This window comes from Streptomyces sp. NPDC043876, assembly GCF_056435825.1.
This window is the reverse complement of record NZ_JBWKDV010000005.1, coordinates 114312-171328: the sequence shown is the minus strand read 5'-3', so window position 1 is coordinate 171328 and position 57017 is coordinate 114312. Positions and strand designations below refer to the sequence as shown.

Sequence of the window (57017 nt, the reverse complement as noted above, 5' to 3'; positions counted from 1 at the left end):
CGCGAAGACCCCGCCCTCCGATTCGAAGGTCACCGACAGCCGCGAGCTGGCTCCGGCCGCCTCGCCCGCCGCGGCCTCCAGCTTCGCGGTCGCCCGCAGCAGAGCGTCCCGGTCACTCTCGCGCAGCCCCGGCAGCGTGGCGACCGCGCGCGCGGCCACCAGCAGCGCCGTCGCCTCGTCCGCGGCCAGCCGCAGCGGCTCCGCCGTGGACTCCCCCGACGCGTCGGGGTTGCGCCACCAGATGCGCTCCCCGTCGGTGTCGATGTCCAGCAGGTCCCCGCCGCGGAAGCTCGTCCCGCACATGGGCAGCACGTCGAGGTCCGAGATCAGCTCGTCCTCCGTGATCCCGAAGGCCCGCGCGACATCGGCGACGTGCGCCCCCGGACGCTCGCGCAGATAGGTCACCAGCGACAGCATCCGTCGCGTCTGGTCAATGGCATTGGCAGCCATGCTGGTACGTGTCCCCCCTAGCCCTTGGCCACGGCGCGCAGCCGGTCCACCACATCGGCCCGCAGATCCGCGGGCTCCACCACCACCACGTCCGGCCCGAACTCCACGAGCCACGCGTCCAGCCCGTGACCGTACGGGATCTCCAGCTCGTCCCAGCCGTCGGCGCCCTCGCGCACGGCCGTCGCCCGCGCCCGCAGCGGATAACCCGCACCCGCCCGCAGCCGGATCAGCGCCGACCGGTCCGCGGTGTCCCCGGCCCAGCCCGCCACCGTCTCCCGCACCGTCACCACGTCCGGCACCGGAGCCGTGTACCGCCCCGCCCGCGACCGCACCTTGCCGGTGATCCGCGACAGCCGGAACACCCGCTCCGCACCGCGGTCCCGGTCGAAACCGGCGAGGTACCAGTGCCCGCGCCAGCACTCCAGCGCCCACGGCTCCACCTGACGCGTCGCCGGACGCGCCGCGTTGGAGTTGCGGTAGTCGAAGACCACCGGCCGCCGGTCCCGGCACGCCAGCATCAGCGGCTCGAACGCCGCCTCGTGGACCGGGATGCGCGGCTCGATGGCACTGTGCTGGCCGTCGTACGGATCCCCCGCCTCCGGCATGCCCCCGGCGCGCAGCTTCTGCAGCGCGCCACTGGCCGCCCCCGCCAGCCGGGCCTGCTGCCACACCTTCGCCGCCAGCCCCAGCGCCGCGGCCTCCTCGGCGTCCAGCGACACCGCCGGCAGCCGGTTGCTGTCCCGCCGCGCCAGGTAGCCGATGTCCCCGTCGAGGCTCTCGACGGTCTCGATGACCAGCCCCAGCTCGCGCAGATCGTCCTTGTCCCGCTCGAACATCCGGTTGAAGGACTCGTCGTTGCCGGCCTCCAGATAGGCCTCGATGGACCCGCGCAACTCGCGCTTGCTGAGCGGCCGGCGCGTCCCCAGCAGACACAGCGCCAGGTTCATCAGCCGCTCGGCCTTGGCAATCGCCATCGACGCCCTTCCCCCGATCTCCCACGACACACTCGTGACCGTTGACCGTACCGCCCTGCGGCCCCTCGGCAAAAGTGAGGGCGGCGCCGCGGACAGGGCCCGCCCGGCCCCGCCGACACGCCCGGAGGGCCCCCGCCGTACGGCGGGGGCCCTCCGGGTGAACAGACCGTGGATCAGGCGGCCATCAGGTCGCACACGAAGATCAGCGTCTCGCCCGGCTTGATCGCCCGGCCCGCGCCGCGGTCACCGTAGGCCAGGTGGGCCGGGATCGTCAGCTTGCGACGGCCGCCGACCTTCATGCCCTGCACGCCCTGGTCCCAGCCCTTGATGACCTGACCGACACCGAGGGTGAACGGGAGCGGCTCACCGCGGTTCCACGAGGCGTCGAACTCCTCGCCCGTGGAGAACGCGACACCCACGTAGTGGACCTTGATGTTGGAGCCCGCCTTGGCCTCCGCCCCGTCGCCCAGCCAGATGTCCTCGATCACGAGGTCGGTGGGGACTTCGCCGCCGGGGAAATCGATCTCGGGCTTCTCGAGCTTGTCGCTCACGGAACTGCTCCTCATACGTACGAACAAGGGGGGTACCTCCCGGCGGGAGCCGGGGGGACAACCGGACAAGTCTTACATCACGGCGACGATGTCGAGACTGAAGACCAGCGTCGAGTTCGCCGGGATGGTGCCCTGCTCCTTCTCACCGAAACCCTCGGCAGGCGGGATCACCAGCAGGAGACGGCTGCCGACCTTCTTGCCGACGATGCCGTCCTTGAGGCCCTTCACCGACATCTGGGCCATCGGCCACGTCACCGACGTCCCGGTGGTGTACGTGCTTTCGAAGGTCTTGTCGTCCTTCCACGTCTTGCCGTTGAACCGGACCGCCACGCTGTCGCTGTCCTTCACGACCGCGCCGTCACCCTCCAGCACGTACTGCGAGACCAGCTTGGCCGGCGGGGTCACGTCCTTGGGAATCGTGACCGACACCTCCTTGCCGTCGGTGTTCGTACCGATCTTCGGCAGGTCCTTGCCGTCCTGCGGGATCTCCTTGCCCGTGGCCGACGCCGGGATGGTGGTCCCCTTGACGATGTCCACGACGAAGACCAGCGTGGCGTTGGGCTTGATCTTGTCGCCCGACCCCTGCGCGCCGTAGCCCAGCTCCGGCGGGATCACCAGCTCGACACGGCTGCCGACCTTCTTGCCCTCCAGGCCCTGGTCCCAGCCCTTGATGACCATGCCCGCACCGATGTTCAGATCGAAGGGCGCCGGGCGGCCGAAGCTCTTGTCGAACGGCTCGGAAGCGTCCCAGACCTGACCCAGGTAGTTCACCTGGGCCGCGTCACCCTTCTTCAGCGCCGGGCCCTTGCCCTCGCTGAGCACCTCCACCTTCAGGTCCTTGGGCGGATCGCCCTTGCCCTTCGCGATGGTGGGTTCCTCGCCGAACTTGGCGCCCTTCGTGATCGCGGGCACCCCGTTCTTCGACTGGGCGGAGTCGGAGCCCTTGTCGTCACCGCCACCACAGGCCGCTGTCGACAGCAGCAGGAGGGGGACGACAAGCAGGCCGGCAATTCGGCGCACGTGTTCCTCAGATCTCAGACGGCACATCGGTCGCCGCCAACTCTAAGGCGTGCACCGGGCCCCGTACGAGAGACGTACGGGGCCCGTGAGATGTGACACGACAAGATCCCGCCCCGGGACCACCCGCAAGCGGCCCCGGAACGCGCCACCGGCACCTACATGCCGGCGATCAGCTTCTCCACCCGGTCGTCCACCGACCGGAACGGGTCCTTGCACAGCACCGTGCGCTGCGCCTGGTCGTTCAGCTTCAGGTGCACCCAGTCCACCGTGAAGTCCCGCCGCTGCTCCTGCGCCCGACGGATGAAGTCACCGCGCAGCCGCGCCCGCGTGGTCTGCGGGGGCACCGACTTGCCCTCGAAGATCTTCAGGTCGTTGCAGATCCGCGCCGCCTGCCCCTTGCGCTCCAGCAGGTAGTACAGACCCCGCCGCCGGTGGATGTCGTGATAGGCGAGGTCTATCTGCGCGACCCGCGGATTCGACATCGTCATGTTGTGCTTGGCCCGGTACCGCTCGATCAGCTGGTACTTCATGACCCAGTCGATCTCCGTGCCGATCCGGTCCAGATCCTCCGCGTCGATCGCGTCCAGCGTCCGGCCCCACAGCTCCAGCACCTGGTCGACGACCCCCGTACGGATCCCCCGGCGCTCGGCGAAGTCCACGGCCTTGTCGTAGTACTCCCGCTGGATCTCCAGCGCCGAGGCCTCCCGGCCGCTCGCCAGACGCACCTTGCGCTGCCCCGTGATGTCGTGGCTGACCTCACGGATCGCCCGGATCGGGTTCTCCAGGGTCAGGTCCCGCATCACCGTGCCCGCCTCGATCATGCGCAGCACCAGATCGGTCGCGCCGACCTTCAGCAGCATGGTCGTCTCGGACATGTTCGAGTCGCCCACGATGACGTGCAGACGCCGGTAGCGCTCCGCGTCCGCGTGCGGCTCGTCCCTGGTGTTGATGATCGGCCGCGAACGGGTCGTCGCGGAACTGACGCCCTCCCAGATGTGCTCGGCCCGCTGGCTCACGCAGTAGACCGCGCCCCGCGGCGTCTGCAGCACCTTGCCCGCACCGCAGATCAGCTGGCGCGTGACGAGGAACGGAATGAGGATGTCCGCCAGGCGGGAGAATTCACCGTGCCGCGCCACCAGGTAGTTCTCGTGGCAGCCGTACGAATTGCCCGCCGAGTCGGTGTTGTTCTTGAACAGGTAGACGTCGCCCGCGATTCCCTCCTCGTGCAAGCGGCGTTCTGCGTCGACGAGCAGACCTTCCAGAATGCGCTCGCCGGCCTTGTCGTGGGTGACCAGTTCGGTCACGTTGTCGCATTCGGGAGTTGCATATTCCGGATGCGAACCCACATCGAGGTACAGGCGGGCGCCGTTCCGCAGGAAGACATTGCTGCTGCGGCCCCATGAGACGACACGGCGGAAGAGGTAGCGCGCCACTTCGTCAGGTGACAGTCGGCGCTGTCCCCTGAACGTGCACGTGACGCCGTACTCGTTCTCCAGCCCGAAAATGCGGCGGTCCATGACTGAACATTACGCCTTCTGCTGTGTTCTGAAACCGGGTTCGAGAGCGCCGTTCCGATCATTTTCATCCGGGTCCCCGTCCGGACCCCCGTCCGACGCCCCGTCCGAGACCCCGTCCGACGCCGATCCCACCGCACCCGCCGCGCGCGCCGCCAGCACCCGCTGAGTACCCGTCAGCACCAACAGCGCCGCCGCACCCGCCACGCTCGCCACCGCGAAACCCGACGCCGTACCCCCCAGCTCCACCACCGGACCCGCCACCGCCGTACCGATCGCCGCACCCACCCCGAAGAACGTCACCAGCCACGAGAACGCCTCCGTCACCGTCCCCGCCGGAGCATGCCGGTCCACCACGATGAACGCACACGCGATCGCCGGCGCCAGGAACACCCCCGCCAACGCCGCCAACGCCGTCATCGCCACCGGACCCGGCACCAGCATCAACGGCAGATAACACACCGCCAGCAACGCCACCAGCACCCGCAGCCGCCGCTCCGGCGCACCCGGCCAGTGCCGCGCCCCGTACGCCACCCCGCCCACCAGCGCCCCCAGCCCCAGCGCGGCCATCAACCAGCCGTACACCGCCTGCCCACCGTGCCCGTCGGCATACGCCACCCCCGCCACCGTGATCGAACCGAGCGCCGTCCCCACGAAGAAGAACGCCCCCAGCAGCGCCAGCAGCCCCCGCGAACGCAGCGCCCCCAGCCAGTGCGCCTCCCGCGGCGCCGAACGCCACGCCCTCGACGGCTCGCTCACCACCACCGACAGCGCACCCAGCACCCCGATCCCATTGATCACCAGCAGCGCCACCGCCGGATCCCACAGCGCCACGAACAGGGTCACCAGCAGCGGACCCACCGTGAACATGACCTCCTGCGCCACCGCGTCCATGGCGTACGCGGCGTGCACCCGCTCCTCCTTGCCGCCCAGCACCCCCGGCCACAGCGCCCGCAGCCCGCCCTCCAGCGGCGGCGTGAACAGCCCCGCCACCACCACGGCGGCGTACGCCGAGAACACCGACCCCGTCCCCGCCAGAGCCAGCCACACCATGCCCAGCGCCGACACCAGCGCCGCCGGCAGCTGGATCCGCGGCTGCCCGAAGAGGTCCACCGCCCGCCCCAGCAACGGCTGCCCCACCGCGTTCGCCACTCCGTACACCGCCGCCAGCGCCCCCGCGAGGCTGTAGCTGCCGCCCTCCGCCCGCGTGAACAGGACGATGGCGATCGGGGCGGTGCCGTTGGGCAGCCGGCCTATCAGGGTGCCCACGAGCAGCCTCGTCGCGTGCCGGGTCCTGAGCAGCTCCGCGTATCCCGCGGCCATGACCGCCCCTTTCCGCCCGGAACCAGCCGGGGTAATACGTATAACCTGACGCGTCATACGTACCATGGCCCCACCACCCCGGTCCACCCCACCACCCCACCCGCGGCCGCCCCACCACCCCCCGCCCCCGGCCACAGCCCCACTCAGGAGCCCCCTGTGACGAGACCCACCAGCCGCGACGTCGCCCACGCAGCCGGAGTCTCCCAGGCCACCGTCTCCCTCGTCCTCGCCGACAAATGGCGCGGCCGCGTCTCCGAACGCACCGCCGCCCACGTCCGCGAAAGCGCCGCACACCTCGGCTACCGCCCCAACCTCGCCGCCCGCAACCTCCGCCTCGGCAGCACCCGCACCGCCCTCCTCGTCGTCCCCGCCCTCACCAACGAATTCTTCGCCCGCGTCTACACCGGCGCCGCCCGCGTCGCCGCCGAACACGGCTTCGGCGTCGTCCTCTACCCCTCCCCCGACGGCACCGGACCCGCCCGCGACCCCTTCCCCTCAGCCCGAGCCGCCCTCGACGGCATCATCGCCTCCTCCATGGCCACCCACGCCCTCGAAGCCATCGGCGGCGACCGCCTCCCCCTCGTCATGCTCGACAGCGACCCCACCGCCGACCGCGCCGCCGCCCACGTCAACCTCGCCATCGCCGACGGCATGCGCCAGGTCACCGAACACCTCCAGCACCTCGGCCACCAGCGCTACCTCCACCTCGCCTCCGCCGTCGACTCCTGGACCTTCCACGTCCGCGCCACCGCCCTGAACCGCCTCCTGGGCCCCCGCACCGACCTGCGCACCACCCGGTCCGCCCTCAGCGTCCACGCCGCCAGACAGGCCGTGGAAGCCGCCCTCAGCACCCCCGGCGACCGGCCCACCGCCATCATCTGCGACGACGACATCCTCGCCGCCGGCGCCTGCAAAGCCGCCCGCCGCCTCGGCCTGCGCGTCCCCGACGACCTCTCCGTCACCGGCTTCGACGACCTCGCCCTCGCCACCGCCGTCGAACCCGAACTCACCACCGTCGCCCTCCCCGCCGAACGCGTCGGCGAACACGGCATGACCGCCCTCCTCGCCGTCCTCGACGGCACCCCCTGGACCGCCCCCGACCTCCCCGTCCAACTCGTCGTACGCGACTCCACCGCACCTCCGCCGCGCACCACCCCCTGAACGCACCGGTGCCCCGGCCCGCCTCCACAGAGACCGACCGGGGCACCCGGCAAAGCGACCGCGACGCCTACTCGGCGTCCTCGGGCTCCTCATCGTTCGACACGGCATCCGCCTGCGCCGCCGCCGGCACGTCCGCCTCCAGCAGACGCGACAGCTGACGACCCCGGATCCGCTTGAACTTGCGCTGCTGATCCCGCGTCCGGTCCAGCACCGCGACCTCCAGCCGCTCCGCCGGAATCGCCTTGTCCGCACCGTTCGCCTGACTCGACAGCGCCTGCACCGCCAGCTTCAACGCCTCGGACAGGGTCATCCCGTCCTGGTGCCGCTGATCCAGGAACGTACTGATCTGCTCGGCATTGCCACCGACCGCGACCGAACCGTGCTCGTCCACGATCGACCCGTCGTGCGGAAGCCGGTAGATCTGGTCCCCGGCCGCGGTCGCACCGACCTCGGCCACCACCAGCTCCACCTCGTACGGCTTCTCACCCGCACTGGAGAAGATCGTGCCCAGCGTCTGCGCGTACACGTTCGCCAGCCCACGGGCCGTCACATCATCGCGGTCGTAGGTGTACCCGCGCAGATCCGCGTACCGCACACCACCGATCCGCAGGTTCTCGTACTCGTTGTACTTACCGGCGGCCGCGAAACCGATCCGGTCGTAGATCTCGCTGAACTTGTGCAGCGCACGGGACGGGTTCTCGCCGACGAACACAATGCCGTCGGCGTACTGCAGCACGACGAGGCTGCGGCCGCGTGCGATGCCCTTGCGGGCGTATTCCGCCCGGTCGGCCATGGCCTGCTGGGGTGACACATAGAACGGAGTCGACACCGGCTGTCCGTCCCTTTCTTCTGGGCTCCTGAGGGGCGGCGAATGGTCAGAGCAGGGCGGCGCGCGGACCGTCGGGCTGCTCCAGCCGACGGTTGGTGACCTTGCGGGCGAGCTCCTGCGACTGCTCGTCCGTCAGCCTGCGGAATCCCTCGTCCGTGATGACCGTGACGATCGGATAGATGTGGCGGTACAGGTCCGGCCCACCGGTCGCCGAATCGTCGTCGGCGGCGTCGTACAGGGCCTGCACGACCAGCGTGGTGGCCTGCTCCTCCGTCAGGTCGGGCCGGTAGAGCTTCTTCATCGACCCCCGGGCGAAGATCGAACCCGACCCGGTGGCGGCGTAGCCGTGCTCCTCGGAGCGGCCGCCCGTCACGTCGTAGGAGAAGATCCGGCCCTTCTCCTTGGCCTCGTCGTACCCGGCGAAGAGCGGCACCACGGCCAGCCCCTGCATCGCCATGCCCAGGTTGCCCCGGATCATGGTCGAGAGCCGGTTCGCCTTGCCCTCCAGCGAAAGGGTCGTCCCCTCCACCTTCTCGAAGTGCTCCAGCTCCAGCTGGAACAGCTTGACCATCTCCACGGCCAGACCCGCCGTACCCGCGATGCCCACCGCGGAGTACTCGTCGGCCGGGAACACCTTCTCGATGTCCCGCTGGGCGATCATGTTGCCCATGGTCGCCCGCCGGTCACCGGCGAGCACGACCCCGCCGGGGAAGGTGGTGGCCACGATGGTCGTCCCGTGCGGCGCCTCGACGACACCCTCGGGCAGCTTGCGGTTGCCCGGCAGCATCTCGGGCGAGTGCGCGCCCAGGAAGTCCATGAAGGACGACGACCCCGGCGTCAGGAAGGCTGCCGGTAGACGCCCTGTGCTACGAGTGTTGGGTTCCACAGGTTTCCTTCCACGTAAGCGGCTGCACGCCGTATGACGTCCGGCCGATCCTTGAGCTGCCCAATTCCTGCGTTGCAGCCGAAGCAGAGTACGCCTCGGACCCTACCCGTCTGATGATCGTGATCCACATGCTCCGCCGGACTCTCTTGGCAGATCGCGCAGAGCCCGCCCTGCGCGGCGATCATCTCCTCGCGTTCGGCCTCGGTGATGCCGTAGGAGCGCTTGAGGTGGCCTGCCCGGCCCTGGATGGCCCGGCAGGCCTTGCAGCGAGTCGACAGTCCGTCGGAAGCGCTGGAGTTCCTGTGCCACTCGCTGTGCGGCTTCACCACTCCGCACTGCCGGCAGAGCTTGCTGCCCGCCGGTACTTCCACGTGCTCCCTGACGGCCTTGCCTTGGGCCGCCTGACGGCGTCGGTAGTGCTCGGCGCCGTAGGCTGCTACGCACTCACGACATCTGGGCTGAAGCCCATCGCGCCGGTTTCGATCTGAGGCGAATCCGCTCAGTGATATGTCACGGGCACACCCGCGGCACCACTTCGTTCCGTTGGACATGGAGCACACACTGGCGGATCCGCCTTAGATTCGAAGGCTACTCGCCGCCTTTTTGTACGAAACTCCGAACGAAATCCTCGGCATTTTCCTCAAGTACATCGTCAATCTCGTCAAGTACCGAGTCGACGTCGTCCGAGAGCTTCTCGTGCCGTTCCTGGACGTCCGAACTCGCCTCGGCGGTCGTCTCCTCGACCTCCTCGGTCGAGCGCGTCGCCTTCTGCTGTCCGCCGCCGGTGTCCTTGGTCGCCATGTCTACCTCACCCCGCTCGGTTCGCACGCTCACGTCGAGAGACCCCGGGAATTCGGGATCCCTCAAGATCAGACCCTACGTCGGACCCTACAAGGAGGGTCCGACATTCGTCCCCGCAGTTGTCGGAAAAGCTCCGGCATAACGTCCGGTCTTCTCATGATTCCCGGACCGGGGGCCTTTCAGGCCCCTTCAGCGCCCCGAAAGGACCCGGACCAGGTCCTCCGCCGTGCGGCAGCGGTCCAGGAGTTCCTTCACGTGGGCCCGGGTGCCCCGCAGCGGCTCCAGCGTGGGGACGCGCTGGAGCGAGTCGTGGCCCGGGAGGTCGAAGATCACGGAGTCCCACGACGCTGCGGCCACGTCGTCGGCGTACTGCTCCAGGCAGCGGCCGCGGAAGTAGGCCCGGGTGTCCTCGGGGGGCTTGGTCTCGGCCCGTTCGACGGCCGGCTCGTCCAGCAGCCGCTTGATCTTGCCGCGGGCCACCAGGCGGTTGTAGAGGCCCTTGTCGGGGCGGACGTCCGAGTACTGGAGGTCCACCAGCCCGAGCCGCGCCGCGTCCCAGTCGAGTCCGTCGCGCCTGCGGTAGCCCTCCAGGATTTCCCGTTTGGCGATCCAGTCCAGCTCCCCCGCGAGGCTCATCGGATCGGTCTCCAGCCGCCCCAGCACGTCCTCCCAGCGGGCCAGCACGTCCTTGGTCTGGTCGTCCGCGTCGGAGCCGAACCGCTCGTCGACGTACTTCCGGGCCAGCTCGAAGTACTCCATCTGGAGCTGTACGGCGGTCAGCGTGCGCCCGCTGCGCAGGGTGATCAGCTGGTGCAGGTCGGGGTCGTGGGAGACCTGGTGCAGGGTGCGCACCGGCTGGTCCACGGCCAGGTCGACGCTGATGAAGCCGTCCTCGATCATGGAGAGCACGAGGGCGGTGGTGCCGAGTTTGAGGTAGGTGGAGATCTCGGAGAGGTTGGCGTCGCCGATGATCACGTGGAGGCGGCGGTACTTCTCCGCGTCCGAGTGCGGCTCGTCGCGGGTGTTGATGATGGGGCGCTTGAGGGTGGTCTCCAGGCCGACCTCGACCTCGAAGTAGTCCGCGCGCTGGCTGATCTGGAAGCCGTGTTCGCGGCCGTCCTGGCCGATGCCGACGCGGCCGGCGCCGGTGACGACCTGGCGGGAGACGAAGAAGGGCGTCAGGTGGCGCACGATGTCCGAGAAGGGGGTCTCCCGCTTCATCAGGTAGTTCTCGTGCGTGCCGTAGGAGGCGCCCTTGTTGTCGGTGTTGTTCTTGTAGAGGTGGATCGGCTGGGCGCCGGGCAGCTGGGCGGCCCGTTCGGCGGCCTCGGCCATGATCCGTTCGCCGGCCTTGTCCCAGAGGACGGCGTCCCGCGGGTTGGTGATCTCCGGCGAGCTGTATTCGGGGTGTGCGTGGTCGACGTAGAGGCGCGCGCCGTTGGTGAGGATGACGTTGGCGAGGCCGATGTCCTCGTCGGTGAGCTGGCTGTTGTCGGCGGCCTCGCGGGCGAGGTCGAAGCCGCGGGCGTCCCGCAGCGGGTTCTCCTCCTCGAAGTCCCAGCGGGCGCGTCGCGCCCGGTGCATCGCCGCCGCGTAGGCGTTGACGATCTGGGACGAGGTGAGCATGGCATTGGCGTTCGGGTGACCGGGGACGGAGATCCCGTACTCCGTCTCGATCCCCATTACTCGCCGTACGGTCATGCGGCCCTCCTTGCCCGGCGGCGCTTCCGATCGGAAGCGGCGCTCAAGTACCGCTGGTGCTCCGGTGCGTGTGCGGTGCCCGTCCCCGCACTGCGGATGCGGCGGTACGGAAGAGCCTAGAGCGGCTCCGCGCTGGTGGGGAGATCATTTCAATCATCGGCTTGGCCGGCCGCGGCCGAAAAGCAGTCGGCTGCGGGTGCCCCGGTGGGGGGACCCGCAGCCGCCCCGCTGTGTCAGAGGTACTGGCCGGTGTTGGCGACCGTGTCGATGGAGCGTCCGGTGTCCGCGCCCTGCTTTCCGGTGACGAGCGTGCGGATGAAGACGATCCGCTCGCCCTTCTTGCCGGAGATGCGGGCCCAGTCGTCGGGGTTGGTGGTGTTGGGCAGGTCCTCGTTCTCCTTGAACTCGTCCACGCACGCCTGGAGGAGGTGGGAGACGCGAAGGCCCTTCTGGTTGTGCTCGAGGAAGGCCTTGATGGCCATCTTCTTCGCACGGTCCACGATGTTCTGGATCATCGCGCCCGAGTTGAAGTCCTTGAAGTAGAGGACTTCCTTGTCGCCGTTGGCGTACGTGACCTCGAGGAAGCGGTTCTCCTCGGTCTCGGCGTACATCTGCTCGACGACGGTCTGGATCATGCTGTGGACGGTGACGGCCGGGGAGCCCTGGTGTTCGGACAGGTCGTCCGTGTGCAGGGGCAGGCTGGCCTTGAGGTACTTGGCGAAGATGTCCTTCGCGGCTTCCGCGTCCGGGCGCTCGATCTTGATCTTCACGTCGAGACGGCCGGGCCGCAGGATGGCCGGGTCGATCATGTCCTCGCGGTTGGAGGCGCCGATGACGATGACGTTCTCCAGGCCTTCCACGCCGTCGATCTCGGCGAGCAGCTGGGGGACGATGGTGTTCTCCACGTCCGAGCTGACTCCGGATCCGCGGGTGCGGAAGAGGGATTCCATCTCGTCGAAGAAGACGATGACGGGGGTGCCCTCGCTCGCCTTCTCCCGGGCACGCTGGAAGACGAGGCGGATGTGCCGCTCGGTCTCGCCGACGTACTTGTTGAGGAGTTCGGGGCCCTTGATGTTGAGGAAGTAGGACTTCCCCGCGGGCTGGCCGGTGACCTCGGCGACCTTCTTGGCCAGGGAATTGGCGACCGCCTTGGCGATCAGCGTCTTTCCGCAGCCGGGGGGGCCGTAGAGGAGGATGCCCTTGGGCGGGCGAAGTTCGTGTTCCTTGAAGAGGTCGGGGTGGAGGTACGGGAGCTCGACGGCGTCGCGGATCAGCTCGATCTGGTCGCCCAGGCCGCCGATCTTCTCGTAGTCGATGTCCGGGACCTCTTCGAGGACGAGTTCCTCGACCTCGCTCTTGGGCACCACTTCGTAGACGTAGCCGGACCTGGGTTCGAGCAGGAGGGCGTCGCCGGGTCGGATGATGATGTCCAGGAGCGGCTCGGCGAGCCTCACCACCCTTTCCTCGTCGGTGTGCCCGACCACCAGGGCGCGCTCGCCGTCCTCGAGGATCTCCTTGAGGGTGACGATGTCCCCGGCCCGTTCGAATGCCATGGCCTCGACCACGTTGAGGGCTTCGTTGAGCATGACCTCCTGGCCACGCCTGAGGTCCTCGGGTTCGACGCTGGGGCTGACGTTCACGCGGAGCTTGCGGCCCCCCGTGAAGATGTCGACCGTGCCGTCGTCGTTCGACTGGAGGAAGACTCCGAAGCCGGCGGGGGGCTGTGCGAGCCGGTCGACTTCTTCCTTGAGGGCCACGATCTGGTCGCGGGCCTCACGGAGCGTATTGGCGAGCCGCTCGTTCTGTGCGGACACACCGGCCAGATTTGTCTGGAGCTCGACGATCCGCTCTTCGAGAATCCTCGTGTGTCGCGGAGAGTCGGCGAGCTTACGTCGCAGGACGGCGATTTCCTGCTCGAGATAGGCAACCTGACCGGCGGGGTCATCGGACCCTCGCCCCGGCCGGATGCCGCGGGTGATGTCATCGTCGTGGGCTGCCACGGTCCTCACCTCCTCCAAGGGGAGCTGGACGCTTCCTGACCCTACCTGGGCTGGTGGTGATTGAAACCCCTAGATCACAAAGACGGTAGGGGTGTGTCCGATCTTCACCCTTGCGTACTCCCTCACGCCAAGGAAATACCCACCCTTCAACATCGGAAAGCAGCCGGTTGTAAGGTCGAACTGTTCAACACCCGTCAGGGCTCGCGCGACTTGCTGCGACTTGTGACCGGAGTGGATCACCGAAGACAGGGAACGGCAGGAGATATGACCGTGCAGCACGAGGCTCAGACGGGCGGTGCCGGCGAGGGCGGGGAGCTGCTGGAGGTCTGGATCGACCAGGACCTCTGCACCGGGGACGGGATCTGTGTGCAGTACGCACCGGAGGTCTTCGAGCTGGACATCGATGGTCTGGCGTATGTGAAGAGCGGGGACGACGAGCTGTTGCAGGAGGCGGGGGCGACTACTCCGGTTCCGCTGCCGCTGTTGCGGGACGTGGTCGATTCGGCCAAGGAATGTCCGGGGGACTGCATCCACGTGCGCCGGGTTTCGGACAGGGTCGAGGTCTACGGTCCCGACGCGCAATAGCGGGGGTTCCCGAATCAAACCCGTTTCGGGTCCGGGTCCGTAAGCTCCTGGCTGAATTTTCCGCCGGTCCAGCGCCACTTGGACTGCTGCTTCACGTCGGGTGCGTAGCGCGGTACCCGGGGTGAGGAGTACCCGAGTAGGGTCGCCGTGACGGTGTGGTCACGCAGGGCGAGGTCGGTGACGGTCTTGCGGTCGCCGGGGGCGAGCAGGGTGGCGACGACTCTGGCGGGCGTCTCCGCGGTCGGGGCCGCGGTGAGGACGTAGAGGGCGTGGGGCGGGGTGCCGGACCCGGCTTCGCAGCGGACGGCGGCGACGGTTTCGGGGCGGTCGTCGCCGTCGAGGTCGCCCTGGGCGGTGGCGATGACGCGCTGGGGTACGCCGTGGCAGTCGAGCGGGAAGACGACGGCGGCCGGGTCGGGTGCGGTGGCGGGGGTGGCCGCTGGTCCGGCGGCGGCGTTCTGCGGGGCGGAGGCGGCGGCGGGGCCCGGCTGGAGGAGGGCGGCGGCGCCGATGACGGCGGCCAGCGCCACCGCGGTGGCCATCCAGTGCACCGGTCGGGCGTCGGTGTGGGCCTGGTCCGGGGCGGCGGGGGTGTGCGGCACGCGGGGCGTCTCCTGAGGGCGGCGCTGACGGGGAGCCAGCATCGTGCCACACCTCACACGGGGGTGGAACGGGCGGGTCCGTCGTGGCGCTGCGCGGGGGTCCTGCGTGGTGGTTGTGCGTGGTGGTGCCCGTGGTGGTGCAACGAAGAGGCGCCGGTGCGCGGTTCCCGCGGTGAGCGGGGAACCGCGCACCGGCGCCGGTGCGTTGTGCGGGCCGTGCGGCGGGTGGGTCAGCCGCGGTCGCTGGACGCGGTGCGCTCGGTCTCGGCGGTGCGTTCGGCGGAGCGGCTGCCGGGGCCGTCGTAGTCCTCGCCGTAGGCGCCCTTGGAGGGGCGGCGGCGGCGCAGGGGGGCTTCGACGCCGTCGGCGAGGCGCCGGGCGGTGACGAGGAAGCCGGTGTGGCCGATCATGCGGTGGTCGGGGCGGACGGCGAGGCCTTCGACGTGCCAGTTGCGGATCATCGATTCCCAGGGCTGCGGTTCGGCGTAGCAGCCGAACTCGCGGATGGATTCGACGGTGCGCGAGAGCTGGGTGGTGGTGGCCACGTAGCAGCAGAGGATGCCGCCGGGGACGAGTGCCTTGGAGACGGCCTCCAGGCATTCCCAGGGGGCGAGCATGTCGAGGATCACGCGGTCGACGTCGGTGTCGGACAGGTTGTCCTGGAGGTCGCCGACGGTGAGCTGCCATGCGGGGTGGGGGCCGCCGAAGTAGCGTTCCACGTTCGCGGTGGCGATCTCGGCGAAGTCCGGGCGTCGTTCGTAGCTGTGGAGCATGCCCTGGTCGCCGATCGCGCGGAGCAGGAAGCTGCTCAGCGATCCGGAGCCGACACCGGCTTCGACGACGCGGGCGCCGGGGAAGATGTCGGCGAAGGCCAGGATCTGGCCAGCGTCCTTGGGGTAGACCACGGCGGCGCCGCGGGGCATGGACAGGACGTAGTCGGGGAGCAGGGGGCGCAGCGCGAGGTAGGCGACGTTGCCCGTGGTGCGGACAACGCTGCCCTCGGGAGCACCGATCAGCTCGTCGTGCGGGAAGGAACCCTTGTGGGTGTGGAAATTCTTCCCGGCTTCGAGCGTGAACGTGTAGTGGCGGCCCTTGGGGTCGGTGAGCTGTACCTGGTCCCCGACCTTGAAGGGCCCGCGTCGGCGGGCGGCACCGGTCGGTTCGGACATGTGACCAGTGTATTGGCTCTATGGGTGGGGGCGTGCCATGGCCTTCACGAAGGCCTTTTCGACGTCGAGGGTGGACAGGACGCCGTAGATCCGGCCGCCGGGTTCGAGGACGAGGTATTCGCTGGCGGGGTGGGCGCGGAGGCGGTCGAGGAGGTCTTCGCCGGCGAGTTCGGCGGAGACCTTCATGCCGTCGGTGAGGTCTTGGGCGAGGGTGCTGACGGCGACCCAGGGGCGGCGGTGTTCGGGTACGGAGGCGATGGCGGCTTCGCGGACGAGGGCGGTGGGGTCGCCGTGGCCGTCGACGACGACGAGGGCGCGGGCTCCGGCGTCGTTGGCGCGGCGCAGTGCTTCGGAGAGGGGGGTGGCGGATTCGACGGGGATGGCGCGTCGGGTGAGGGTGCGGGCGCGCAGTTCGGGGAGGTGCTGGCGCAGGCGGGCCATGCGGAGGCTGTTTCCGGCGCCGGTCCACATGATGCCGGCGAGGATCGCGGCGAGGAGGGCGTTCATGACGGTGTCCATGCCGCCGAGGTCCTGGGTGCCGGCGCCGCTGATGATTCCGGTGCCGGTGAGGAGGGGGAGGCCGAAGAGGACGGCGACGGCGATGGCGCGGCCGACCCAGGCGGCGGTGATGGTGCCGGTCATGGGGTTTTTGGTGAGGCCCCAGATGACGGCGCGGAGCATACGGCCGCCGTCGAGGGGGAGGCCGGGGAGCAGGTTGAACGCGGCGACGAGGAGGTTGGAGATCATGAGGCCGGCGAGGAGGACGCCGGGGACGGTGGGGGGGTCGACGGCTTTCATGCCGAGGTAGAAGGCTCCGGCGAGGAGGAGGGAGAGGAGGGGGCCGACGAAGGCGAGGACGAATTCGCGGGCGGGGCTCTCGGATTCCTTTTCGATTTCGGAGACGCCGCCGAAGAACTGGAGCTGGATGCGGCGGACGGGGAGTTTGAAGCGGAGGGCGGCGATGGTGTGGGCGAGTTCGTGGACGAGGACGGAGGCGTAGAAGGCGACGGCGAAGAAGAGGGCGACGAGGTAGCGGGCGGGTCCGAGGTCGGGCAGGACGCGTTCGAGCTGGTTGCCGAAGATCCAGGTGATGAGGGCGGCGACGAGGAACCAGCTGGGCGAGACGTAGACGGGTACGCCGAAGGGGCGTCCCATGAGGATTCCGCCGCCCGGTCCGGAACGGCGGCCTGTGTGCTCGCCGTTTTCGTCGGTGTCTGCCACGGGTGTCCTTCGGTCGGTCGGTGCTGTCCGTGTGGTGCTGTCCGTGCGGTCCGGCCTGGTGGGTGGGGGGCGCGGTGGCGCGGTGTGGTGCTCCGATCATGCAGTGCGAGGGGGGTCGGCGTCGATGGTATGCCGGTGCTGTCGGCGGCGGGTCGTAGGGTCTTGGTATGACGACGAGCCCCGGTAGTGGTCCGGCCGAAGCAGCGCGGCCTTCTTCGCTCTCCCCTTCGCGGGCGAGCGATTTCATGCGGTGTCCGTTGCTGTACCGGTTCCGGGTGATCGACAAGTTGCCGGAAAAGCCGAGTGCGGCGGCGACGCGGGGGACGCTGGTGCACGCGGTGCTGGAGCGGCTTTTCGATCATCCGGCGGTGGAGCGGACGGCGCCGCGGGCGAAGGCGTTGATTCCGGGGCAGTGGGAGCGGTTGGTGGAGGCGCGGCCGGAGCTGACGGAGCTGTTTCCGGGCGATGACGGGGGTGCGGCTCTGTCGGGCTGGCTGACGGAGGCGGAGTCTTTGGTGGACCGGTGGTTCACGTTGGAGGATCCGACGCGGCTGGAGCCGGTGGAGCGCGAGTTCTTCGTGGAGACGGAGCTGGATTCGGGGCTGCGGCTGCGCGGGATCATCGACCGGGTGGACGTGGCGCCGTCGGGTGAGGTGCGGATCGTCGACTACAAGACGGGGAAGGCGCCGCGGCCGGAGTACGCGGAGGGCGCCCTGTTCCAGATGAAGTTCTACGCGCTGGTGGTGTGGCGGCTGAAGCGGGTGGTGCCGCGGCGGCTCCAGCTGGTGTACCTGGGCAGTGGTGATGTGATCACGTACGACCCGGTGGTGGAGGACCTGGAGCGGATGGAGCGCAAGCTGCTGGCGCTGTGGGAGGCGATCCGGGAGGCGACGGAGACGGGTGACTGGCGGCCGCGGCCGACGAAGCTGTGCGGGTGGTGTGATCACCAGGCGGTGTGTCCGGAGTTCGGCGGTACTCCCCCGGTGTATCCGCTGGTCATCACCCCGCGGGCGGAGGTGGAGCGGGCGCCGCAGGCGTGAGCGGTGGGTCAGGGCAGAATGGGCCGGGTCCTGGCGGGCCGTCGCGGTTGTCCGGGGCCGTCCTGCCGACCGACCTATTTCGAGGGAGACCCTGTGGCGATCCGCGTCCTGCTGGTCGACGACCAGCCCCTGCTGCGCACCGGCTTCCGGATGATCCTGGAGGCCGAGGGGGATCTGGTGGTCGTGGGTGAGGCCGGGGACGGTCTGCAGGCGATCGACCAGGTCCGGGCGCTGCAGCCGGATGTGGTGCTGATGGACATCCGGATGCCGCGGATGGACGGGGTGGAGGCGACGCGGCAGATCACGGGTCCGGGGCGGGATGGTCCGGCGAAGGTTCTGGTGCTGACCACGTTCGATCTGGACGAGTACGTGGTGGAGGCGCTGCGCGCGGGGGCCAGTGGGTTCTTGTTGAAGGACGCGCCGGCGGTGGAGCTGGTTCAGGCGATCCGGGTGGTGGCGTCGGGCGAGGCGATGCTGGCGCCGAGCATCACGCGGCGGTTGCTGGACAAGTACGCGGGGCACCTGCCGTCGGGTGAGGCGGCCGTGCCGAACACGCTGGGGACGCTGACCGAGCGTGAGGTGGAGGTGTTGAAGCTGGTGTCGCGGGGGTTGTCGAACGCGGAGATCGCGGCGGACCTGTTCGTGAGCGAGACCACGGTGAAGACGCATGTGGGTCATGTGCTGACGAAGCTGGGGCTGCGGGATCGGGTCCAGGCCGCGGTGTACGCGTACGAGAGCGGCCTGGTCCGCCCGGGAGCGCAGTGACTCCCTGAGGCGGGGCGGCCGGGCGGCTGGGGTGGGGGCGGGTCGGCCCTGGGCGGATCAGCCCTGGGCGGGTCAGCCCTTGCTGATCTCCCAGAAGCGGAAGACGGTGGAGGCGTCCAGGGACCACTGGAGGCCGGCGATGTCGGGGCGGGCGACCGCGTACTGCTTGCCCTGCCAGAGCGGGAGGATGGGCACCTCGTCGGCGACGATGTCCTGGAGACGGGTGAAGTCGGCGGTGGTGGCGGTGCGGTCGGCCTTGGCGGAGGTCGCCGGGATGATGCCTCCGGTGATCTCCTTGTTGTCGTAGTTGTTGCCGAGGACGTTGTCGGGGCCGAAGAAGGGCTGCGTGAAGTTGTCGGCGTCGGGATAGTCGGGGACCCAGCCCTTGACGTAGACGCCGTACTTGCCGGCCTGGATGTCCTTCTCGTACTGGGCGAATTCGACGGACTTGACCTCGGCGTCGAAGAGGCCGCTGGCGTTGAGCTGCTTGGCTATGGCCTGGAACTGCTGGTCGGTGGAGGGCCCGTAGCGGGACGGGGTGGACCAGAGGGTGAGCTTGATCTTGTCCTTGTAGCCGGCGGCCTTCAGGAGTGCCCTGGCCTTCTCGGGCTGGGGGCTGCCGCCGTAGCGGTCGAAGAACGGCGTGCTGTGGCCGCCGATGCCGGCGGGGACGATCGAGTAGAGCGGGGTGGCGGTGCCGTCGTAGACGCTCTTGACGAGGGCCTCGCGGTCGACGAGGTAGGCGATGGCCTTGCGGACGGGGAGCTTGCCGACGACGGGGTCGTTCATGTTGAAGACGAGGTGTTCGACTTCGGCGCCGGCGCCCTGGACGACCAGGACCTTCTGGTCGCCGGTCTTGGCGGCCATGCCGGCGATGTCCTTGGCGGCGAGGCCGCGGAAGGCGAAGTCGACGTCGCCCGCTTCGAGGGCGGTCTTGAGGGCGCCCTCGTCCTCGTGGAAGAACTTCATGGTGATGCCGGTGTTCTTGGCCTTGGCCGTGCCGGTGTAGGCGCCGTTGACGGAGAAGGCGGCGCTCTTGGTGGTGAAGGAGTCCAGCGTGTAGACGCCGGAGCCGACGGCCTTGCCGTCGGTGCGGAGCTTGTCGGCCGGGTACTCGCGGTGGTCGACGATGGAGCCCGCGCCCGAGGCGATCTTGCTGGGGAAGGTCGCGTCGGGTGCCTTGAGGTGGAAGACGACGGTCTTGTCGTCGGGGGTGTCGATGCGGGTGACCGAGGCGAACATGACGGCGGGGCCGTTGGCGTCGTTGATCTTCAGCGTGCGCTCGAAGGAGTACTTGACGTCCTGGGAGGTGAGGCTGTCGCCGTTGCTGAACTTCAGGCCGTCGCGCAGGGTGCACTTGTACACCTTGCTGTCGCTGCCCTCGAACGCGCAGGAGCGGGCGGCGTCCGGTTCGGGGGTGGTGCCGCCCTTGGGGAAGGCGAGCAGCGACTGGAAGACGTTGTTGAAGAGGAGCCAGGAGCCGGGGTCGTAGCCGGACGCGGGGTCCGTCGAGCGCACGTCCGCGGACATGCCCATGACGACGCCCTTGCCGTTGCCGGCGGCGCCGCCGTCCTGTGCGCCGCAACCGCTGAGCAGCGCGGCGGCGGTGACCGCCCCGAGCGGGGCGGTCAGCCACTGGTTACGTCTCATCACGAACGTCCTTCACAGTCGAACCGTCTTGTGGGCGCCGGCCCGCGGGTGCCGCGGGCCGGCGGTAGCCGTGGTGCTCAGCCGCTGACGCCGCGGCCGAGTTCCCAGAGCTGGAGGTCGGAGATGGAGTTGACCGACCACTCCACACCGGTGATGCCGTCGCGTGCGGCGACGTACTGCTTGCCCTGCCACAGGGGCAGGACGGGGACGTCGTCGGCGACGATGTCCTGCATCTCCGCGATCGCGGGGGCGGCGACGCTGCGGTCGACGGCGCGGCGCGATTCGGGGATGAGCTTGGAGCGCACCGTGGTGTTGGCGTACGGCGTGCCCAGGAAGTTGTCCTGCTCCAGGAACGGGGCGAGGAAGTTGTCGGCGTCGGAGTAGTCGGGGAACCAGCCGAGGCCGAAGGCGGCGAAGTCGCCCTTCTTCTGCGCGGGGCGGAAGGCGGCCCAGTCGCTGCCCTGGACGGTGACGTCGAAGAGCTGCGTGGAGTTCAGCTGGGCCTTGAGGGCCGCGAACTCGGCGGCGGTGCCGTCGCCGTAGTGGTCGTTGGTGTAGTTCAGGGTGAGCTTGACCGGGGTCTTGATGCCGGCTTCCTTCAGCAGGCTCGCGGCCTTGGCGGTGTTGGCTTCGCCGTACTTGTTGAAGAAGGAGTTGACGTGGCCGTTGACCGTGGTGGGGACCAGGGAGTAGAGCGGCTGCGCGGACTTGCCGTACACCTTGGAGATGAGGGCGCTGCGGTCGACGGCGGCGGCGAGCGCCTGGCGCACGGCCTTGTCCTTGACGACCGGGGCCTCGGTGTTGAAGCCGATGTAGCGGATTTCGAGGCCGGGCAGCGGGACGAGCTTGACGCCCTTGGGCGGCTTGGCGGCGAAGTCCTGGATCTGGTCGGGCGACAGGGTGCGCGAGACCATGTGGATGGAGCCGTCGGTGAGGGCCTTGCCCATGGCGGCGGAGTCCGTGAAGGTGCGCAGTTCGACCTTGTCGTTCTGCGGTTTGATGTCGCCCTTGTAGTTCGGGTTCTTGCTGAAGACGGCGCGGACGAGGTGGTTGTCCTTGACCTCGGCCTTCATCGTGTACGGGCCGGAGCCGTCGACGGCGAAGCCCTCGCGGAGCTTCTTGGCGTCGTAGGTCTTCTGGTTGACGATGCCGGCGGCGGGCGTCGACAGCTTGTACGGGAAGGTGGCGTCCGGGGTCTTCAGGTGGAAGACGACGGTGTCCGCGCCCTTGGCCTCGACGGTGTCGAGGGTGGAGAGCAGGGAGACCGGGCCGTTCTCGTCCTTGATGGCGAGGACGCGCTCGATGGAGAACTTGACGTCCTTGGCGGTGAGCGGGTCGCCGTTGGCGAACTTCATCCCGGGGCGCAGGGTGCAGCGGTAGCTCTCGTTGCCCGCGTCGGTGAAGCGGCAGTCCGAGGCCGCTTCGGGGACGGGCTGCCCGCCGCCGCGCGGGGTGTGCATCAGGGTCTGGACGGTCTGGCGCAGTACGTTCCAGGTCCCGGCGTCGTAGGCGTAGGCGGGGTCGAACGGGGCGGGCACCGTGTCGGCGGCCTCGAACCGGTCGGTGGTGCCGACGACGATCGCTCCTGTGCCCGCTCCGGTTCCGCTGGTGCTGCCGCAGGCGGTCAGCGCGGGGGTGAGCAGGCCGGCTGCGGCCGTCAGCACCATGGTCTTGCGGTTCATCCTCGAAAAACTCCCTCAACCCGGCACTTGTTCACAGCGGTGAAAAGGGCGCTGCGTGCGTCGCCCGTTCAGGGCGGAACGATCGGGCCGGTGGTGTGACGATCGGTCCACGCGACTCCGGCACAGGGGTGTGTGCGCGGAGCGGCTGAGGTGCGGCGCAGTGCCCGCGTCGACATTAGTGGGCCTGGAAGGGATGGCTTGAATCGGTCGCGGCGGGGGTGTACGCGCACCGTGAGGGCGGGAGTACGGCGGCTCACACCGATGTCCGCGCGGATTCGGTCAGGAGCTGATCAATCGGGACACATGGGAAGCCCTCGGGGGCTCCCGGGACGCCGCAGGGCAGTCGCCCCGGTGACGAAGGTCACCCGAACAACTGCCCTGGCAAGGATGGAATTTCGGCCTCCGGGGCTCCGTACCGGACGGTCTGCGGTGGGAGCTGCCCCTGACCCCCATTCCGTTCGGAAACCCAGCGTGCGCGGTCAGTTCATCAAAGTGATGAGGGAGCGCAGGAAGGTCAGGTCCACGTCCTCCAGGGAGCGGACGACGGTACGGCCGGGGGCGGCCGGGATGAGGCCCACGGACGGTACGGCGACCACCCGGCAGCCGGCGGCTTCGGCGGAGGCGACCCCGGTCGCGGTGTCCTCGACGACGGCGCACCGCGAGGGGTGGGCGCCCAGCGCGCGGGCGGCGATCAGGTAGGGGTCGGGGTGGGGCTTCGTGCGGGGCACCTCGTCCCCGGCGATGCTGACCGCGAAGCGCTCGGGGCCCAGCGAGCGCAGGACCCGGTCGATGACGCGGCGGTGCGAGGCGGACACGAGGGCGGTGGGGACGTTGTGCCGGGCGAGCTCGGAGAGCAGCCGCTCGGCGCCGGGCATCATGGGCACGGCGTCGGCGATGCGGGCTTCGAAGCGCTCGTTGAGCAGGACGGAGAGCTCGGCGAGGCCGATGTCGGCGCCGGTGGACTGGATCAGGAAGGCGGCGCTGCGGCTCATGGGGCCGCCGACGACGATGTCGCGCCAGGACTCGTCCAGCCGGTGGCCCAGCTCGCCGAAGATGTCGACCTCGACGTCCCACCAGAACCCCTCCGTGTCGACGAGCGTGCCGTCCATGTCGAGCAGCACCGCCTGGAGGGCATGTCCGTCGGCCGTACGGGCGACGGGCGCGGGAACGGTGCTGGTCATCCGGCACACCTCTCTGAGGGGACGAGAAGGCCGGTCACCGCTCCCGTCCGGTATGTCCCGGGGAAACAGGCGACCGGCCTGTATGGGACCGACAAGTGTACGTCGGTCCGCGTCAGCGTGCGTTGAAATACTTCGCTTCGGGGTGGTGGATGACGATGGCGTCGGTGGACTGCTCGGGGTGGAGCTGGAACTCCTCGGAGAGGTGGACCCCGATGCGCTCCGGCTGGAGGAGGTCGGCGATCTTGGCGCGGTCCTCCAGGTCGGGGCAGGCGCCGTAGCCGAGCGAGAAGCGGGCGCCGCGGTACTTCAGGTCGAACATGTCCTCGACCCGGGACGGGTCCTCGCCGGCGTAGCCGAGTTCGGCGCGGACGCGGGCGTGCCAGTACTCGGCCATGGCTTCGGCGAGCTGGACGGACAGGCCGTGCAGTTCGAGGTAGTCGCGGTAGGCGTCGGCGGCGAACAGTTTGGCGGTGGCCTCGCCGATCTTCGAGCCGACGGTGACGACCTGGAGGCCGATGACGTCGGTCTCCCCGGATTCCTCGGGGCGGAAGAAGTCGGCCAGGCACAGCCGGCGGCCGCGGCGCTGGCGGGGGAAGGTGAACCGGGTCCGCTCGTTGCCCTGCTCGTCCAGGATGATCACGTCGTCGCCCTTGGACACGCACGGGAAGTAGCCGTAGACCACGGCGGCTTCCAGCAGGTTCTCGGTGTGCAGCTTCTCCAGGAGCCCGCGCAGCCGCGGCCGGCCCTCGCTCTCGACCAGCTCCTCGTACGTCGGCCCGCCCGCGCGGGCCTGCTTGAGCCCCCACTGGCCCTTGAACAGGGCGCCCTCGTCCAGCCAGGACGCGTAGTCCTTCAGCGGGATGCCCTTGACCACCCGCGTCCCCCAGAACGGCGGGACCGGCACCGGGTTGGTGACGGAGACGTCGGAGCGGGCCGGGCCGCCGTCCGGCTCCTCCTCCACGACCAGGGGCGTGTCGCGCTTGGCGACGCGGCGCTGCTTCAGCTCGGGCAGGGCGGCGCCCGGGACGCCGCGCTTCACCGCGATCAGGGCGTCCATGAGGCGCAGGCCTTCGAAGGCGTCGCGGGCGTAGCGGACTTCGCCTTCGTAGATCTCGTGGAGGTCTTGTTCGACGTAGGCGCGGGTGAGGGCGGCGCCGCCGAGGATGACGGGGTAGTCGGCGGCGAGTTTGCGCTGGTTGAGTTCCTGGAGGTTCTCCTTCATGATCACCGTGGATTTGACCAGCAGCCCGGACATGCCGATCACGTCCGCGCGGTGTTCCACCGCCGCTTCCAGGATCGCCGAGACCGGCTGCTTGATCCCGATGTTGACCACGTTGTAGCCGTTGTTGGACAAGATGATGTCGACGAGGTTCTTGCCGATGTCGTGAACGTCGCCGCGGACCGTGGCCAGCACGATCGTCCCCTTGCCGTCCGCGTCGGTCTTCTCCATGTGCGGCTCCAGATAGGCCACCGCCGTCTTCATCACCTCGGCCGACTGGAGCACGAACGGCAGCTGCATCTGACCCGACCCGAACAGCTCACCGACGACCTTCATCCCCTCCAGCAGGGTGTCGTTGACGATGTCCAGCGCCGGACGCGAGGCAAGGGCCTCGTCCAGATCCGCCTCCAGGCCGTTCTTCTCCCCGTCGATGATCCGCCGCTGCAACCGCTCGTCCAGCGGCAGCGCGAGAAGCTCCTCCGCCCGCCCCGCCTTCAACGACTTCGTGTTGACCCCCTCGAAGAGGGCCATCAGCTTCTGCAGCGGGTCATAACCCTCCGCCCGCCGGTCATAGATCAGATCCAGCGCGGTGGTGACCTGCTCCTCGTCGAACCGCGCGATCGGCAGGATCTTCGAGGCGTGCACGATCGCCGAATCCAGACCCGCCTTCACACACTCGTCCAGAAAGACGGAGTTCAGCAGCACCCGCGCCGCCGGATTCAGCCCGAACGAGATGTTCGACAGACCCAGCGTGGTCTGGACGTCCGGGTGGCGGCGCTTGAGCTCGCGGATCGCCTCGATCGTCGCGATCCCGTCCCCGCGCGACTCCTCCTGACCCGTGCAGATCGTGAAGGTCAGGGTGTCGATCAGGATGTCCGACTCCCGGATCCCCCAGTTCCCCGTCAGATCCGCGATCAGCCGCTGCGCGATCGCCACCTTGTGCTCGACCGTCCGCGCCTGACCCTGCTCATCGATCGTCAACGCGATCAGCGCCGCACCATGCTCCTGCGCCAGCCGGGTGACCTGCGCGAACCGCGAATCCGGCCCGTCACCGTCCTCATAGTTCACCGAGTTGATCACCGCACGCCCGCCCAGACGCTCCAGACCCGCCTTGATCACCGGAACCTCGGTCGAGTCCAGCACCACCGGCAGCGTCGACGCCGTCGCGAACCGCCCCGCCAGCTCGTCCATGTCCGCCACACCATCACGGCCGACATAGTCCACACACAGATCCAGCATGTGCGCGCCCTCACGGATCTGGTCCCGGACCATCTCCACACAGTCGTCCCAGCGCGCCTCCAGCATCGCGTCCCGGAACTTCTTCGACCCGTTCGCGTTCGTCCGCTCACCGATCGCCATGAACGCCAGATCCTGCCGGAACGCAACCGTCTGGTAGAGCGAGGAAGCGCCGGGCTCGGGGCGGGGATCGCGGGCCGCCGGGGCCAGCCCGCGGACCCGCTCGACGACCTGGCGCAGGTGCTCGGGGGTGGTGCCGCAGCAGCCGCCGACCAGGGAGAGCCCGTACTCGCGGACGAAGGTCTCCTGCGCGTCCGCCAGCTCGCTCGCCGACAGGGGGTAATGGGCGCCGTCCTTGGTCAGGACGGGCAGTCCGGCGTTGGGCATGCAGGACAGGGGGATACGGGCGTTGCGGGCGAGGTAGCGCAGGTGCTCGCTCATCTCCGCCGGGCCCGTCGCACAGTTCAGCCCGATCATGTCGATACCCAGGGGCTCCAGCGCGGTCAGCGCCGCACCGATCTCCGAGCCCAGCAGCATCGTCCCGGTCGTCTCCACCGTCACCGAACAGATCAACGGAACCGACACGCCCAGCGCGTCCATCGCCCGCCGCGCACCGATGACCGACGCCTTCGTCTGGAGCAGGTCCTGCGTCGTCTCCACCAGCAACGCGTCCGCGCCACCCGTCAGCAGACCCTCCGCGTTGATCTGGTAGGCGTCGCGGATCGCCTCGTAGCGGATGTGGCCGAGGGTGGGGAGCTTGGTGCCGGGGCCCATCGAGCCGAGGACCCAGCGCTGCTGACCGGTCGAGGCGGTGAACTCGTCGGCGACCTCGCGCGCGATCCGCGCACCCGACTCCGACAGCTCGAAATTGCGGCCGGGGATGTCGTACTCGACCAGGGCTGACAGGTTGGCGCCGAAGGTGTTGGTCTCGACGCAGTCCACACCCACCGAGAAGTACGCCTCGTGCACGGAGCGCACGATGTCGGGGCGCGTCACGTTCAGGACCTCGTTGCAGCCTTCCAGGTCCTGGAAGTCCTCCATGGTCGGGTCCTGCGCCTGGAGCATCGTCCCCATGGCACCGTCGGCGACCACCACACGGGCGGCCAGCGCCTGCCGGAGGGCGTCGGCCCGGGTCTGGGTGTCTGCGGGCGGGTTCGGCAACGAGGCCATGGTTGAGCTCCCTGGGATGCGACGGCTGTCGGCTTTGCACCCCCGCTGTGTCAAGGGTGCACGCGGTCAGGGTAACCGCGCGATACCGGCCCCGGTGAGGGTGTCCCACGTGGCGGACTGCATTCTGTGCGCGGGGGTCTGGCGTCTCTGGCCGGTTCGCTGTGGCTCGAACAGTTTCCCCACATGCGAAGAGTCGGCATCGACCGATACTGTTCAGCATTGTCGAACCACGTCAGCAGGAGGCAGCCCGATGGCACGGAACATCCAGTCGCTCGAGCGAGCCGCTGCGATGCTGCGACTCCTGGCGGGCGGTGAGCGCCGCCTCGGTCTGTCGGACGTGGCCTCCTCGCTGGGGCTGGCCAAGGGCACGGCCCACGGCATCCTGCGCACGCTGCAGGCCGAGGGCTTCGTGGAGCAGGACCCCGCCTCGGGCCGCTACCAGCTGGGCGCGGAGCTGCTGCGCCTGGGCAACAGCTATCTGGACGTACACGAGCTGCGCGCCCGTGCGCTGGTGTGGACGGACGACCTGGCCCGGGCGAGCGGCGAGAGCGTGTACGTGGGCGTGCTGCACAAGAGCGGGGTGCTGATCATGCACCACGTCTTCCGCCCCGACGACAGCCGCCAGGTGCTGGAGGTGGGGGCCATGCAGCCGCTGCACTCCACGGCCCTCGGCAAGGTCATCTCCGCGTTCGACCCGGTGGCGCACAGCCAGGTGATGGAGGCCGAGCGCGAGTCGTTCACGCCGCGCACGGTCACGGAGGCGGCGGGTTTCGAAGAGGTGCTGGACCTGATCCGGGCGCGCGGCTGGGGTTCCGACGTCGAGGAGACCTGGGAGGGTCTGGCCTCGGTGGCGGCGCCGATCCACGACCGGCGCCGGATGCCGGTGGGCGCGGTGGCGGTGTCGGGGGCCGTGGAGCGGGTCTGCGGCGAGGCCGGTGAGCCGCGTCCGGCGCTGGTGGCGGCCGTACGGGACTGTGCGCGCGCGGTGTCGCGCGACCTCGGCGCGGGCCGATTCTGACCTTCTCTTTCCGGCCAGGGGCGGTTACAGGGCTGTTCCATGCCCATTTCGGCGCGTTTATGACCATGGAGTGGCTGGATTTGGGCGATCGTACCTAGTGGTAACGATCCGGCACTTTGGCCTGGCCAGGCCTTGACTGGTTCTCCACCCGGGCGGAAAACTGCCGTTCACCGGTCGGCATTGTCGAACACCTAACGGCAATACGCGTTAGGGTAGGGCGAGGCCAAGGACCGGTGCAGCACTCACCGAGTGCGTGGGACCACCGGAGGGACCCGGTGTTCCACCCACCCCCTGGACGTTTGACAAAGGAGTCGCGGGTGTCCAGCTCCGACATCTTCATGGGCGAGACCATCGGTACCGCCCTGCTCACCCTGCTCGGCGGCGGCGTCTGCGCCGCGGTGACGCTCAAGAGCTCCAAGGCCCGCAACGCGGGCTGGCTGGCGATCACGTTCGGCTGGGGCTTCGCGGTCCTGATAGCCGCCTACGTGTCCGCCCCGCTCTCGGGCGCCCACCTGAACCCGGCGGTCACCGTCGGCCTCGCGGTCAAGAGCGGCGAGTGGAACGACGTACCGGTGTACTTCGCCGGCCAGCTGCTCGGCGCGATGCTCGGCGCCGTCCTGATGTGGGCCACCTACTACGGCCAGTTCCGCGCGCACCTCTCCGACCCGGAGCACATACGCGACGCGAAGCTCGGCCCCGAGGACCCGCACCCCCACGACCAGGCCGGCCCGGTCCTCGGCGTCTTCTCCACCGGCCCCGAGATCCGCAACGTCGTCCAGAACCTCATCACCGAGATCATCGGCACCGCCGTCCTGGTCCTGGCCATCCTGACCCAGGGCCTCCAGGACGACGGCAAGGGCCTCGGTGTCATAGGCGTCCTGATCACGTCCTTCGTGGTCGTCGGCATCGGCCTCTCGCTCGGCGGGCCGACCGGCTACGCCATCAACCCGGTGCGCGACCTCGGTCCGCGCATCGTGCACGCCCTGCTTCCGCTGCCCAACAAGGGCGGCTCGGACTGGGGGTACTCCTGGATCCCGGTGGTCGGACCGCTCGCCGGTGCCGCACTCGCCGGCGGTCTGTACAACCTCGCGTTCGCCTGATCAGCACCGGCTCGTTTCGCAAGATCCGCACCGCCCCCTGATTCCGCCTACTCACAGACCTGCCAGGAGCAGCCACCATGACCAGCAGCACCGGCCCCTTCATCGCCGCGATCGACCAGGGCACCACGTCCTCCCGCTGCATCGTCTTCGACCGCGACGGGCGCATCGTCGCCGTCGACCAGAAGGAGCACGAGCAGATCTTCCCGAAGCCGGGCTGGGTCGAGCACGACGCCGCCGAGATCTGGACCAACGTCCAGGAGGTCGTCGCCGGGGCCATCGCCAAGGCCGAGATCACGGCCGCCGACGTCAAGGCCGTCGGCATCACCAACCAGCGCGAGACCACCCTGCTGTGGGACCGGCACACCGGCGAGCCGGTGCACAACGCGCTGGTCTGGCAGGACACCCGCACCGACTCCCTCTGCAAGGAGCTCGGCCGCAACGTCGGCCAGGACCGCTTCCGCCGCGAGACCGGCCTGCCGCTGGCGAGCTACTTCGCCGGCCCCAAGGTCCGCTGGCTGCTCGACAACGTCGAGGGCCTGCGCGAGCGCGCCGAGGCCGGGGACATCCTCTTCGGCACCATGGACTCCTGGGTCATCTGGAACCTCACCGGCGGCGCGCAGGGCGGTGTGCACGTCACCGACGTCACCAACGCCTCGCGCACCATGCTGATGAACCTGCACACCCTGGCCTGGGACGAGAAGATCGCCGAGTCCATGGGCGTCCCGATGAACGTCCTCCCGGAGATCAAGTCCTCCGCCGAGGTCTACGGCCACGTCAAGGACGGCGTCCTCGCCGGTGTCCCGGTCGCCTCGGCGCTCGGTGACCAGCAGGCCGCCCTGTTCGGCCAGACGTGTTTCGCCGAGGGCGAGGCGAAGTCGACGTACGGCACCGGCACGTTCATGCTCATGAACACCGGCGACAAGATCATCAACTCCTACAGCGGCCTGCTGACCACCGTCGGCTACCAGATCGGCGACCAGCAGCCGGTCTACGCGCTGGAGGGCTCCATCGCCGTCACCGGCTCGCTCGTCCAGTGGATGCGCGACCAGATGGGCATGATCAAGACCGCGGCCGAGATCGAGACCCTGGCGTCCTCGGTCGAGGACAACGGCGGCGCGTACTTCGTGCCCGCCTTCTCCGGCCTGTTCGCCCCGTACTGGCGCTCCGACGCCCGCGGTGTGATCGCCGGCCTGACCCGGTACGTCACCAAGGCGCACATCGCCCGTGCCGTCCTGGAGGCCACCGCCTGGCAGACCCGCGAGATCACCGACGCCATGACCAAGGACTCCGGCGTCGAGCTGGCGGCCCTCAAGGTCGACGGCGGCATGACCTCCAACAACCTGCTGATGCAGACCCTCTCCGACTTCGTGGACGCCCCCGTGGTGCGCCCGATGGTCGCCGAGACCACCTGCCTCGGCGCCGCCTACGCCGCCGGCCTGGCCGTCGGCTTCTGGCCCGACACCGACGCCCTGCGCGCCAACTGGCGCCGCGCGGCGGAGTGGACCCCGCGCATGCCCGCCGAACAGCGGGACCGCGAGTACAAGAGCTGGCTCAAGGCCGTGGAGCGTTCCATGGGCTGGGTCGACGACGAAGACGCCAGCTGACCGCACCAGCTGAGTCAATCGACGAGGAGCTAAGAGAGATATGAGCAGCCTGCAGAGCGTTCCCTCACTGGGATCGCACCCGACCGCCGGTTCGAACGCGAGCCGAGCCGAGACCCGCGAGCAGCTGGCCAAGGCCACGTACGACCTGCTCGTCATCGGCGGTGGAATCCTGGGCACCTCCGTGGCCTGGCACGCCGCGCAGTCGGGTCTGCGGGTCGCCATGGTGGACGCCGGCGACTTCGCCGGCGCCACCTCCTCGGCCTCCTCCAAGCTCGTCCACGGGGGCCTGCGCTACCTGCAGACCGGCGCGGTCAAGCTGGTCGCGGAGAACCACCACGAGCGCCGGGTGCTGGCCAAGGACGTGGCCCCGCACCTGGTCAACCCGCTGACCTTCTACCTCCCCGTGTACAAGGGCGGCCCGGTCGGCGCCGCGAAGCTCGGGGCGGGCGTCTTCGCGTACTCGGCGCTGTCCGGTTTCGGTGACGGCATGGGCAAGGTCATATCGCCGGCCCGCGCCGTCGCCGACAACCCGGGCCTGAAGACGGACAACCTGAAGGCCGTCGCGGTCTACTACGACCACCAGATGAACGACTCGCGGGTCGCCGTCATGACGGTCCGCGCGGCCGTCGAATCGGGCGCCGTCGTCCTCAACCACGCCGAGGTCACCGGCCTGCGCATGACGCAGGGCCGGGTCTCCGGCGCCGAACTCAAGGACCGTCTCGACGGCACCGAGTTCGGGGTCGACGCGCGCGTCGTGCTCAACGCCACCGGCCCGTGGGTGGACCACCTGCGGCGCATGGAAGACAAGCACTCGATGCCGTCGATCCGCCTCTCCAAGGGCGCGCACATCGTGATGAAGCGGAAGTCGCCGTGGAAGGCCGCCATGGCCACCCCGATCGACAAGTACCGCATCACCTTCGCCCTCCCCTGGGAGGACCAGCTGCTCCTCGGGACGACCGACGAGGTCTACGAGGGCGACCCGGCGGACGTGCGCGCCACCGAGTCCGACATCGAGCAGATCCTCGACGAGGCGGCCTTCTCCGTGAAGGACGCCGACCTCGACCGCTCCCTGATGACGTACGCCTTCGCGGGCCTGCGGGTGCTGCCCGGCGGCCCCGGCGGGGTCGAGAAGGCCAAGCGCGAGACGGTGGTCTCCGAGGGCCGCGCGGGCATGCTGTCGGTGGCCGGCGGCAAGTGGACGACGTACCGGCACATCGGCCGCGTCGTCATGGACAAGCTGGCCAAGCTCCCGGGCAGCCCGCTCACCGACGACATGGAGCCGGTGAAGTCGCTGGTCCGCCGGGTGCCGCTGCCCGGTGTCGCCAACCCCAACGCGGTGGCGCACCGGCTGCTGATCGACCGTGACCCGGGCTCGCGGATGGACCCTCTGACCGCGCGTCACCTGGCCTCGCACTACGGCTCGCTGGCCTTCGACATCGCCCGCCTCGCCAACGAGGACCCGGCACTCGCCGAGCGGATCCACGAGGACGGCCCGGAGATCTGGGCGCAGGTCGCCTACGCCCGCGACCACGAGTGGGCGGAGACGGCCGACGACGTCCTGCGCCGCCGTACGACGGTCACCGTGCGCGGTCTCGACACCGCCGAGGTGCGCGCTCGCGTCGAGGAGATGCTGAGCCGCAAGGCATAGCGCGGGCACGCCCGGGGCATAGCTCCGGCGCAGGTGGGGAAGAGGGGTGGTCCCGGGGACCACCCCTTTTCCGTGGGCTGTGGAAGGCGCACCGGCAAGGCTTAGGCTGGCCCCCGTACACAAGGGGAACTTCGGAAGGAGACCTGGGTGATCGAGCTTGAGGGCGTGCCCGAGCTGATCGACCCGGTCATGGTGGCCGCGTTCGAGGGCTGGAACGACGCGGGTGACGCCGCCTCCGGTGCGGTCACGCACCTGGACCGGGAGTGGAAGGGCGAGGTGTTCGCGGCGCTCGACGCCGAGGACTACTACGACTTCCAGGTCAACCGTCCGACGGTGTGGCTGGACAACGGGGTCCGGAAGGTCACCTGGCCGACCACCCGGCTGTCCGTGGTCCGGGTGGGCGGCGCCAAGCCGCGCGACCTGGTCCTGGTCCGGGGCATCGAACCGTCCATGAGGTGGCGGTCGTTCTGCAACGAGCTCCTCGGTTTCGCCCATGAACTGGGCGTCGAGATGGTGGTCATCCTGGGCGCGCTGCTCGGGGACACCCCGCACACCCGGCCGGTGCCGGTGAGCGGGGTGACGTCCGATCCCGACCTGGCGCGGACGATGGATCTGGAGGAGACCCGGTACGAGGGCCCCACCGGCATCGTGGGCATCCTTCAGGAGGCGTGCACGCACGCGGGCGTGCCGGCCGTCTCGCTGTGGGCGGCGGTGCCGCACTACGTGTCGCAGCCGCCGAACCCGAAGGCGACGCTGGCCCTGCTGAACCGGCTGGAGGACCTGATCGACATCCGCATCCCGCTGGGTGAACTCCCGGAGGACGCGCGGGCGTGGCAGGTGGGGGTGGACCAACTGGCCGCCGAGGACAGCGAGGTGGCGGAGTACGTCCAGACGCTGGAGGAGGCGCGGGACACGGCGGACCTCCCGGAGGCCTCCGGGGAGGCCATCGCCCGGGAGTTCGAGCGGTACCTGCGGCGGCGGGACGGTGGTCCCGGGCCGGGCGTGGCGGGTGACGCGGGTCCGGGGGACGGCTCGTACCTCCGCGACCCGTCGGGCGGGCGGCCGCGGGGACCGCGCCGCAAACCGGACGCCTCCGGCGAGGACCCGTCCGACCCCCCGCCGCTCCCTCCCCCGGACGACGCCCCGGACACCCCGGAACCGTAGCCCTCAAACGCCGGGCGGGCTGTTCATGTGCCCTCAAACGCCGGGCGGGCTGTTCTTGCCCTCAAACGCCGGGCGGGCTGTTCTTGCCCTCAAACGCCGGGCGGGCTGGGATGTGCCGGGCGCGTCCGATCCAGCCCCGCCGGCGTTTGAGGCGTCCCCGGAGGGCGGACGGGTCCGCACCGGCCGGGAACACCCTTGGCGGCGCCCGCAAGGCCTATGGGCCGCCCAGCCGAAACCCAGCCCGCCGGCGTTTGAGGCGTCCCCGGAGGGCGGACGGCCCGTGCCCGGCACGGCAGGCCCGAACACCCGGCCCCGCCGGCGTTTGAGGCGCTCGCGGAGGGCATACGGGGGCTATGTGGCCGAGTAGCCCGGGAGCCGGGGGACCCATGCGCGCAGCCCCCCGCCCGGGTAGGGCGGGGGGCTGCGGGGGTGTCGGTGGGGCGGGGTCAGAGGGCTACGCCCAGGAGGGCGTCCACGGTGCGGGAGACGAGCCCGGGCGCGGCCTCGTCGGAGCCGCCGGAGGCGATCTGCGCGTCCACCCAGCGGTCCACGGCCGCCAGCGCCCGCGGCGCGTCGAGGTCGTCCGCGAGCGCCTCGCGGACCTCCTCCACCAGCGCGTCGGCGGCCAGCCCGTCCGGCCGGGACACGGCGGCACGCCACCGCTCCAGCCGGGCCACCGCGTCGGCGAGGACCGCGTCGGTCCACTCCCAGTCGGCCCGGTAGTGGTGCGACAGCAGGGCCAGGCGGATCGCCGCCGGATCGACCCCGGCCCGCCGCAGCGCGGAGACGAAGACCAGGTTGCCCTTGGACTTGGACATCTTCTGGCCGCCCAGCCCGACCATGCCCGCGTGCACGTAGGCCTTGGCCATCGGGAACTCGCCCGTCAGGGCCTGCGCGTGCGAGGCGCCCATCTCGTGGTGCGGGAAGGCGAGATCGGACCCGCCGCCCTGGATGTCGAAGCCCATGCCCAGGTGGTCCAGGGCGATGGCGACGCACTCGATGTGCCAGCCGGGCCGGCCGCGGCCCAGCGAGCCGCCGTCCCAGCTCGGTTCGCCGGGGCGGGCGGCCATCCACAGCATCGGGTCGAGCGGGTTCTTCTTGCCCGGTCGCTCCGGGTCGCCGCCGCGCTCGGCGGACAGCAGCCGCATCGCCTCGGCGTCGAGGTGGGAGACCGAGCCGAAGTGCGGGTCGGACCCGACCGAGAAGTAGGTGTCACCGTCGAGTTCGTAGGCGGCGCCCGCGTCGCGGAGCCGCTCCACGAGCGGCACGATCCCGGGTATGGCCTCGACGGCGCCGATGTAGTGCTGCGGGGGGAGCATCCGCAGCGCGGTCATGTCCTCGCGGAACAGGGCGGTCTCGCGCTCGGCGAGTTCGGTCCAGTCGTGGCCGTCGCGCAGGGCCCGCTCCAGGAGCGGATCGTCCACGTCGGTCACGTTCTGGACGTAGTGCACCTGCCGCTTGGTGTCGAGCCACACGCGCTGCACGAGGTCGAACGCGTTGTAGGTCGCCGCGTGACCCATGTGGGTCGCGTCGTACGGGGTGATGCCGCAGACGTAGATACGGGCGACGGGACCGGGGGAAAGGGTGACCTTCCCCTGAGTCGAAGTGTCGTGGATCTGGAGGTCGCGGCCCTTGCCAGGCAGGGCGGGGACCTCAGAAGCGGGCCAGGCATGCATGCCGTGAGCCTAACCGGACGGGTGTTCCGCAAACGAACCGGACCTGCGCTCTTGGCGTGATCGACACCCTTGCGATCTTGCCTCCGGTGTGCGTACGGACGTACGCGGCCGGGACCGGGTGTCAGACGGGCGGCCAGGGGATCGAGGGCCACTCCCCGGAGGGCCGGGGGTGCTCCCCGGTGCGCAGCAGGTCCGCCACGCGGCCCCGTACGGCGCCCAGCTCGACCGGTGTGATCAGTTCGGCCAGCCGGGTGGCGAGCGGCGCTCCGTCGGCCAGCAGGAGGGTCAGCGAGGCGAGGACGGCGCGCGCCTCGTCGGTCAGCGGCTCCCCGGCCCAGCCCCAGAGCAGGGTGCGCAGCTTGTCCTCGGTGTGGAAACTCACGCCGTGGTCGATGCCGTAGAGCCGGCCGTCGGGGGCGGGCAGCAGGTGGCCGCCCTTGCGGTCGCCGTTGTTGATCACGGCGTCGAGGACGGCGAGGCGGCGCAGCCGGGGGTCGTCGGCGTGGACGAGGAGCGCGGTGCGGCCTTCGCCGACCTCGGCGAGGGCGACGGGTTTCCAGCCCTCCCCCGCCTCCTCCCCTTCGACCAGGGCGAGCAGCCGGCCACCGGGGTCACCGCCCTCGCCGGACCCGTCGGAGTCGCCCGGCCCGTCGGAGTCGTCGGGTTCTTCGGCCTCAGCCGTCTCGATCCAGTGCTGGACCATGCCCTCGCCGTAGGGCCCGTCGCGCAGCACGGTCGCCGGGATCAGGCCCCAGCCGGTGGCTTCGGAGACCAGGAAGGCGGCGCGTTCGCGCTGGGCGAGGTTGCCGTCGGGGAAGTCCCACAGCGGCCGCTCGCCCTTGACGGGCTTGTAGACGCAGTCCACGCTCACGCCCTCGTGCGTGGCGGTGCACAGCAGGACGGCGTTGGACGCCTCCCTGATCCGGCCCTGGACGGTCAGTTCCCCCCGGGCGAGCACCTCCAGCAGGGCCCCCGTCCCCAGGTCATCCGTCCGCTCGTCCCGCGTCCGGCTCCGCACGCCGTGGTCCTCCCCCATCGCGCTCACGCTCCGCGCCGGTAGCCGTTCTGGCGCGGACAGACGTGCCCCTCCGGGTCCAGCGGGAGGCTGCACAGCGGGCACGGCGGGCGGCCCGCGTTGACGACGTCCAGGGCCCGCTTGGCGAAGGCGCGGGCCTGCGCCCCGGAGAGCCGCACGCGCAGCATCGGCGGGCCGTTCTCCTCGTCCTGGAGCAGCCGCTCCTCGGCCTCGGCGAGGTCCTCGTCCGAGTCCGCGTCGAGTTCCACCAGCGCCTGCGCCTCGACGATCATGCGCTGTTCCTCGCCGTCCCAGGCCAGGGCCATGGTGCCGACGCGGAACTCCTCCTCGACGGGGACGTCGAGCGGGGCGGTGTCGGCCGCCTCGGCGGGCGCCACGGCGGGGACCGGCGCGTTGCCGCCGGTGCGCCGTACGACTTCGTCCAGCAGTTCGTCCATCCGTTCCGCGAGCGCCGCGACCTGGGTCTTTTCCAGGGACACGCTGGTCACGCGGGGGCCGGTGGAAGCCTGGAGGAAGAAGGTGCGGCGTCCGGGCAGGCCGACCGTACCGGCCACGAAGCGGTCCGGCGGGTCGTAGAGGAACACCTGACGGGGCACGTCCAGTCTCCAGTCTCTGCGGCAGGATGTGGCCTGCGCACGGGGGGCTGTGCTGATGGATGAAGGCCAGTCCACCCTACTGCGCCGTTCGATCACACAGCGCCCGCACCGCCTCCCACGACGGCGTTCCCGCCGTCTTCGGCTCCTTTGTCCGCGCCCGGCTCCGCCGGCTCGGCGGCCGCGTCGGGCGCGGGCCGGGCGGCGAGGCCCGCGAGGTCGCCGGTGTCGCCCAGCCGGAGCAGGAAGGGGCGGGTGGGCGTGTAGCGGATCGCCGTGATCGAACAGGGGTCGACGTGGATGCGCTGGAAGAGGTCGAGGTGCATCCCGAGGGCGTCGGCGACCAGCGACTTGATGATGTCGCCGTGCGAGCACATCAGGTAGGCGGCGTCGGGGCCGTGCTCCTCGTCGATGCGCGCGTTCCAGTCGCGGACGGCTTCCACGGCGCGGGCCTGCATGGCGCGCATGGACTCGCCGCCGGGGAACGCGGCGGCCGAGGGGTGTTGCTGGACGATCCGCATCAGGGGTTCGTCGGTGAGTTCGGAGAGTTTGCGGCCGGACCAGTCGCCGTAGTGGCACTCGCCGATCCGCTCGTCCGGGTGCAGCGCCAGCTCGGGCCGGGCGGCGAGCAGCGGCGCCAGGGTCTGGCGGCAGCGCTCCAGCGGGCTGGTGACGGCGGCGGCGAGCGGCAGGTCGGCGAGACGGCCGGGCAGCGCGGCGGCCTGTTCGGCGCCGCGCTCGTCCAGCTCGACGCCGGGGGTCCATCCGGCGAGCAGCCCTGCGGTGTTGGCGGTGGACCGCCCGTGTCGTACGAGGATCAGCGTGGCCATGCGGACAGGGTATGCGCCGGCGGTGGTGTGCGGCCGGGGCCGGGTCGGGAAACAATGCCGGGGTGATTGTGGACTGCGCGATTTACCGGGACGGCCGCCGTACCGATGGACCCGAAGACTTCTCGGACGCCCTGGCCGAGGCCCGGGCCGCCGGTGATGCCTTCCTGTGGGTCGGCATGCACGAGCCGTCGGCGAAGGAGTTCGAGCACGTCAGCCACGAGTTCGGGCTGCACGCGCTGGCCGTGGAGGACGCCCTCACGGCGCACCAGCGGCCGAAGCTGGAGGTGTACGACGATTCGCTGTTCGTGGTCCTCAAGCCGGTGCTGTACGACGACGCGACGGACACGGTGAGCACGGGCGAGCTGATGGTCTTCATCGGGGACTCGTTCGTGGTGACGGTGCGGCACGGCGAGGGCGCCGCGCTGACCGCCGTGCGGCACCGGCTGGAGCGGGAGCCGGACGTGCTCAAGCACGGGCCCACGGCGGTGCTGTACGCGGTGGCCGACGCGGTGGTGGACCACTACATCGACGTGGCGGCGGAGCTCCAGGCGGACCTGGAGGAGCTGGAGGCGGAGGTGTTCGCGCCGAACCCCTCGGAGTCGAAGAACACCGCGGCCCGGATCTACAACTTCAAACGGCAGGTGCTGGAGTTCCGCCGGGCGACCAGCCCGCTGCTCCAGCCGATGGACCGGCTGGCCTCGGGGAACCTGCCGTTCGTGCACGAGCACTCGCGGCCGTTCTTCCGCGACGTCTCCGACCACCTGACCAAGGCGAACGAGTACATCGAGGGCCTGGACCGGCTGCTGTCGGACGCCCTGGCCGCGCACTTGGCGCAGATGGGGGTGCGGCAGAACGACGACATGCGCAAGATCTCGGCGTGGGCGGCGATGGCGGCCGTGCCCACGATGGTCGCGGGGATCTACGGGATGAACTTCGAGCACATGCCGGAGCTGAAGCACACCTGGGGCTATCCGGGCGTGGTGGTGCTGATGGTGGTGCTGTGCGTGGGCCTGCACCGGTTGTTCAAACGGCGGGGCTGGCTGTAGCCACCCCCACCCCCGAGTGGGCCCGCCCGGCGCCGCCGGGCCCGGCCGCGGCCCCGAGGGCGTCGCGGCGCTCCGGCATGCGCAGGCGCACCATGCGGTGCCAGCCCGCGAAGCGCTCGTACGCGTACACGGAGCGGATGCCGGCGGCGAGCGCGGCGGACTTCGGGGCGGGCCAGCGCAGCAGCCGGCCCATGTGGCCCATCACGGCGAGGCTGACGTCGCGGTAGACCGCGATCTCGGCGAGCGCGCTCTGGCGCAGCACCCGCTGGATGGCGGGGCCGTGGCCGCGGGCGGCGAGGCGCAGCAGTTCCTCGTGGCAGTAGGCGAGGTGGTTGTCCTCGTCGGCGCTGATCATGCGCACCGCCCTGCCGATCTCGGGGTGGTCCCCGAAGTACCGCACGAGCAGTGCCATCTGGTCGGCGGCGCGCTGCTCGGTGACCCGGCTGTGGGCGAGGTAGACGACGATGTCCCGCTCGGTCAGCGGTTCCTCGCGGCGCAGCTTCTCGTGGGCGAGGCCGATGCCGAGCCGTTCCAGTTTCATCGTGTAGTCGGTGTCGGCGGGGACGGTGACGGCGTGCAGTCCCCGGTGGCGCAGCAGGGCGTGGAAGATCCGGCCGTGTTTGTCCTCGTCGGCGCCGTGCCGGACGATCCGGGGCGCGAGGGCGCGCATGCCGTCGGGCACCAGCGCCGCGATCCGCGCGTTCTCCCAGCCGCCCTGGGACTCCCCGCTGGCGGCGATGGAGCAGAACAGCTGGAAGGAGTCGTCGTCGTCGAGGATCTCCCGGAACAGGCTGCGGGCAGAGAGCATGGGGCGGAACACCTCCGGGGAAGCGGGACTTCACTCAAGTCCCGATCCCGGGGCCGGGCAACCGCACGTAGTCCGAAGGGGTAGCCGCGCAGGCGTAACCCGCGGGGCTCCCCGCGCGTTGTTCGCTGTGCCGGCCGTGGCGGGGAAGACCCCCCGAGCCCCCACCACGGCCGCAGACTTTCCCGCGGGAGCTACGCGAGTCCGGCCCGCTCCAGGGCCTCGGTGCCGGTGCGCAGGGCGGTGACCCGCTCCTCCAGGGTGAATCCGGCGGGGGCCAGGGTCAGGGTGGTGACTCCGGCTTCGGCGTAGGCCGTCATCTTGTCCGCGATCCGCTCCACGGAGCCGAGCAGCGTGGTGGAGTCGATGAGCGAGTGCGGGATCGCGGCGGCCGCGCCCGGCTTGTCGCCGGCCAGGTACTTGTCCTGGATCTCGGCGGCTTCCTTCTCGTAGCCCATGCGCTGGGCGAGCTGGTTGTAGAAGTTCTGCTTCCGGCTGCCCATGCCGCCGACGTACAGGGCGGTGTAGGGGCGGAACATGTCAGCGAGGGCGTTCACGTCGTCGCCGACGGCGAGCGGGACGGTCGGGCAGACGTCGAAGCCGTCCATGGTCAGTCCGGCCTTCTCGCGGCCCGCCCGGATGTGGGTGAGCGCGGTGGCCTCCAGGTGCTCGGCGGCCGGGAAGATCAGCAGCGCGCCGTCGGCGATCTCGCCGGTCTGCTCCAGGTTCTTGGGGCCGATGGCGGCGATGTAGAGCGGGATGTGCTCGCGCGTGGGGTGCACGGTGAGCTTGAGCGGCTTGCCGGGGCCGCCGGGCAGCGGCAGGGTCCAGTGCTCGCCGTCGTGCGAGAGGCGTTCACGGCTCATGGCCTTGCGCACGATCTCCACGTACTCGCGGGTGCGGGCCAGCGGCTTGTCGAACTTGACGCCGTACCAGCCCTCGGAGACCTGCGGCCCGGAGACGCCGAGGCCGAGGCGGAAGCGGCCGCCGGAGAGCGAGTCGAGGGTGGCGGCCGTCATCGCGGTCATGGCGGGCTGGCGGGCCGGGATCTGGAGGATCGCGGAGCCGATGTCGATGCGCTCGGTCTGGGCGGCGACCCAGGCCAGGACGGTGGGGGCGTCGGAGCCGTAGGCCTCGGCGGCCCAGCACACGTCGTAGCCGAGGCGGTCGGCCTCCTGGGCGACGGCGAGGTTGTCGGCGTCCATGCCCGCGCCCCAGTAGCCGAGATTGATGCCGAGCCGCATGTCGTCCCCTTTGAGCCGGTACACGTCTGTACTGATGAGTAACGTCGCTGTTCCCCGGGACTCTAGCGCGCCGGGGCGCCATCCGTCAGTGCCCCGGACGTCCCGCAGTACGCTCAGCGCTCATGGAGCAGAGGCATCTCGGCCGCACCGGCCTGCGCGTGTCCCGGATCGGCCTCGGCACCCTGACGTGGGGCCGCTCGGCGGGGGGACAGGGCGAGGAGGCCGCCGCCGAGCAGCTCAAGGCCTTCTGGGACGCGGGCGGCACGCTGGTGGACACCGCGGACGTGTACGGGGACGGCGAGGCGGAGTACCTGCTGGGGCGGCTGCTGGACGGGCTGGTGCCGCGCCGGGACCTGGTGATCTCCACCAAGGCGGGCGGGGTGGCCGATCCGGAGCGCCGCTTCGACTGCTCGCGCGGGCACCTGCTGGCGGCGCTGGACGACTCGCTGGCGCGCCTCGGCACCGACTACGTCGACCTCTGGCAGGTCCATGCCTTCGATCCCTGGACCCCGCTGGAGGAGACCCTGCACGCGCTGGACCTCGCGGTCGGCAGCGGGCGGGCCCGGTACGTGGGGGTGGCCAACTTCTCCGGCTGGCAGCTCGCGAAGGCCGCGACCTGGCAGCGCGCCGCGCCCGGCGTCAGGACTCCGCTGGCGTGCACCCAGATGGAGTACTCGCTGCTCCAGCGCGGCGTGGAGCGGGAGGTGCTCCCGGCGGCCCTGGACCTGGGTGTCGGGCTGCTGCCCTCGTCCCCGCTGGGGCGCGGGGTGCTGACCGGCAAGTACCGCGAGGGCGTCCCGGCGGACTCCCGGGGGGCCTCGGAGACCCTGGCCGCCTTCGTGGACCCGTACCTGGACCAGGCCGCGAGCCGGATCGTGGAGGCGGTGGCGACGGCGGCCCACGGGCTGGCCGTCACCCCGCTCCAGGTGGCCCTGGCCTGGATCCGCGACCGCCCGGGGGTCGCGGCGCCGGTCGTGGGGGCCCGTACGCCGGCCCAGCTCGCGGCGGCCCTGTCGGTGGAGGCCCTTAGTCTTCCGGAGGAGATCTGCCGCGCGCTGGACGACGTCTCGGCGCCCGTGCACCGCTATCCCGATCCTGACTGGAGCACGCTGTGAGTACGGACCGTACGGACCCGCCCCCGGAGGCCACCCCCACCACCGAGGGCGGCCCCGGGGCCGACGCGGCGCCGGTCGCCTCCGGCGCGGCGGCGCAGGACGGCCACCCGGACCCGGCGGCCGCGGACGGTCCGGCCGGCGCGGTGGGTGGTGAGGACGACCTGGGTGACGTACCGCCCGCCGAGGACGGCTCCGCAGCGGGGATCCCCGCGGGCGAGGACGGCGGCGACCGCTCTGCCGGCCCCGAGGCAGCGGACGACGAGGGCGACGGCGGGACCGGCGCGGTGGGTGACGGGGCGGAGGCCGACGGCGGGCCCGGCGCGGCCGGTGAGGAGCCTCCCGTCGGGGACGAGGCGGCCGACGGCTCCGCCGAAGGGGACGGCGCGCGCTCCGGCGCGCAGGCCGGTGGGGACGCCGGAGCGGCCGAGGGGCAGATCCCCGGTCAGGCGGGCGGGGGCGAGGCGCCCGCGGCCGGGATCAGCGAGGCCGCGGCCGAGCTGGCCGCGCAGAAGATCGAGCGGGAGCGCATCGCCCGGCGCAAGGCGGAGCGGACCGCTCCGGTCGAGGCGGGGGCCAAGCTCAGCGGCACCGCGGCGGACCTGCTGGCCGCCGTCCGCGCCGTGGAGGGCGGGGAGAAGCCGCCCTCGCGCTATTTCGACGACGCCCCCGCCGCACCCCGCCGGACCCCGGCCCCGGCGCCCGTCGCAGAGCGCCCCCGGAGTGCGCCGCGGCCCCCCGCCCCGGCCGAGGCCGTCGACGCCGTACGCGCGCTGCTCGCCCGGACCGGCGGCCCCGAGGCGGTCGCCGCCAAGGCCGCCGAGGCGCTCGGCGAGGACGCCGCCGGGCGGCTCACCGAAGACCCCTGGCAGCTGCTGGCCGTGCCCGGCGTCCGCCCCACCCAGGCCGACGGCTTCGCCCGCGCCCTGCTCGGCGCGGACTGCGGGCCCGGGGACGAGCGCCGCACGGCCGCCCTGGTGGCCTGGCTGCTCGCCCAGGCGGCCCTGAAGGGCCACACCGCGCTGGAGGCCTCCGTGCTGACCGGCGCCCTCGGCCAGTACGCCGTGCCGGACCCGGCCGAGGCCCTGGAGCAGGCCATCGGCGACGGCGCCGTCCTCGTCTTCCAGGAGCCCGTGGGCGAGCCCGTCCCGGAGGGCGAGGAGCAGCCCGTCACGATCCTGGTGGGCCTGGAGGGCTGCGCCCTGGCCGAGGAGAGCCTCGCCGACGGCCTGGCCCGCCTGGTCAACACCTTCGGTGCGGCCGCGGACCCCGCCGAGTGGGCGGCCGCCGCCCCCGCCGGGCCCGGACCCGCCGCCGCGGAGCTGATCCGCGCCGTCGCGGGCCACGGCCTGGTGACCCACACCGGTGGCGAGGCCGCCCGCGCGGAGCCGCTGGTCCTGCTGGCCACCGCCCGCGCGCTCGGGCTGCGGGCCTGGCTCGCCTGCCACGCCCCCGCCGCCCGTGACCGCGCGGGCGAGGGCGCCGCGACCGTCGCGGGGCTGCTGGACGGGACCGAGGGTCCCGGACGCGACCAGGACGGGCAGCTGGCCCTCGACCTGCTCGTCGTCACCGACGCCCCGCAGCTGGACGTGGAGAGCGCCGCCGCGCTCGTCGAGTCCGTCCCCGACGGGGCCCGGCTGGTGCTGTCCGGGGATCCCGGAGTGCTCGGATCCGCGGGACCGGGGCGGGTGTTCGCGGACGTGCTGGCGGCCCGTGCCTGCCCGCAGGTCGCCTCCCGCGTGCCCGATCCCGGTCCGCTCGGCGAGCTGGTCTCGGGGATCGGCGCCGGGGAACTGCTCGCGGTCGACGCCCCCGGCAAGGAGGTCGTCATCGTGCCGGTGCGCGACGCCGGGGAGGCCGTCCACCGCACAGTTCAGCTGGTGGCCGAGTCCGTGCCGCGCGCCTTCGGGCTCCCGGCCGAGGGGGTCCAGGTGATCACCCCCGGCCACGGCGGCTCGGCGGGTACGCGGGCGCTGAACGCCGCGCTCAAGGAGCGGCTGAACCCCGGGCCCGGGCGGTTCGGCGGGTTCGACCCCGGTGACCGGGTCGTGTACGTGCCCTCGCCGGGCCGTGCGCTGCCGGGGCGGGTGGTCACGGCCGACGCCGAGGGGCTCCACCTGGACTGCCCGGGCGCGGCGGGCGGGCGGGTCGTCGTACCGAAGGAGCGGGTCGAGTCGGCGGTGCGGCACGGCTGGGCGGTGACGGCGCACCAGGCGGTGGGCTCGCGCTGGCCCGGTGTGGTCGTCGTGCTGCCCGGGGACGCGGCGGACGCGCTGTCCCGGGACTGGGTCTACACCGCCTTCGGGCGGGCCGAGCGGCACCTGTCCGTGGTGCACGGGGTGGACCAGGCGCTGCCGCGGGCGGTGGCGGAGGTCCTGCCGAAGCCGCGGACGACGCGGTTGGCGGGGCTGCTGCGGGGGCTGGCCGCTGCCGCGGCGGGTGCGGACCGGCCGGAGTGACGCCTTGGTCCCCGGGGCCCGCGCCCTGAGCGTGCGCGGGCCCCGGGGACCCGGCCCGGTCGCGCCCGGGGCCCGCCGGGCCACCCTCGGCCGCTGCCGTCGCCGTCGCCTGCCCGGGTGCCGGTGTGCCGGTGTGCCGGTGTGCCTCCGGCGGGTGTGCCTCCGGCGGCGCCTCAAACGCCGGCGGGGCTGATGTGGCTGGGCTCCGTGCGGTTCCAGGGGCCCGTCGGGTGGGGGTCAGGGACCCGCCGGGTGGGGGGTGTCGAGGTCGGCTTCGTCTTCCTCGAACTCATCGTCGAAGACGGAGCTGACGTCGAAGCGGTGCAGCACGTGCTCCGGATCGGCGTGCTCGAAGGGGGCGTTGAGCCACTCCCCCGGTTCCGCCGCTTCCTCCGACGGTGCGAGCCAGAGCGTGGAGTCGCCCTCTTCGAGACCGAACTCCTTGTAGCGGGAGGCGATCTCGTCCGGCTCGTACTCGCCGAAGAGCACGCCGAGCGCACCCCCCGTGCCGCCGTCGTGGACCGGCTCGGCGTCCGGGTCGTGCGCGGCCACGCGTTCGGCCTGGGCGATCAGGCGCTGCGGTTCGGCGACGACGTAGTCGCGGCGGATCAGCACGCTGAAGGCGCTGGGATCGGCGGGGCCGGTGTACGGGACACCGTCCTCGGCGGCGGGAATCTCGAAGGGGGTGACCTCGTCGTAGCGGTCATAGAGGAGTTCGTCGTACTCCTCGGCGGCGGCGGCGAGTTCGTTGAAGGCGGCGTAGACGGCCGGATCCTCGTCTCCGGACCTGCCCTCGACCGCCGCAAGGTGACGGTCCAGCGCGGTCTTGACCGCCTCGGCGGCGGCGCGTACCTCGGCAACAGTGGGCAGAGCGGCATCAGACATAGAGCAGACGCTATCCGTAGCGGGGGTCCGTCTGCACAATAGATGCGATGCCGGAATACGAATTTGTCGACGTGTACGTGCCGCGCGGGGTGCCTCGCAAGGAGGCGACCCGGCTGCTGACCGATCATGCCGAGTACGGGAACTGGGAGCTGGACCGGCTCACGCTGCACCGGGACGGGAGTCGCCGGGTGAGACTGCGGCGCCGGATCATCCGGCAGATACGCGCGACCTGGTGAGGTACGGCGCGGGCCCCGGCGGGGGCCCGCGCCGCGTGTGGCCGCCGGACCCTCTCGTCAGGCGGCGTTGCGGGCGCGCCGGTAGAGCACGGCGCCGGCCAGCAGCATGCCGCCGGCGAGCGGTACGGCCCCGCCGAGGAAGTCGCCGGCCCCGGTGGCGGCCAGCGTCTCGGCGCCGCCGGTGTGGCTGCCGCTCGGGGCTCCGGGGTAGGTGACCGGCGTTCCGGTACCCGTGCCCGTACTCGGGCCCGTACTCGTGCCCGTCCCGTGGCCGCTGCTCGTGCCGGTGGTGCCGCCCGGGTTCCCGCCGTGGCCTCCCGGCGTGCCCGGGTTCTGGCCGTGGTGGCCGCCCGGGGTGCCCGGGTTCCCGCCGTGGTGGCCCTCGTGGCCAGCCGGCTTGCCCGCGTTGTTCGCGCAGAAGGCGCCGAAGGCGGGGTTCAGCGCCCCCACCACCGTCACGGTGTTCCCGCAGAGGTTGACCGGCGCGTCCACGGGCGCCTGGAGGGCGTTCCCGGACAGCAGTCCCGGTGAGCCCGCCGCGTGCCCGGAGGCGACGGCCCCGCCGCCTCCGGCGCCGTCCGCGTGGGCGTAGCCGCCGCCCAGCGCGAGCATGCCGCCCGCGGCCGCCACCGTGATCAGCGTCTTCCTGGCGCCCTGGTTCCCGTGGGTGTGTCGTGCGTGTCGCATGTGTACGTGTCCCCAACCTGGTCCGCTGTGCGCGGCCGCAGCTCTGTACGTTCGTTACGGATCGACGTACTGGCCGTGCAGGCTCCCCCGCCTGGTACGCCGAAGGGACGGCCCGAAGGGCGCGGCCCCGGAAAGCCCGGTGCCCCGGAGCGCTGGAATGCGCTCCGGGGCTGAGGACTTCAGGCGTCAGCTGTTGACGCAGGTGTTGCCGAAGGCCGGGTTGAGCAGGCCGATCACGGAGATCGTGTTACCGCACACGTTCACCGGGATGTGGACCGGGACCTGGATGACGTTGCCCGAGGCGACACCGGGGGAACCGATGGCCGCACCCTGGGCACCGGCGTCGGCGACGGCCAGACCCGCACCAGCGAGTACGAGGCCACCAGTGGCAGCCGCAGCGGCGACAACCTTCTTGATCATTGTTCCTCCTAGTAGGCAATGCGGTACCAGCCGCGGACCGCACCACCTGTAACGAGGAGTTCCCACCGGGGCTACGAGCGTATGAGCGCATTCACTCTTCTCAGTGGCCTTCGCACGCGCTCGCGATTCCCCTCGCCCGGCTCAGGCGTTGTCGATGAAACGGTCCAGGACCCGCACGCCGAACTTGAGGCCGTCGACCGGAACCCGCTCGTCCACCCCGTGGAACATCCCGGCGAAGTCCAGCTCGGGCGGCAGCTGGAGCGGTGCGAAGCCGAAGCAGCGGATGCCCAGGTCGTCGAAGGACTTGGCGTCCGTACCGCCGGAGAGCATGTACGGGACCGCGCGCGCGATCGGGTCCTCGGCCCGCAGGGCGCCCTGCATGGCGTCGACGAGCCTCCCGTCGAAGTCCGTCTCCAGCGCCTTGTCCCCGTGGACGTCCTCCCGCTTGACGCGCGGGCCGAGGATCCGGTCGAGGTCGGCGAAGAACTCGTCCTCGTAGCCGGGCAGGAAGCGGCCGTCCACGTGCGCGGTGGCCTGGCCTGGGATGACGTTGACCTTGTAGCCGGCGCCGAGCATGGTCGGGGCCGCCGAGTTGCGCAGGGTGGCGCCGACCATCTTGGCGATGCCGCCGAGCTTGGCGAGCGTGGCGTCCATGTCCTCGGGGTCGAGCGGGGTGCCGAGCGCGTCCGAGAGTTCGTCCAGGAACGACCGTACGGTCTTGGTCACGCGCACCGGCCACGTGTGGCGGCCGAGCCGGCCCACGGCCTCGCACAGCTCCGTGATGGCGTTGTCGTTGTTGGTCATCGACCCGTGGCCGGCGGTGCCGTCCACGGTGAGGCGCATCCAGTGCATGCCCTTCTGGGCGGTCTCCACCAGGTACAGCCGCAGGTTCTCGTTCACGGTGAAGGAGAAGCCGCCGACCTCGCCGATCGCCTCGGTGACCCCCTCGAAGAGCCCGGGGTGCTTGTCGACGAGGTGGCGGGCCCCGTACGTGCCGCCGGCCTCCTCGTCGGCGAGGAAGGCGAGCACGATGTCGCGCGGGGGCTTGCGGCCGCTGCGCATCCGGTCGCGCACGACCGCGAGGGTCATGGCGTCCATGTCCTTCATGTCGACCGCGCCGCGGCCCCACAGGCAGCCGTCGGCGATCTCGCCCGCGAAGGGGTCGTAGGTCCAGTCGGCGGCGTTCGCCGGGACGACGTCGGTGTGGCCGTGGATCAGCAGCGCGGGCCGTGAGGGGTCCTCGCCCTCGATCCGGGCCACGGTGGAGGCCCTGCCCTTGTGGGACTCGAAGATCTGCGGCTCCAGGCCCACCTCGGCGAGCTGCTCGGCGACCCACTCGGCCGCCTTGCGCTCGCCGGGACCCGAATGGTCGCCGTAGTTGCTGGTGTCGATCCGGATGAGGTCCCGGCAGAGGTCGACGACCTCGTCCTCGCCGGAGACGGTCCTGCCCGCGCTCGACTCGCTCACGCTGCTTCCTCCCACTGATCAGTACCGAACTCCCCCATCCTCCCGCCCCGGACCGCTGCGCCCAAGGGCGATCCCCGGTCAGTGGGGGGCGTGATCGGGGCCCCCGGAATGTTTGGTAATGTTTTCCCTGTCGGAACGGCCCGCGAGGGACGCGAGACAGACACCTTGTCCGGGTGGCGGAATGGCAGACGCGCTAGCTTGAGGTGCTAGTGCCCTTTATCGGGCGTGGGGGTTCAAGTCCCCCCTCGGACACAAGAGAAGGACCCCGCTGCGGCGGGGTCCTTTTTCGTGCTCCTGCCGCGGTGGTCCGGTCGCCGGCCGGAGCCTGCGCGCGAGGGCCCCCGCCGGGTGGCGGGGGCCCTCGTGGTCACGGGCGCGGCGGGCAGGTCAGTCGCGGGGCTGCGCGGCGGCCTCGCGCGCGGCGGCGATCTCGGCGACCCGGCGGCGGACCAGGAACCAGCCGCCGACCAGGGCGGCGGCGATGACCGGCAGGAAGAGGATGGTGCGGCGGCCGACGCCGCCGTCGCTCCACATCAGGACCAGCACGGTGACCAGGAAGACCAGGGTCACGATCTGCGTGTACGGGGCCCAGGGCAGCCGGTAGGACGGGCGCTCCACGCGGCCCTCGCGGGCCCGGCGCCAGAAGTGCAGGGAGCAGAGCATGACCATCGCCCAGGTGCCCAGGATGCCGATGGACGCGAAGTTGAGGACGATCTCGAAGGCGTCCTCGGGCATGAAGTAGTTCAGGCCCACGCCCATGACGCCGAAGGCGGCCGTGAACAGGACGCCGCCGTAGGGGACCTTGCCGCGGTTCATCTTGGCGGTGAACTTCGGGGCGGAACCGGCGGTGGCCATCGAGCGCAGGATGCGGCCGGTGGAGTAGAGGCCGGAGTTCAGGCTGGAGAGGGCCGCGGTCAGGACGACCAGGTTCATGATGCCCGCGGCGCCCGGGACGCCGAGCTTGTCGAAGACCGTGACGAAGGGGCTCTGGTCGGCGGAGTACGCGGTGTAGGGCAGGAGCAGCGCCAGCAGGACCACGGAGCCGACGTAGAAGACGCCGACGCGCCACATGATCGAGTTGATCGCCTTCGGCATGATCTTCTCGGGGTTCTCGGTCTCGCCGGCGGCGACGCCGCACAGCTCGACGGAGGCGTACGCGAAGACGACGCCCTGGACCACCAGGAGCATCGGGAGCATGCCCGCGGGGAAGATGCCGCCGTTGTCGGTGATGGAGCCGAGGCCGGGGGTGTGGCCGTCGATGGGGTGGCTGGTGGCGACCAGGTAGATGCCGACCAGGAGGAAGGCGACGAGGGCGCCGACCTTGACGATCGAGAACCAGAACTCCATCTCGCCGAAGTACTTCACCGAGATCAGGTTCACGGAGAGGACGACAGAGAGGGCGATGAGGGCGAGGATCCACGGCGGAATGTCGCTGAACATCGACCAGAAGTGGGCGTAGGTCGCGGCCGCCGTGATGTCGGCGACGGTGGTGGTGGACCAGTTGAGGAAGTACAGCCAGCCCGCCGTGTACGCGCCCTTCTCGCCCATGAACTCGCGCGCGTAGGAGACGAAGGCCCCCGACGACGGCCGGTAGAGGACCAGCTCGCCCAGGGCGCGCACGACGAAGAAGGCGAAGACGCCGCACACCGCGTAGGCGATGGCGAGGGAGGGGCCGGCGTTGGCCAGGCGGCCGCCCGCGCCGAGGAACAGGCCGGTGCCTATCGCTCCGCCGATCGCGATCATGTTGATGTGGCGGGACTTCAGGTCCTTGCTGTAACCCTCGTCACCGGCGTCCACGTGGACGGGCCGGCCGGCCGTCGGTGCGGCGGGGGCCCGGGACGCGGCCTCTTTCAGGGTGCGGTCACTCATCTACGACGTCGCCTTCGTGGGGTGGACGGGCAGGTCCGGGCCGCGGCACAGGAGAGCTGGGTGGTATCGCCTGGGCCCGCGGTCCGGATTTGATCGCCCCAGGAGACCATGTGGGCCGCGCTCGGACCAAAACCGGCCCTTTACCCGCCAGAGGCCCACGGCTCCCCCCGAAAGGGGTGCCGGGGGCCTCCGCGGCCTTCTCGGGCGTACGCCGCTCAGGCGTGCGGGGTCGCCTCGGCGGCCTGGTCGAGGCGGAAGGCCTCGTTGCCCAGGCCGATGCGGGCGTGCACCTCGGGGCGCCGGGAGCGCAGGAGCGACCCGTAGGCCAGCCCGCCCGCGGCGGCGACGCCGATGATGGCGGGCAGCGCCCAGCTGAGCGCGGAGCCCTCGTCCGCGCCGACCAGGACGGCGAAGTCCTTGACGGTGTAGGCGGCGATGCCGAGCAGGGCGAGGCCCGCGGCGCCCGCGGCGGCGAGGCGCCAGACCTGGGCGGAGGCGGTGCCGCGGCGGACGAAGAAGGCGATGACGGCGAAGGAGGCGGCGGCCATCAGCAGGGTGATGCCGAGGGCGCCGACGCTGCCCATCCAGGTGAACAGGTGCAGGACGGGGGCGGTGGGGTCGCCGACGGGCTTGTCGTCGGTGAGGGCGAAGCCGACGACGACGAGGGCGGAGACGCCGGTCTGGAGCAGGGAGCCGGTGCCGGGGGCGCCGGTGCCCGCGTTGGTGCGGCCGAAGGCGGCGGGGAGCAGGCCCTCGCGGCCCATCGCGAAGGCGTAGCGGGCGACGACGTTGTGGAAGCTGAGCATGGCCGCGAACATGCCGGTGACGAAGAGCACGTGCAGGACGTCGGTGAAGGCGCTGCCGAGGCGGTCCTCGGTGAGCGCGAACAGCAGCCCTGGGCCCGCGGCGCCGGAGGCCTTGACGACCTGGGAGGGGCCGGTGGCGACGGTGAGGGCCCAGGCGCTCAGCGCGAAGAAGAGGGCGACGAAGCCGACGGCGAGGAACATGACGCGGGAGACCACGATGTGCGGCTTGCTGGTCTCCTCGGCGTAGACCGGGGACTGCTCGAAGCCGACGAAGGCGGCGATGCAGAAGCACAGGGCGGTGCCCAGGCCCGGACCGCTGAGGGTGGCCGGGTTGAAGGCGTGTAGGGAGAGGCCTTCGGCGCCCGGCTTGCCGAGGGCGGCGGCGTCGAAGATGACGACGAGCGCGCACTCGATGAGGATGAGGACGCCGATCACCTTGGCGTTGAGGTCGATCTTGAGCCAGCCGAGGGCGCTGGTGGCGGCGACCGCGAGCAGGGCGGGTATCCACCAGGCCACCTCGATGCCGAGGTAGGTGGTGAGGAGGCCGGAGACCTCGAATCCGAGGATGCCGTACACGCCGACCTGCATGGCGCTGTACGCGACGAGGGCGACCATGGAGGCGCCCGCGCCGGCGGTGGCGCCCAGGCCGCGCGCGATGTAGGCGTAGAAGGCGCCGGCGTTGTGGACGTGCCGGCTCATTTCGGCGTAGCCGATGCTGAACAGGGCGAGGACGACGCCGAGGACGACGAAGAGCAGCGGCTGGCCGACGACGCCCATGACGCCGAAGGTGGTCGGCATCACACCGGCCACCACCATCAGGGGGGCGCTGGCCGCGAGTACGGAGAGCAGCAGTCCCGCGGTGCCGAGGCGGTCGGCGCGCAGTGCGCGGTCCTGCCCCTTGTACGTGCGGATCTCGGCCGCGGTGCTGCGCGGGGACGTCGTGGAACTGCCCGTCGCCATGGCGGGGGTCCTTTCGGAGAGGGAAGTTCAGGTCGGAGGGGACGTTCAGGCGGAGCGGGTGCTTCAGGCGGAGCGGGTGGTTCAGGCGGAGCGGGTGGTTCAGGCGGAGCCGAGCGCGGCATGGCGCGCGGCGAGGAAGGCCTTGTGCGGGTCGAGGTCCGGATAGGACCAGGGGGCCCGCGTGGCATGGCTGCCGATGCGGTGGAAGAGCGCGGCGGCCTCGGCGGGGCGGCCCTCGCAGAGTTTCGCGTGGGCGAGGAAGTTGAGGTCGACGCGGTTGCGCGGGTGGTCCTCGCGCTCCCATTCGAGCCACCAGTCGAAGGCGTGGCGCAGCACCTGGCGGGCGCGGCGGCCGGACCAGTGCTCGGCGGCCGCGGTGGCGCCCGGGCCGGTGGTGCCGTGGGCGGCGGCGAGGACGCGGTAGCGCTCGGCGTGGGCGATGACGGGGAGGACGGCCAGCGGCGAATCGGCCGGGGACTCCTCGGCGGCCCAGGCGGCGAAGTCGTAGACCTCGTGGAGCGGGTCCTGGCCGCTGCCGGGGAGGCGCTCGGCGAGCCGGGCGACCATCACGTGGTGGGCGTGGTGGTGTTCCCGGTGGCGGGCGCGGACCTGGTCGAAGTGCCGGCTGAACTCCTCCTCCGTGCCGAAGGCACGGGACAGCAGCAGCAGGCCGAGCCAGGGGGTGGGGTCGGCGGGCAGCAGGGCGGCGGCGCGGCGGCAGGCCTCGTCGGCCGCTTCGGGGGTGCCCTTGCGGCGCAGGGCGGTGAAGACGGCGGCGCAGGCGAGAAGGGTGGCGGCGTCGGCGCTCTCGGGTTCGGCGAGCAGCCATTCGCGGGCCCAGGCGGTGGCGGCGGGGGTTTCGGCGAGGACGACGACGCGGTGGCCGCGGCGGTCCCAGTCGTCGGCGGTGGCCGCGAGCAGGCTGCGGGCGGTGGCCCAGCGGCCCTGGGTGAACTGGGAGCGGACGTCGACCAGTTCGGTGTCGCACAGCGCCGGGTCGAAGAGCTGGGCGTCCCGCTTGCGGGCGCGGCCGAGGGGCGGCGGAGGCGGAGACATCCGCGGTTTCCCTCCAGAACGCGAGCGCGGGTCGACGAGCGGCGGACGAATGGCGGCCGGGCGGTGGCCGACCGGTGGATGATCACGCACAGCAAACCGGTAGGCACAGCTCCGCGTCAAGGTCCAGTCCACTGGGTGGCGAGTTTCAACTGCTGGTGTGAGACGGTCGAGTTGGGGCGGTCGCGGCGGTTCCGCGGGGTGCGCGCGTCGGCGTTAGGGTGGCCGGATGATGATCCCCGAGGACGTCCCCGCGGACCTGCCGCCGTACCTGCTGGGCTTTCCCGGGCCCCTGCGCGACCGGTTGGTGGCGGCGGTGCTGAGCGGGGCGAAGACCACCACGACGGGGCTGTTGGCCGGTTACGAGGCCGAGAACGAGCCATTGCCGCGGCCCGGTGACCGCCGGGTGCTGATCGACTCGGCGGAGGCACCGGTGGCGGTGGTGGAGGTGCTCGACGTCCGGGTGCTGCGGCTCGCGGACGTCGACCTGCGGCACGCGGTGGACGAGGGCGAGGGGGACACCTCCGTGGCCGAATGGCGCGCCTCGCACGAGGAGTTCTGGCACAGCGCGCCGGTACGGGAAGAACTCGGCGATCCCGGCTTCACGGTGGACGAGGACACGATGGTCGTTGCGGAGCGGTTCCGTGTGCTGGGGCCGCGGAACTGACGACGCGGGCCGCTCCGGTCCGGGCGGACCTGGCCGGGGCGCGGCCCCGACCCTGCGGCCCTGGGGCCGCAAATGCAGCCCGCCCGGCGTTTGAGGGCCCGCCGGAGGCGACGCCGACCCGCAGGGGCACAACGGCCGGGCCCCACCACCCGGTGGGCCGGCCCTCCGGGGGCGCCTCAAACGCCGGCGAGGCTGGATAGGCACTCCGGGCCACCCGCCGGCAGGGCAGGAAGGGCACGCGTCCGGCCCGGCTACGGACGCAAATCCAGCCCGCCCGGCGATTGAGGGCCCGCCTGAGGCGACGCCGACCCGCAGGGCACAACCGTCGGACCCCACCACCCGGTCGATGGGCCCTCCGGGGGCGCCTCAAACGCCGGCGAGGCTGGATAGGCACTCCGGGCCACCCGCCAGCAGGGCTGGGAGGGCACGCGTCAGGCCCGGCCTGCGGACGCAAAACCAGCCCGCCCGGCGATTGAGGCCCCGCCGGAGGCGACGGCCACCCGCAGGGCACAACCGTCGGACCCCACCACCCGGTGAGCAGGCCTTCCGGGGGCGCCTCAAACACCGGCGAGGCTGGAAGGGGGCAGGGCGGCCCGTCGGCGAGGGTGGATGGGGCGCCGGGCAGCCCGGCCTGCGGCCCCGGGGAAGGGCCGCCGGGGCCGAGGCGCGTTCAGCCCGCCCGGCGCTTGAGGGCGAGGGCGGGGCCCGTCAGGTCACCGACGTGGCCGCTGCGCGGCCTGCGGCTCGGCCCGAGTAGATGCAGCCCCCGAGGAAGGTCCCCTCCAGCGCCCGGTAACCGTGCACGCCACCGCCCCCGAACCCCGCCGCCTCCCCCGCCGCGTAGAGACCCGGCAGCGGCGCCCCGTCCGCGCCGAGGACGCGCGAGGACAGGTCGGTCTCCAGGCCGCCGAGGGACTTGCGGGTCAGGACCGAGAGCCGGACCGCGATCAGCGGCCCCGCCTTGGGGTCCAGGATCCGGTGCGGGGCGGCCGTACGGATCAGCTTGTCGCCGAGGTACCTGCGGGCCCCGTGGATCGACATCACCTGGAGGTCCTTGGTGAAGGGGTTCGCGATCTCCCGGTCGCGCGCCGTGATCTCGCGCCGCAGCGCGTCCTCCTCGATGAGGTCTTCCTTCGTGACCGCGTTCATGCCGCGGACCAGGGCGCCGAGATCGCGCTCGACGACGAAGTCGGCGCCGTTGTCCATGAAGGCCTGGACCGGTCCGGGGACGTCCTGACGGGCCCGGTTGATCACCTCGCGGACCGACTTCCCGGTGAGGTCGGGGTTCTGCTCGGATCCGGAGAGCCCGAACTCCTTGCCGATGATCCGCCGGTTGAGGACGAACCAGGTGTGGTCGTGGCCGGTCTTCATGATGTGGTCGAGCGTGCCGAGCGTGTCGAAGCCCGGGAAGAGCGGTACGGGCAGCCGCTTGCCGGTCGCGTCCAGCCACAGCGAGGAGGGGCCGGGCAGGATCCGGATGCCGTGCCGGGCCCAGATCGGGTTCCAGTTCTCGATGCCCTCGGTGTAGTGCCACATCCGGTCCTTGTTGATGTGACGGGCGCCCGCGCGCTCGGCGATGCCCAGCATCAGGCCGTCCACGTGGGCCGGGACCCCGGACAGCAGCCGCTCCGGCGGCGTGCCGAGCCGCTCGGGCCACTGGGCGCGGACCAGGTCGTGGTTGCCGCCGATGCCGCCGGAGGTGACGATGACCGCCTGGGCGCGCAGCGAGAACGCGCCCGCGACCTCGCGGCCGCTCGCGGTGCCGCGCACCGCGTCGGACGGCTCCAGGACCTCGCCGGTGACGGTGTCCAGGGCCCCGGCGGTGGAGGAGAGGCCGGTGACCCGGTGGCGGAACCGCAGCTCGACCAGCCCGCGGGCCACCCCGGCCCGGACCCGCCGCTCGAAGGGTTCGACCAGCCCGGGGCCGGTGCCCCAGGTGATGTGGAAGCGGGGTACGGAGTTCCCGTGCCCGGTGGCGTCGTAGCCGCCGCGCTCGGCCCAGCCGACGACGGGGAAGAAGCGGACCCCCCGCTGGTGCAGCCAGGACCGCTTCTCCCCCGCCGCGAAGTCGACGTACGCCTCGGCCCAGCGGCGCGGCCAGGCGTCCTCGGGCCGGTCGAAACCGGCGGTGCCGAACCAGTCCTGGAGGGCCAGCGCGTGGCTGTCCTTGATGCGCATGCGGCGCTGCTCGGGGGAGTTCACGAAGAACAGCCCGCCGAAGGACCAGTGGGCCTGGCCGCCGATCGACGCCTCGGGCTCCTGGTCGAGCAGGATGACCTTGCGGCCCGCGTCCACCAGCTCGGCGGTGGCCACGAGCCCCGCCAGCCCGGCGCCGATCACGATGACGTCTGCGTCGTACCCCATGCGTTTCCCGTCCTGCCCTCGGTGGATGGGAGTGATCCTGACTACCTGGCGGTAACCAGTCAACACCGGGGAAGGAATGCCCGACATGAACACCAACAGCCCGGTGGAAGAGCCGGCGGACGAGGTACTGGACGTGGTGGACCGGGAGGACCGGGTGACCGGCCGGGCCCGACGGGCCGAGGTCTACGCCCGCGGCCTGATCCACCGCTGCGTGTTCGTCCGGGTCCGGGACCCCGAGGGGCGGATCTTCGTGCACCGGCGCACCGCGACGAAGCTGGTCTTCCCGTCCCGCTACGACATGTTCGTGGGCGGGGTGCTGGGCGCGGGCGAGAGCTACGCGTCGGCCGCGCTGCGGGAAGCCGAGGAAGAGCTGGGGGTGAGCGGGCTCGCGCAGCCGGAGCCGGTGCTGAAGTTCCTGTACGAGGGCGAGGGCGGCACCTGGTGGTCGTACGTGCACGAGGTCCGCTGCGACCTGCCGGTGCGCCCGCAGGTCTCCGAGGTGGACTGGTACGCCTTCGTGGACGAGCCGGAGCTCACCCGCCGGGTGGCGGACGGTTCCTGGCCCTGGGTACCGGACGGCCTGGAGGCCTACCGAAGGCTGGAGCAGCACCGGCGGAGGGCGTGACTCCGGCCCCAAACGGTGGGTCGCGGCCGGGCCTGAACCAATCGGCCGCGCACACGGCGGGTCGCGGCCGGGACGGGGACACGCAGGAGTGTCCCCGCAGGACGAGCGGCCACCACTGGTGCCCTTCTCCGACCCGGTGGGGCCGCGAGCCGAGGAGACGCTCGTGCGGGGCACCGGCCCGGACGCGGCCCGCCCACCCCGAGCCGCCCCGACCGCTCCCGCGATCACCCCGCTCCGCCCGCTAGATTGGCCGGATGATCGACTTCGTCAGGGACGTGCGCCTCTGGTTCGCCCCGCGGCGGCTGCGGGACGAGGGGGCGACCCCCGACTACCGGTTCTCCCTCGCCAACGAGCGGACCTTCCTCGCCTGGATCCGGACCGCGCTGGCCCTGGTCGGCGGGGGCTTCGCGGTGGACCAGTTCCTGCCGGACCTGCGCTGGGCGGTCCGGGTCGGGCTGGCGTTCGTCCTCCTGGCGGTCGGTGCGGCCTGCGCGCTGCGCGCGGTGAACCACTGGGTGCGCTGCGAGCGCGCGATGCGGCGCGGTGAGGACCTGCCGTTGTCACCGTTCCCGGTGGTGCTGAGCCTCGGCGTGGGGGTGGTCGCGGTCGCGATGGTGGTGGTCGTCCTCATGGGCTGGACGACCGGGCGGTGAGCGCGCGCGACCCCGGGCTGCAGCCCGAACGCACCCGGATGGCGTGGCGGCGTACGACGCTGAGCGCCTCGGTGACCGCCGTCCTGGGGGTGCGGCAGGCGCTCCGCGGGTCCGGGTCGCCGTCGGCGGTGGCCGTGACGGCGGTGATCGTCGTGGTCTGGCTGGCGCTCCTGGTGGTGGCGCACCGCAGGATGACGGAGCTGGCGGACGGACGGCCCCCGGGGCTCGCCCCCCGCACCGCGCTCGCGGCCGCCCTGGGG

Annotated in this window: 50 protein-coding genes and 1 tRNA gene (2 of these 51 cut by a window edge); 18 read left to right on the top strand and 33 right to left on the bottom strand. The window is 71.2% G+C overall.

Annotated elements, in window-relative coordinates:
• The 6 genes from AC0693_RS17765 to AC0693_RS17740 form a co-directional block, all read right to left on the bottom strand.
• Positions 1-450 carry the start of a helix-turn-helix transcriptional regulator gene (locus tag AC0693_RS17765; protein ID WP_356414778.1) on the bottom strand. The gene continues 519 nt to the left of window position 1, outside the view, so 450 of the gene's 969 nt are visible here — the first part of the coding sequence; it begins with the start codon at positions 448-450; the stop codon falls past the left edge of the window.
• Positions 451-467: 17 nt separating this feature from the next.
• Entirely contained in the window at positions 468-1424 is a 957-nt protein-coding gene (locus AC0693_RS17760) for a helix-turn-helix transcriptional regulator (RefSeq protein WP_356414779.1), read from the bottom strand.
• Between the two features lie 173 nt (positions 1425-1597).
• On the bottom strand, positions 1598-1990 hold the full coding sequence (locus AC0693_RS17755; protein ID WP_356414782.1) for an FKBP-type peptidyl-prolyl cis-trans isomerase: 393 nt from the start codon (positions 1988-1990) through the stop codon (positions 1598-1600).
• Positions 1991-2047: 57 nt separating this feature from the next.
• Positions 2048-2995, bottom strand: a complete 948-nt coding sequence (locus AC0693_RS17750; RefSeq protein ID WP_356414785.1) for an FKBP-type peptidyl-prolyl cis-trans isomerase — start codon at positions 2993-2995, stop codon at positions 2048-2050.
• Positions 2996-3150: 155 nt separating this feature from the next.
• Positions 3151-4512 carry a Pup--protein ligase gene (gene pafA / locus AC0693_RS17745; RefSeq protein ID WP_030016332.1) on the bottom strand — a complete coding sequence of 454 codons (1362 nt, stop codon included), beginning with the start codon at positions 4510-4512 and terminating at the stop codon, positions 3151-3153.
• A 9-nt stretch (positions 4513-4521) separates the two neighbouring features.
• Positions 4522-5832 (bottom strand): MFS transporter, encoded by a 1311-nt coding sequence (locus AC0693_RS17740; RefSeq protein WP_478742017.1) that lies wholly within the window; start codon positions 5830-5832, stop codon positions 4522-4524.
• A 156-nt stretch (positions 5833-5988) separates the two neighbouring features.
• On the opposite strand from AC0693_RS17740, the gene AC0693_RS17735 reads away from it, so the two are divergent.
• Positions 5989-6993, top strand: a complete 1005-nt coding sequence (locus AC0693_RS17735) for a LacI family DNA-binding transcriptional regulator (protein ID WP_478802310.1) — start codon at positions 5989-5991, stop codon at positions 6991-6993.
• Between the two features lie 67 nt (positions 6994-7060).
• Here the strand turns inward: AC0693_RS17735 and prcA are convergent, their stop codons facing one another.
• From prcA to arc, 6 genes are all read right to left on the bottom strand, one after another.
• Entirely contained in the window at positions 7061-7822 is a 762-nt protein-coding gene (gene prcA / locus AC0693_RS17730) for a proteasome subunit alpha (RefSeq protein WP_356414793.1), read from the bottom strand.
• A gap of 46 nt (positions 7823-7868) precedes the next feature.
• Complete coding sequence (prcB, locus tag AC0693_RS17725) at positions 7869-8708, bottom strand: proteasome subunit beta (protein WP_469320304.1); 840 nt, start codon at positions 8706-8708, stop codon at positions 7869-7871.
• Entirely contained in the window at positions 8660-9079 is a 420-nt protein-coding gene (locus AC0693_RS17720) for an endonuclease VII domain-containing protein (RefSeq protein ID WP_478802309.1), read from the bottom strand. The genes prcB and AC0693_RS17720 overlap by 49 nt, the downstream gene beginning before the upstream one ends.
• A gap of 217 nt (positions 9080-9296) precedes the next feature.
• The gene (locus tag AC0693_RS17715) at positions 9297-9509 is read right to left on the bottom strand and encodes a ubiquitin-like protein Pup (RefSeq protein WP_354383626.1); all 213 of its coding nucleotides are present in this window, start codon (positions 9507-9509) and stop codon (positions 9297-9299) included.
• Between the two features lie 189 nt (positions 9510-9698).
• Entirely contained in the window at positions 9699-11210 is a 1512-nt protein-coding gene (gene dop, locus AC0693_RS17710) for a depupylase/deamidase Dop (protein WP_356414799.1), read from the bottom strand.
• A gap of 233 nt (positions 11211-11443) precedes the next feature.
• Positions 11444-13210 carry a proteasome ATPase gene (gene arc / locus AC0693_RS17705; RefSeq protein WP_469320303.1) on the bottom strand — a complete coding sequence of 589 codons (1767 nt, stop codon included), beginning with the start codon at positions 13208-13210 and terminating at the stop codon, positions 11444-11446.
• Positions 13211-13474: 264 nt separating this feature from the next.
• Between arc and AC0693_RS17700 the strand changes: the two genes are divergently transcribed.
• Positions 13475-13795 carry a ferredoxin gene (locus AC0693_RS17700; protein WP_356414805.1) on the top strand — a complete coding sequence of 107 codons (321 nt, stop codon included), beginning with the start codon at positions 13475-13477 and terminating at the stop codon, positions 13793-13795.
• 14 nt (positions 13796-13809) lie between these two features.
• Here the strand turns inward: AC0693_RS17700 and AC0693_RS17695 are convergent, their stop codons facing one another.
• The 3 genes from AC0693_RS17695 to AC0693_RS17685 form a co-directional block, all read right to left on the bottom strand.
• Complete coding sequence (locus AC0693_RS17695) at positions 13810-14397, bottom strand: hypothetical protein (RefSeq protein ID WP_478802308.1); 588 nt, start codon at positions 14395-14397, stop codon at positions 13810-13812.
• Between the two features lie 230 nt (positions 14398-14627).
• Entirely contained in the window at positions 14628-15566 is a 939-nt protein-coding gene (locus tag AC0693_RS17690; RefSeq protein WP_478742021.1) for a tRNA (adenine-N1)-methyltransferase, read from the bottom strand.
• A gap of 18 nt (positions 15567-15584) precedes the next feature.
• Positions 15585-16787, bottom strand: coding sequence for a site-2 protease family protein (locus AC0693_RS17685; protein ID WP_356414813.1), 1203 nt, complete (start codon positions 16785-16787; stop codon positions 15585-15587).
• A 275-nt stretch (positions 16788-17062) separates the two neighbouring features.
• On the opposite strand from AC0693_RS17685, the gene AC0693_RS17680 reads away from it, so the two are divergent.
• Entirely contained in the window at positions 17063-17827 is a 765-nt protein-coding gene (locus AC0693_RS17680; RefSeq protein ID WP_469333683.1) for a RecB family exonuclease, read from the top strand.
• A 93-nt stretch (positions 17828-17920) separates the two neighbouring features.
• The gene (locus AC0693_RS17675) at positions 17921-18592 is read left to right on the top strand and encodes a response regulator (protein ID WP_469320299.1); all 672 of its coding nucleotides are present in this window, start codon (positions 17921-17923) and stop codon (positions 18590-18592) included.
• A gap of 72 nt (positions 18593-18664) precedes the next feature.
• Here the strand turns inward: AC0693_RS17675 and AC0693_RS17670 are convergent, their stop codons facing one another.
• The 4 genes from AC0693_RS17670 to metH all read right to left on the bottom strand — a co-directional run bounded on the left by AC0693_RS17670 (position 18665) and on the right by metH (position 26730).
• Positions 18665-20242: an ABC transporter substrate-binding protein gene (locus AC0693_RS17670; protein WP_478802307.1), complete on the bottom strand. Its 1578-nt coding sequence runs from the start codon at positions 20240-20242 to the stop codon at positions 18665-18667.
• Between the two features lie 77 nt (positions 20243-20319).
• On the bottom strand, positions 20320-21924 hold the full coding sequence (locus AC0693_RS17665; protein ID WP_469320297.1) for an ABC transporter substrate-binding protein: 1605 nt from the start codon (positions 21922-21924) through the stop codon (positions 20320-20322).
• Positions 21925-22403: 479 nt separating this feature from the next.
• Complete coding sequence (locus AC0693_RS17660; RefSeq protein WP_469320296.1) at positions 22404-23105, bottom strand: HAD family hydrolase; 702 nt, start codon at positions 23103-23105, stop codon at positions 22404-22406.
• Positions 23106-23217: 112 nt separating this feature from the next.
• Positions 23218-26730 carry a methionine synthase gene (gene metH, locus AC0693_RS17655; protein WP_478802306.1) on the bottom strand — a complete coding sequence of 1171 codons (3513 nt, stop codon included), beginning with the start codon at positions 26728-26730 and terminating at the stop codon, positions 23218-23220.
• A 250-nt stretch (positions 26731-26980) separates the two neighbouring features.
• Between metH and AC0693_RS17650 the strand changes: the two genes are divergently transcribed.
• The 5 genes from AC0693_RS17650 to AC0693_RS17630 all read left to right on the top strand — a co-directional run bounded on the left by AC0693_RS17650 (position 26981) and on the right by AC0693_RS17630 (position 33264).
• Positions 26981-27748 (top strand): IclR family transcriptional regulator, encoded by a 768-nt coding sequence (locus AC0693_RS17650; RefSeq protein WP_356416862.1) that lies wholly within the window; start codon positions 26981-26983, stop codon positions 27746-27748.
• A gap of 317 nt (positions 27749-28065) precedes the next feature.
• Complete coding sequence (locus AC0693_RS17645; protein WP_356416861.1) at positions 28066-28848, top strand: MIP/aquaporin family protein; 783 nt, start codon at positions 28066-28068, stop codon at positions 28846-28848.
• Between the two features lie 77 nt (positions 28849-28925).
• Entirely contained in the window at positions 28926-30452 is a 1527-nt protein-coding gene (gene glpK / locus AC0693_RS17640) for a glycerol kinase GlpK (protein WP_356416859.1), read from the top strand.
• A gap of 40 nt (positions 30453-30492) precedes the next feature.
• Positions 30493-32100 carry a glycerol-3-phosphate dehydrogenase/oxidase gene (locus AC0693_RS17635; protein WP_356416857.1) on the top strand — a complete coding sequence of 536 codons (1608 nt, stop codon included), beginning with the start codon at positions 30493-30495 and terminating at the stop codon, positions 32098-32100.
• Between the two features lie 147 nt (positions 32101-32247).
• Positions 32248-33264 (top strand): PAC2 family protein, encoded by a 1017-nt coding sequence (locus AC0693_RS17630; RefSeq protein WP_478802305.1) that lies wholly within the window; start codon positions 32248-32250, stop codon positions 33262-33264.
• Between the two features lie 446 nt (positions 33265-33710).
• On the opposite strand, the gene mshC is transcribed toward AC0693_RS17630, so the two are convergent.
• The 4 genes from mshC to AC0693_RS17610 all read right to left on the bottom strand — a co-directional run bounded on the left by mshC (position 33711) and on the right by AC0693_RS17610 (position 37399).
• Positions 33711-34940 (bottom strand): cysteine--1-D-myo-inosityl 2-amino-2-deoxy-alpha-D-glucopyranoside ligase, encoded by a 1230-nt coding sequence (gene mshC, locus AC0693_RS17625; RefSeq protein ID WP_469318870.1) that lies wholly within the window; start codon positions 34938-34940, stop codon positions 33711-33713.
• Between the two features lie 121 nt (positions 34941-35061).
• Complete coding sequence (locus AC0693_RS17620; RefSeq protein WP_478802408.1) at positions 35062-36018, bottom strand: SCO1664 family protein; 957 nt, start codon at positions 36016-36018, stop codon at positions 35062-35064.
• Positions 35982-36572 carry a DUF3090 domain-containing protein gene (locus AC0693_RS17615; RefSeq protein ID WP_351043915.1) on the bottom strand — a complete coding sequence of 197 codons (591 nt, stop codon included), beginning with the start codon at positions 36570-36572 and terminating at the stop codon, positions 35982-35984. The genes AC0693_RS17620 and AC0693_RS17615 overlap by 37 nt, the downstream gene beginning before the upstream one ends.
• Positions 36573-36664: 92 nt before the next feature.
• Entirely contained in the window at positions 36665-37399 is a 735-nt protein-coding gene (locus tag AC0693_RS17610; RefSeq protein WP_356416849.1) for a histidine phosphatase family protein, read from the bottom strand.
• 62 nt (positions 37400-37461) lie between these two features.
• Between AC0693_RS17610 and corA the strand changes: the two genes are divergently transcribed.
• Entirely contained in the window at positions 37462-38445 is a 984-nt protein-coding gene (gene corA, locus AC0693_RS17605) for a magnesium/cobalt transporter CorA (protein WP_356416847.1), read from the top strand.
• On the opposite strand, the gene AC0693_RS17600 is transcribed toward corA, so the two are convergent.
• Positions 38423-39253, bottom strand: a complete 831-nt coding sequence (locus AC0693_RS17600) for a ferritin-like domain-containing protein (protein WP_478802304.1) — start codon at positions 39251-39253, stop codon at positions 38423-38425. The genes corA and AC0693_RS17600 overlap by 23 nt on opposite strands.
• A gap of 191 nt (positions 39254-39444) precedes the next feature.
• Positions 39445-40494 carry an LLM class F420-dependent oxidoreductase gene (locus AC0693_RS17595; protein ID WP_356414340.1) on the bottom strand — a complete coding sequence of 350 codons (1050 nt, stop codon included), beginning with the start codon at positions 40492-40494 and terminating at the stop codon, positions 39445-39447.
• A gap of 122 nt (positions 40495-40616) precedes the next feature.
• Between AC0693_RS17595 and AC0693_RS17590 the strand changes: the two genes are divergently transcribed.
• Both AC0693_RS17590 and AC0693_RS17585 read left to right on the top strand, forming a co-directional pair.
• Complete coding sequence (locus AC0693_RS17590) at positions 40617-41609, top strand: aldo/keto reductase (RefSeq protein ID WP_356414343.1); 993 nt, start codon at positions 40617-40619, stop codon at positions 41607-41609.
• Complete coding sequence (locus AC0693_RS17585) at positions 41606-44065, top strand: helix-hairpin-helix domain-containing protein (protein WP_478802303.1); 2460 nt, start codon at positions 41606-41608, stop codon at positions 44063-44065. The genes AC0693_RS17590 and AC0693_RS17585 overlap by 4 nt, the downstream gene beginning before the upstream one ends.
• A gap of 237 nt (positions 44066-44302) precedes the next feature.
• Here the strand turns inward: AC0693_RS17585 and AC0693_RS17580 are convergent, their stop codons facing one another.
• Positions 44303-44950, bottom strand: a complete 648-nt coding sequence (locus AC0693_RS17580; protein WP_469318867.1) for a hypothetical protein — start codon at positions 44948-44950, stop codon at positions 44303-44305.
• A gap of 47 nt (positions 44951-44997) precedes the next feature.
• On the opposite strand from AC0693_RS17580, the gene AC0693_RS17575 reads away from it, so the two are divergent.
• Positions 44998-45186: a DUF5703 family protein gene (locus AC0693_RS17575; RefSeq protein ID WP_283452490.1), complete on the top strand. Its 189-nt coding sequence runs from the start codon at positions 44998-45000 to the stop codon at positions 45184-45186.
• 57 nt (positions 45187-45243) lie between these two features.
• On the opposite strand, the gene AC0693_RS17570 is transcribed toward AC0693_RS17575, so the two are convergent.
• From AC0693_RS17570 to AC0693_RS17560, 3 genes are all read right to left on the bottom strand, one after another.
• Positions 45244-45873 (bottom strand): chaplin, encoded by a 630-nt coding sequence (locus AC0693_RS17570; RefSeq protein WP_478802302.1) that lies wholly within the window; start codon positions 45871-45873, stop codon positions 45244-45246.
• A 186-nt stretch (positions 45874-46059) separates the two neighbouring features.
• A complete protein-coding gene (gene chpH, locus AC0693_RS17565) occupies positions 46060-46293 on the bottom strand; it encodes a chaplin ChpH (protein WP_469318865.1) in 234 nt (77 codons plus the stop codon).
• A gap of 141 nt (positions 46294-46434) precedes the next feature.
• A complete protein-coding gene (locus AC0693_RS17560) occupies positions 46435-47760 on the bottom strand; it encodes a M20/M25/M40 family metallo-hydrolase (RefSeq protein ID WP_478802301.1) in 1326 nt (441 codons plus the stop codon).
• 167 nt (positions 47761-47927) lie between these two features.
• Here AC0693_RS17560 and AC0693_RS17555 point away from each other — a divergent pair.
• Positions 47928-48012 (top strand) — tRNA-Leu (locus AC0693_RS17555).
• A gap of 135 nt (positions 48013-48147) precedes the next feature.
• On the opposite strand, the gene AC0693_RS17550 is transcribed toward AC0693_RS17555, so the two are convergent.
• The 3 genes from AC0693_RS17550 to AC0693_RS17540 all read right to left on the bottom strand — a co-directional run bounded on the left by AC0693_RS17550 (position 48148) and on the right by AC0693_RS17540 (position 52451).
• Complete coding sequence (locus AC0693_RS17550) at positions 48148-49629, bottom strand: amino acid permease (protein ID WP_469318864.1); 1482 nt, start codon at positions 49627-49629, stop codon at positions 48148-48150.
• A gap of 215 nt (positions 49630-49844) precedes the next feature.
• Positions 49845-51395, bottom strand: a complete 1551-nt coding sequence (locus AC0693_RS17545; RefSeq protein WP_478802300.1) for an APC family permease — start codon at positions 51393-51395, stop codon at positions 49845-49847.
• Positions 51396-51494: 99 nt separating this feature from the next.
• On the bottom strand, positions 51495-52451 hold the full coding sequence (locus tag AC0693_RS17540) for a hypothetical protein (RefSeq protein ID WP_356414383.1): 957 nt from the start codon (positions 52449-52451) through the stop codon (positions 51495-51497).
• A gap of 226 nt (positions 52452-52677) precedes the next feature.
• Here AC0693_RS17540 and AC0693_RS17535 point away from each other — a divergent pair, with 226 nt between their 5' ends.
• A complete protein-coding gene (locus AC0693_RS17535) occupies positions 52678-53115 on the top strand; it encodes an ASCH domain-containing protein (RefSeq protein ID WP_356414386.1) in 438 nt (145 codons plus the stop codon).
• 708 nt (positions 53116-53823) lie between these two features.
• Here AC0693_RS17535 and AC0693_RS17530 read toward each other — a convergent pair.
• The gene (locus tag AC0693_RS17530; protein WP_478741568.1) at positions 53824-55479 is read right to left on the bottom strand and encodes an FAD-binding dehydrogenase; all 1656 of its coding nucleotides are present in this window, start codon (positions 55477-55479) and stop codon (positions 53824-53826) included.
• 85 nt (positions 55480-55564) lie between these two features.
• On the opposite strand from AC0693_RS17530, the gene AC0693_RS17525 reads away from it, so the two are divergent.
• From AC0693_RS17525 to AC0693_RS17515, 3 genes are all read left to right on the top strand, one after another.
• Positions 55565-56104: an NUDIX hydrolase gene (locus AC0693_RS17525; RefSeq protein ID WP_478802299.1), complete on the top strand. Its 540-nt coding sequence runs from the start codon at positions 55565-55567 to the stop codon at positions 56102-56104.
• A gap of 254 nt (positions 56105-56358) precedes the next feature.
• Entirely contained in the window at positions 56359-56757 is a 399-nt protein-coding gene (locus AC0693_RS17520) for a YidH family protein (RefSeq protein WP_356414394.1), read from the top strand.
• Positions 56754-57017, top strand: partial view of a DUF202 domain-containing protein gene (locus AC0693_RS17515; protein WP_356414397.1) — the 5' portion only. Its footprint extends 42 nt past the window's final position; only the first 264 of its 306 coding nucleotides appear in the window; it begins with the start codon at positions 56754-56756; its stop codon lies off the right edge, out of view. The genes AC0693_RS17520 and AC0693_RS17515 overlap by 4 nt, the downstream gene beginning before the upstream one ends.

Coding starts and splice junctions, on each gene's coding strand:
- AC0693_RS17760 (WP_356414779.1), bottom strand. CDS start 1,424: ATGGCGATTGCCAAGGCCGAGCGGCTGATGAACCTGGCGCTGTGTCTG.
- AC0693_RS17755 (WP_356414782.1), bottom strand. CDS start 1,990: ATGAGGAGCAGTTCCGTGAGCGACAAGCTCGAGAAGCCCGAGATCGAT.
- AC0693_RS17525 (WP_478802299.1), top strand. CDS start 55,565: ATGAACACCAACAGCCCGGTGGAAGAGCCGGCGGACGAGGTACTGGAC.
- chpH (WP_469318865.1), bottom strand. CDS start 46,293: ATGATCAAGAAGGTTGTCGCCGCTGCGGCTGCCACTGGTGGCCTCGTA.
- AC0693_RS17650 (WP_356416862.1), top strand. CDS start 26,981: ATGGCACGGAACATCCAGTCGCTCGAGCGAGCCGCTGCGATGCTGCGA.
- AC0693_RS17665 (WP_469320297.1), bottom strand. CDS start 21,924: ATGAACCGCAAGACCATGGTGCTGACGGCCGCAGCCGGCCTGCTCACC.
- AC0693_RS17600 (WP_478802304.1), bottom strand. CDS start 39,253: ATGCTCTCTGCCCGCAGCCTGTTCCGGGAGATCCTCGACGACGACGAC.
- AC0693_RS17670 (WP_478802307.1), bottom strand. CDS start 20,242: ATGAGACGTAACCAGTGGCTGACCGCCCCGCTCGGGGCGGTCACCGCC.
- metH (WP_478802306.1), bottom strand. CDS start 26,730: ATGGCCTCGTTGCCGAACCCGCCCGCAGACACCCAGACCCGGGCCGAC.
- AC0693_RS17570 (WP_478802302.1), bottom strand. CDS start 45,873: ATGCGACACGCACGACACACCCACGGGAACCAGGGCGCCAGGAAGACG.
- glpK (WP_356416859.1), top strand. CDS start 28,926: ATGACCAGCAGCACCGGCCCCTTCATCGCCGCGATCGACCAGGGCACC.
- AC0693_RS17550 (WP_469318864.1), bottom strand. CDS start 49,629: ATGAGTGACCGCACCCTGAAAGAGGCCGCGTCCCGGGCCCCCGCCGCA.
- AC0693_RS17545 (WP_478802300.1), bottom strand. CDS start 51,395: ATGGCGACGGGCAGTTCCACGACGTCCCCGCGCAGCACCGCGGCCGAG.
- AC0693_RS17635 (WP_356416857.1), top strand. CDS start 30,493: ATGAGCAGCCTGCAGAGCGTTCCCTCACTGGGATCGCACCCGACCGCC.
- pafA (WP_030016332.1), bottom strand. CDS start 4,512: ATGGACCGCCGCATTTTCGGGCTGGAGAACGAGTACGGCGTCACGTGC.
- AC0693_RS17535 (WP_356414386.1), top strand. CDS start 52,678: ATGATGATCCCCGAGGACGTCCCCGCGGACCTGCCGCCGTACCTGCTG.
- AC0693_RS17595 (WP_356414340.1), bottom strand. CDS start 40,494: ATGCGGCTCGGCATCAATCTCGGCTACTGGGGCGCGGGCATGGACGCC.
- dop (WP_356414799.1), bottom strand. CDS start 11,210: ATGACCGTACGGCGAGTAATGGGGATCGAGACGGAGTACGGGATCTCC.
- AC0693_RS17740 (WP_478742017.1), bottom strand. CDS start 5,832: ATGGCCGCGGGATACGCGGAGCTGCTCAGGACCCGGCACGCGACGAGG.
- AC0693_RS17580 (WP_469318867.1), bottom strand. CDS start 44,950: ATGTCTGATGCCGCTCTGCCCACTGTTGCCGAGGTACGCGCCGCCGCC.
- AC0693_RS17540 (WP_356414383.1), bottom strand. CDS start 52,451: ATGTCTCCGCCTCCGCCGCCCCTCGGCCGCGCCCGCAAGCGGGACGCC.
- AC0693_RS17700 (WP_356414805.1), top strand. CDS start 13,475: ATGACCGTGCAGCACGAGGCTCAGACGGGCGGTGCCGGCGAGGGCGGG.
- AC0693_RS17590 (WP_356414343.1), top strand. CDS start 40,617: ATGGAGCAGAGGCATCTCGGCCGCACCGGCCTGCGCGTGTCCCGGATC.
- AC0693_RS17530 (WP_478741568.1), bottom strand. CDS start 55,479: ATGGGGTACGACGCAGACGTCATCGTGATCGGCGCCGGGCTGGCGGGG.
- AC0693_RS17690 (WP_478742021.1), bottom strand. CDS start 15,566: ATGTCCGAACCGACCGGTGCCGCCCGCCGACGCGGGCCCTTCAAGGTC.
- AC0693_RS17610 (WP_356416849.1), bottom strand. CDS start 37,399: ATGGCCACGCTGATCCTCGTACGACACGGGCGGTCCACCGCCAACACC.
- mshC (WP_469318870.1), bottom strand. CDS start 34,940: ATGCATGCCTGGCCCGCTTCTGAGGTCCCCGCCCTGCCTGGCAAGGGC.
- AC0693_RS17575 (WP_283452490.1), top strand. CDS start 44,998: ATGCCGGAATACGAATTTGTCGACGTGTACGTGCCGCGCGGGGTGCCT.
- AC0693_RS17715 (WP_354383626.1), bottom strand. CDS start 9,509: ATGGCGACCAAGGACACCGGCGGCGGACAGCAGAAGGCGACGCGCTCG.
- AC0693_RS17520 (WP_356414394.1), top strand. CDS start 56,359: ATGATCGACTTCGTCAGGGACGTGCGCCTCTGGTTCGCCCCGCGGCGG.
- AC0693_RS17660 (WP_469320296.1), bottom strand. CDS start 23,105: ATGACCAGCACCGTTCCCGCGCCCGTCGCCCGTACGGCCGACGGACAT.